Source organism: Corynebacterium sp. AOP40-4SA-5 (genome assembly GCF_052377355.1).
In the GTDB taxonomy this organism is placed as follows: Bacteria; Actinomycetota; Actinomycetes; order Mycobacteriales; family Mycobacteriaceae; genus Corynebacterium.
Genome location: NZ_JBQSWS010000008.1, coordinates 56,751 through 109,996, shown reverse-complemented (window position 1 = coordinate 109,996; position 53,246 = coordinate 56,751). Strand labels below are relative to the sequence as shown.

The 53,246-nt window shown below is 68.7% G+C and carries 62 protein-coding genes (2 of these 62 cut by a window edge); 28 read left to right on the top strand and 34 right to left on the bottom strand.

Going from position 1 to position 53,246, the window contains the following annotated elements:
- Both ACT3S3_RS07030 and ACT3S3_RS07025 read right to left on the bottom strand, forming a co-directional pair.
- Positions 1-623: the 5' portion of a PhoH family protein gene (locus ACT3S3_RS07030; protein WP_444626481.1), read on the bottom strand. It extends 772 nt beyond the left edge of the window; only the first 623 of its 1,395 coding nucleotides appear in the window; its start codon is at positions 621-623; its stop codon lies beyond the left edge, outside the window.
- An 84-nt stretch (positions 624-707) separates the two neighbouring features.
- Positions 708-1,298 carry a LysR substrate-binding domain-containing protein gene (locus ACT3S3_RS07025; protein WP_301443348.1) on the bottom strand — a complete coding sequence of 197 codons (591 nt, stop codon included), beginning with the start codon at positions 1,296-1,298 and terminating at the stop codon, positions 708-710.
- Positions 1,299-1,357: 59 nt separating this feature from the next.
- Here ACT3S3_RS07025 and ACT3S3_RS07020 point away from each other — a divergent pair, with 59 nt between their 5' ends.
- Positions 1,358-1,702, top strand: coding sequence for a DUF5997 family protein (locus ACT3S3_RS07020; protein ID WP_301443349.1), 345 nt, complete (start codon positions 1,358-1,360; stop codon positions 1,700-1,702).
- A gap of 761 nt (positions 1,703-2,463) precedes the next feature.
- A complete protein-coding gene (locus ACT3S3_RS07015; RefSeq protein ID WP_301442773.1) occupies positions 2,464-3,636 on the top strand; it encodes an acyl-CoA dehydrogenase family protein in 1,173 nt (390 codons plus the stop codon).
- A gap of 88 nt (positions 3,637-3,724) precedes the next feature.
- Here the strand turns inward: ACT3S3_RS07015 and ACT3S3_RS07010 are convergent, their stop codons facing one another.
- Both ACT3S3_RS07010 and glyA read right to left on the bottom strand, forming a co-directional pair.
- Positions 3,725-4,342, bottom strand: a complete 618-nt coding sequence (locus tag ACT3S3_RS07010; protein ID WP_301442772.1) for an isochorismatase family protein — start codon at positions 4,340-4,342, stop codon at positions 3,725-3,727.
- 21 nt (positions 4,343-4,363) lie between these two features.
- Positions 4,364-5,671, bottom strand: a complete 1,308-nt coding sequence (glyA, locus tag ACT3S3_RS07005) for a serine hydroxymethyltransferase (RefSeq protein ID WP_301442771.1) — start codon at positions 5,669-5,671, stop codon at positions 4,364-4,366.
- A 130-nt stretch (positions 5,672-5,801) separates the two neighbouring features.
- Here glyA and coaA point away from each other — a divergent pair, with 130 nt between their 5' ends.
- Complete coding sequence (gene coaA, locus ACT3S3_RS07000) at positions 5,802-6,731, top strand: type I pantothenate kinase (protein ID WP_301442770.1); 930 nt, start codon at positions 5,802-5,804, stop codon at positions 6,729-6,731.
- A 30-nt stretch (positions 6,732-6,761) separates the two neighbouring features.
- On the opposite strand, the gene ACT3S3_RS06995 is transcribed toward coaA, so the two are convergent.
- The 3 genes from ACT3S3_RS06995 to mca are packed head-to-tail and all read right to left on the bottom strand — an operon-like array spanning position 6,762 to position 8,863.
- A complete protein-coding gene (locus ACT3S3_RS06995) occupies positions 6,762-7,517 on the bottom strand; it encodes an isoprenyl transferase (protein WP_301442769.1) in 756 nt (251 codons plus the stop codon).
- Positions 7,514-7,897: a hypothetical protein gene (locus ACT3S3_RS06990; protein WP_301442768.1), complete on the bottom strand. Its 384-nt coding sequence runs from the start codon at positions 7,895-7,897 to the stop codon at positions 7,514-7,516. The genes ACT3S3_RS06995 and ACT3S3_RS06990 overlap by 4 nt, the downstream gene beginning before the upstream one ends.
- A 36-nt stretch (positions 7,898-7,933) precedes the next feature.
- Complete coding sequence (gene mca / locus ACT3S3_RS06985) at positions 7,934-8,863, bottom strand: mycothiol conjugate amidase Mca (protein ID WP_441579438.1); 930 nt, start codon at positions 8,861-8,863, stop codon at positions 7,934-7,936.
- Positions 8,864-8,984: 121 nt separating this feature from the next.
- On the opposite strand from mca, the gene ACT3S3_RS06980 reads away from it, so the two are divergent.
- On the top strand, positions 8,985-9,419 hold the full coding sequence (locus tag ACT3S3_RS06980) for a DUF4307 domain-containing protein (protein WP_444626479.1): 435 nt from the start codon (positions 8,985-8,987) through the stop codon (positions 9,417-9,419).
- A gap of 168 nt (positions 9,420-9,587) precedes the next feature.
- Positions 9,588-10,109 (top strand): transcription elongation factor GreA, encoded by a 522-nt coding sequence (gene greA / locus ACT3S3_RS06975; protein WP_301442766.1) that lies wholly within the window; start codon positions 9,588-9,590, stop codon positions 10,107-10,109.
- Between the two features lie 95 nt (positions 10,110-10,204).
- Here greA and ACT3S3_RS06970 read toward each other — a convergent pair whose 3' ends face one another.
- Entirely contained in the window at positions 10,205-11,095 is an 891-nt protein-coding gene (locus tag ACT3S3_RS06970; RefSeq protein ID WP_301442765.1) for a Bax inhibitor-1/YccA family protein, read from the bottom strand.
- Between the two features lie 205 nt (positions 11,096-11,300).
- On the opposite strand from ACT3S3_RS06970, the gene ACT3S3_RS06965 reads away from it, so the two are divergent.
- Complete coding sequence (locus ACT3S3_RS06965; RefSeq protein ID WP_301442764.1) at positions 11,301-12,884, top strand: succinic semialdehyde dehydrogenase; 1,584 nt, start codon at positions 11,301-11,303, stop codon at positions 12,882-12,884.
- 16 nt (positions 12,885-12,900) lie between these two features.
- On the opposite strand, the gene ACT3S3_RS06960 is transcribed toward ACT3S3_RS06965, so the two are convergent.
- The gene (locus ACT3S3_RS06960) at positions 12,901-13,584 is read right to left on the bottom strand and encodes an SDR family oxidoreductase (RefSeq protein ID WP_301442763.1); all 684 of its coding nucleotides are present in this window, start codon (positions 13,582-13,584) and stop codon (positions 12,901-12,903) included.
- A gap of 105 nt (positions 13,585-13,689) precedes the next feature.
- Here ACT3S3_RS06960 and ACT3S3_RS06955 point away from each other — a divergent pair, with 105 nt between their 5' ends.
- Positions 13,690-13,950 (top strand): hypothetical protein, encoded by a 261-nt coding sequence (locus ACT3S3_RS06955; protein ID WP_301442762.1) that lies wholly within the window; start codon positions 13,690-13,692, stop codon positions 13,948-13,950.
- A gap of 11 nt (positions 13,951-13,961) precedes the next feature.
- On the opposite strand, the gene ACT3S3_RS06950 is transcribed toward ACT3S3_RS06955, so the two are convergent.
- The 4 genes from ACT3S3_RS06950 to ACT3S3_RS06935 all read right to left on the bottom strand — a co-directional run bounded on the left by ACT3S3_RS06950 (position 13,962) and on the right by ACT3S3_RS06935 (position 17,618).
- The gene (locus ACT3S3_RS06950) at positions 13,962-15,269 is read right to left on the bottom strand and encodes a threonine/serine exporter family protein (protein ID WP_441582999.1); all 1,308 of its coding nucleotides are present in this window, start codon (positions 15,267-15,269) and stop codon (positions 13,962-13,964) included.
- A 38-nt stretch (positions 15,270-15,307) separates the two neighbouring features.
- On the bottom strand, positions 15,308-15,769 hold the full coding sequence (locus tag ACT3S3_RS06945; protein ID WP_301443177.1) for a DUF4442 domain-containing protein: 462 nt from the start codon (positions 15,767-15,769) through the stop codon (positions 15,308-15,310).
- A gap of 95 nt (positions 15,770-15,864) precedes the next feature.
- Positions 15,865-16,602 (bottom strand): ABC transporter permease, encoded by a 738-nt coding sequence (locus ACT3S3_RS06940; protein ID WP_301443176.1) that lies wholly within the window; start codon positions 16,600-16,602, stop codon positions 15,865-15,867.
- Positions 16,603-16,610: 8 nt separating this feature from the next.
- Complete coding sequence (locus ACT3S3_RS06935) at positions 16,611-17,618, bottom strand: ABC transporter ATP-binding protein (protein ID WP_301443175.1); 1,008 nt, start codon at positions 17,616-17,618, stop codon at positions 16,611-16,613.
- Between the two features lie 151 nt (positions 17,619-17,769).
- Here ACT3S3_RS06935 and ACT3S3_RS06930 point away from each other — a divergent pair, with 151 nt between their 5' ends.
- Positions 17,770-19,065, top strand: coding sequence for an MFS transporter (locus tag ACT3S3_RS06930; RefSeq protein ID WP_301443174.1), 1,296 nt, complete (start codon positions 17,770-17,772; stop codon positions 19,063-19,065).
- On the opposite strand, the gene ACT3S3_RS06925 is transcribed toward ACT3S3_RS06930, so the two are convergent.
- Positions 19,040-19,981, bottom strand: coding sequence for a helix-turn-helix transcriptional regulator (locus ACT3S3_RS06925; protein ID WP_301443173.1), 942 nt, complete (start codon positions 19,979-19,981; stop codon positions 19,040-19,042). The two genes, ACT3S3_RS06930 and ACT3S3_RS06925, sit on opposite strands and share 26 nt — an antisense overlap.
- Positions 19,982-20,128: 147 nt before the next feature.
- Here ACT3S3_RS06925 and ACT3S3_RS06920 point away from each other — a divergent pair, with 147 nt between their 5' ends.
- Positions 20,129-21,154, top strand: coding sequence for a zinc-dependent alcohol dehydrogenase family protein (locus ACT3S3_RS06920; protein WP_301443172.1), 1,026 nt, complete (start codon positions 20,129-20,131; stop codon positions 21,152-21,154).
- Positions 21,151-22,368 carry an MFS transporter gene (locus ACT3S3_RS06915; protein WP_301443171.1) on the top strand — a complete coding sequence of 406 codons (1,218 nt, stop codon included), beginning with the start codon at positions 21,151-21,153 and terminating at the stop codon, positions 22,366-22,368. The genes ACT3S3_RS06920 and ACT3S3_RS06915 overlap by 4 nt, the downstream gene beginning before the upstream one ends.
- A 17-nt stretch (positions 22,369-22,385) precedes the next feature.
- Here ACT3S3_RS06915 and ACT3S3_RS06910 read toward each other — a convergent pair whose 3' ends face one another.
- The 3 genes from ACT3S3_RS06910 to ACT3S3_RS06900 are packed head-to-tail and all read right to left on the bottom strand — an operon-like array spanning position 22,386 to position 23,163.
- Positions 22,386-22,778, bottom strand: coding sequence for a hypothetical protein (locus ACT3S3_RS06910; RefSeq protein WP_441583001.1), 393 nt, complete (start codon positions 22,776-22,778; stop codon positions 22,386-22,388).
- On the bottom strand, positions 22,775-23,044 hold the full coding sequence (locus ACT3S3_RS06905; protein ID WP_301443169.1) for a hypothetical protein: 270 nt from the start codon (positions 23,042-23,044) through the stop codon (positions 22,775-22,777). The genes ACT3S3_RS06910 and ACT3S3_RS06905 overlap by 4 nt, the downstream gene beginning before the upstream one ends.
- Entirely contained in the window at positions 23,020-23,163 is a 144-nt protein-coding gene (locus tag ACT3S3_RS06900) for a hypothetical protein (protein WP_301443168.1), read from the bottom strand. The genes ACT3S3_RS06905 and ACT3S3_RS06900 overlap by 25 nt, the downstream gene beginning before the upstream one ends.
- A 90-nt stretch (positions 23,164-23,253) precedes the next feature.
- Between ACT3S3_RS06900 and soxR the strand changes: the two genes are divergently transcribed.
- From soxR to fdxA, 3 genes are all read left to right on the top strand, one after another.
- Positions 23,254-23,706, top strand: a complete 453-nt coding sequence (soxR, locus tag ACT3S3_RS06895; RefSeq protein ID WP_301443167.1) for a redox-sensitive transcriptional activator SoxR — start codon at positions 23,254-23,256, stop codon at positions 23,704-23,706.
- A gap of 87 nt (positions 23,707-23,793) precedes the next feature.
- Positions 23,794-24,396, top strand: a complete 603-nt coding sequence (locus ACT3S3_RS06890) for a superoxide dismutase (RefSeq protein WP_441588216.1) — start codon at positions 23,794-23,796, stop codon at positions 24,394-24,396.
- Positions 24,397-24,399: 3 nt separating this feature from the next.
- On the top strand, positions 24,400-24,723 hold the full coding sequence (gene fdxA, locus ACT3S3_RS06885) for a ferredoxin (protein WP_441582473.1): 324 nt from the start codon (positions 24,400-24,402) through the stop codon (positions 24,721-24,723).
- Between the two features lie 26 nt (positions 24,724-24,749).
- Here fdxA and ACT3S3_RS06880 read toward each other — a convergent pair whose 3' ends face one another.
- Together ACT3S3_RS06880 and ACT3S3_RS06875 are read right to left on the bottom strand one after the other, a co-directional pair.
- Positions 24,750-25,223, bottom strand: a complete 474-nt coding sequence (locus ACT3S3_RS06880) for a mycothiol transferase (RefSeq protein ID WP_441582472.1) — start codon at positions 25,221-25,223, stop codon at positions 24,750-24,752.
- A 49-nt stretch (positions 25,224-25,272) separates the two neighbouring features.
- Complete coding sequence (locus ACT3S3_RS06875; RefSeq protein ID WP_441582471.1) at positions 25,273-26,214, bottom strand: tyrosine-protein phosphatase; 942 nt, start codon at positions 26,212-26,214, stop codon at positions 25,273-25,275.
- 149 nt (positions 26,215-26,363) lie between these two features.
- On the opposite strand from ACT3S3_RS06875, the gene ACT3S3_RS06870 reads away from it, so the two are divergent.
- Positions 26,364-27,098 (top strand): PIG-L deacetylase family protein, encoded by a 735-nt coding sequence (locus ACT3S3_RS06870; RefSeq protein ID WP_301443735.1) that lies wholly within the window; start codon positions 26,364-26,366, stop codon positions 27,096-27,098.
- Between the two features lie 31 nt (positions 27,099-27,129).
- Here the strand turns inward: ACT3S3_RS06870 and ACT3S3_RS06865 are convergent, their stop codons facing one another.
- The 9 genes from ACT3S3_RS06865 to vapB form a co-directional block, all read right to left on the bottom strand.
- On the bottom strand, positions 27,130-27,390 hold the full coding sequence (locus tag ACT3S3_RS06865) for a LapA family protein (RefSeq protein WP_301443736.1): 261 nt from the start codon (positions 27,388-27,390) through the stop codon (positions 27,130-27,132).
- A gap of 176 nt (positions 27,391-27,566) precedes the next feature.
- The gene (fni, locus tag ACT3S3_RS06860) at positions 27,567-28,631 is read right to left on the bottom strand and encodes a type 2 isopentenyl-diphosphate Delta-isomerase (protein WP_301443737.1); all 1,065 of its coding nucleotides are present in this window, start codon (positions 28,629-28,631) and stop codon (positions 27,567-27,569) included.
- A 13-nt stretch (positions 28,632-28,644) separates the two neighbouring features.
- Positions 28,645-29,772: a phosphomevalonate kinase gene (locus ACT3S3_RS06855; protein ID WP_301443738.1), complete on the bottom strand. Its 1,128-nt coding sequence runs from the start codon at positions 29,770-29,772 to the stop codon at positions 28,645-28,647.
- Entirely contained in the window at positions 29,769-30,791 is a 1,023-nt protein-coding gene (mvaD, locus tag ACT3S3_RS06850; RefSeq protein WP_301443739.1) for a diphosphomevalonate decarboxylase, read from the bottom strand. The genes ACT3S3_RS06855 and mvaD overlap by 4 nt, the downstream gene beginning before the upstream one ends.
- The gene (gene mvk / locus ACT3S3_RS06845) at positions 30,788-31,756 is read right to left on the bottom strand and encodes a mevalonate kinase (protein ID WP_441582470.1); all 969 of its coding nucleotides are present in this window, start codon (positions 31,754-31,756) and stop codon (positions 30,788-30,790) included. The genes mvaD and mvk overlap by 4 nt, the downstream gene beginning before the upstream one ends.
- 14 nt (positions 31,757-31,770) lie before the next feature.
- Positions 31,771-33,123: a tripartite tricarboxylate transporter permease gene (locus tag ACT3S3_RS06840; RefSeq protein WP_301442938.1), complete on the bottom strand. Its 1,353-nt coding sequence runs from the start codon at positions 33,121-33,123 to the stop codon at positions 31,771-31,773.
- Positions 33,123-33,413: a hypothetical protein gene (locus ACT3S3_RS06835; RefSeq protein WP_301442939.1), complete on the bottom strand. Its 291-nt coding sequence runs from the start codon at positions 33,411-33,413 to the stop codon at positions 33,123-33,125. The genes ACT3S3_RS06840 and ACT3S3_RS06835 overlap by 1 nt, the downstream gene beginning before the upstream one ends.
- 102 nt (positions 33,414-33,515) lie before the next feature.
- On the bottom strand, positions 33,516-33,935 hold the full coding sequence (locus ACT3S3_RS06830; RefSeq protein ID WP_444626473.1) for a PIN domain nuclease: 420 nt from the start codon (positions 33,933-33,935) through the stop codon (positions 33,516-33,518).
- Positions 33,926-34,159, bottom strand: a complete 234-nt coding sequence (gene vapB / locus ACT3S3_RS06825; RefSeq protein ID WP_301442941.1) for a type II toxin-antitoxin system VapB family antitoxin — start codon at positions 34,157-34,159, stop codon at positions 33,926-33,928. Before vapB ends, ACT3S3_RS06830 begins: the two co-directional genes overlap by 10 nt.
- A 150-nt stretch (positions 34,160-34,309) precedes the next feature.
- Here vapB and ACT3S3_RS06820 point away from each other — a divergent pair, with 150 nt between their 5' ends.
- The 7 genes from ACT3S3_RS06820 to ACT3S3_RS06790 all read left to right on the top strand — a co-directional run bounded on the left by ACT3S3_RS06820 (position 34,310) and on the right by ACT3S3_RS06790 (position 40,093).
- Positions 34,310-35,476, top strand: coding sequence for a DNA alkylation repair protein (locus ACT3S3_RS06820; protein WP_444626472.1), 1,167 nt, complete (start codon positions 34,310-34,312; stop codon positions 35,474-35,476).
- A 31-nt stretch (positions 35,477-35,507) separates the two neighbouring features.
- The gene (locus ACT3S3_RS06815) at positions 35,508-35,819 is read left to right on the top strand and encodes a cupin (protein ID WP_301442943.1); all 312 of its coding nucleotides are present in this window, start codon (positions 35,508-35,510) and stop codon (positions 35,817-35,819) included.
- Between the two features lie 125 nt (positions 35,820-35,944).
- Positions 35,945-36,958, top strand: coding sequence for a Bug family tripartite tricarboxylate transporter substrate binding protein (locus tag ACT3S3_RS06810; protein ID WP_441582468.1), 1,014 nt, complete (start codon positions 35,945-35,947; stop codon positions 36,956-36,958).
- The gene (locus tag ACT3S3_RS06805; protein ID WP_301442945.1) at positions 36,958-37,452 is read left to right on the top strand and encodes a tripartite tricarboxylate transporter TctB family protein; all 495 of its coding nucleotides are present in this window, start codon (positions 36,958-36,960) and stop codon (positions 37,450-37,452) included. The genes ACT3S3_RS06810 and ACT3S3_RS06805 overlap by 1 nt, the downstream gene beginning before the upstream one ends.
- Complete coding sequence (locus tag ACT3S3_RS06800) at positions 37,449-39,077, top strand: tripartite tricarboxylate transporter permease (RefSeq protein ID WP_444626470.1); 1,629 nt, start codon at positions 37,449-37,451, stop codon at positions 39,075-39,077. The genes ACT3S3_RS06805 and ACT3S3_RS06800 overlap by 4 nt, the downstream gene beginning before the upstream one ends.
- Positions 39,074-39,544, top strand: a complete 471-nt coding sequence (locus ACT3S3_RS06795; protein WP_444626468.1) for a universal stress protein — start codon at positions 39,074-39,076, stop codon at positions 39,542-39,544. Before ACT3S3_RS06800 ends, ACT3S3_RS06795 begins: the two co-directional genes overlap by 4 nt.
- Positions 39,545-39,622: 78 nt before the next feature.
- On the top strand, positions 39,623-40,093 hold the full coding sequence (locus ACT3S3_RS06790; protein WP_301442948.1) for a universal stress protein: 471 nt from the start codon (positions 39,623-39,625) through the stop codon (positions 40,091-40,093).
- An 86-nt stretch (positions 40,094-40,179) separates the two neighbouring features.
- On the opposite strand, the gene ACT3S3_RS06785 is transcribed toward ACT3S3_RS06790, so the two are convergent.
- Genes ACT3S3_RS06785 through ACT3S3_RS06775 form a run of 3 tightly spaced genes read right to left on the bottom strand, consistent with a single transcriptional unit; the run spans position 40,180 to position 45,697 of the window.
- Positions 40,180-43,536: an ATP-binding protein gene (locus ACT3S3_RS06785; RefSeq protein ID WP_441579523.1), complete on the bottom strand. Its 3,357-nt coding sequence runs from the start codon at positions 43,534-43,536 to the stop codon at positions 40,180-40,182.
- Positions 43,537-43,538: 2 nt separating this feature from the next.
- Positions 43,539-44,186: a DUF4194 domain-containing protein gene (locus ACT3S3_RS06780; RefSeq protein WP_301441868.1), complete on the bottom strand. Its 648-nt coding sequence runs from the start codon at positions 44,184-44,186 to the stop codon at positions 43,539-43,541.
- Positions 44,183-45,697 carry a DUF3375 domain-containing protein gene (locus tag ACT3S3_RS06775; RefSeq protein WP_444626466.1) on the bottom strand — a complete coding sequence of 505 codons (1,515 nt, stop codon included), beginning with the start codon at positions 45,695-45,697 and terminating at the stop codon, positions 44,183-44,185. Before ACT3S3_RS06775 ends, ACT3S3_RS06780 begins: the two co-directional genes overlap by 4 nt.
- A 211-nt stretch (positions 45,698-45,908) precedes the next feature.
- Here ACT3S3_RS06775 and ACT3S3_RS06770 point away from each other — a divergent pair, with 211 nt between their 5' ends.
- The 3 genes from ACT3S3_RS06770 to ACT3S3_RS06760 are packed head-to-tail and all read left to right on the top strand — an operon-like array spanning position 45,909 to position 48,054.
- The gene (locus ACT3S3_RS06770; protein ID WP_301441870.1) at positions 45,909-46,616 is read left to right on the top strand and encodes an MSMEG_4193 family putative phosphomutase; all 708 of its coding nucleotides are present in this window, start codon (positions 45,909-45,911) and stop codon (positions 46,614-46,616) included.
- A gap of 54 nt (positions 46,617-46,670) precedes the next feature.
- On the top strand, positions 46,671-47,255 hold the full coding sequence (locus ACT3S3_RS06765; protein WP_301441871.1) for a DUF3090 domain-containing protein: 585 nt from the start codon (positions 46,671-46,673) through the stop codon (positions 47,253-47,255).
- A gap of 1 nt (position 47,256) precedes the next feature.
- The gene (locus ACT3S3_RS06760) at positions 47,257-48,054 is read left to right on the top strand and encodes an SCO1664 family protein (RefSeq protein WP_301441872.1); all 798 of its coding nucleotides are present in this window, start codon (positions 47,257-47,259) and stop codon (positions 48,052-48,054) included.
- Here ACT3S3_RS06760 and ACT3S3_RS06755 read toward each other — a convergent pair whose 3' ends face one another.
- Positions 48,055-48,702, bottom strand: a complete 648-nt coding sequence (locus tag ACT3S3_RS06755; RefSeq protein ID WP_301441873.1) for a YczE/YyaS/YitT family protein — start codon at positions 48,700-48,702, stop codon at positions 48,055-48,057.
- Positions 48,703-48,778: 76 nt separating this feature from the next.
- Here ACT3S3_RS06755 and ACT3S3_RS06750 point away from each other — a divergent pair, with 76 nt between their 5' ends.
- Together ACT3S3_RS06750 and ACT3S3_RS06745 are read left to right on the top strand one after the other, a co-directional pair.
- Positions 48,779-49,657: an SMP-30/gluconolactonase/LRE family protein gene (locus tag ACT3S3_RS06750; protein ID WP_301441874.1), complete on the top strand. Its 879-nt coding sequence runs from the start codon at positions 48,779-48,781 to the stop codon at positions 49,655-49,657.
- A gap of 18 nt (positions 49,658-49,675) precedes the next feature.
- Positions 49,676-50,725, top strand: coding sequence for a glucose 1-dehydrogenase (locus tag ACT3S3_RS06745; protein WP_301441875.1), 1,050 nt, complete (start codon positions 49,676-49,678; stop codon positions 50,723-50,725).
- Here ACT3S3_RS06745 and ACT3S3_RS06740 read toward each other — a convergent pair.
- A complete protein-coding gene (locus ACT3S3_RS06740; protein WP_301441876.1) occupies positions 50,706-51,869 on the bottom strand; it encodes an MFS transporter in 1,164 nt (387 codons plus the stop codon). The two genes, ACT3S3_RS06745 and ACT3S3_RS06740, sit on opposite strands and share 20 nt — an antisense overlap.
- Positions 51,866-52,189: an ArsR/SmtB family transcription factor gene (locus ACT3S3_RS06735; RefSeq protein ID WP_301441877.1), complete on the bottom strand. Its 324-nt coding sequence runs from the start codon at positions 52,187-52,189 to the stop codon at positions 51,866-51,868. The genes ACT3S3_RS06740 and ACT3S3_RS06735 overlap by 4 nt, the downstream gene beginning before the upstream one ends.
- Positions 52,190-52,345: 156 nt before the next feature.
- Here ACT3S3_RS06735 and ACT3S3_RS06730 point away from each other — a divergent pair, with 156 nt between their 5' ends.
- A complete protein-coding gene (locus ACT3S3_RS06730) occupies positions 52,346-53,071 on the top strand; it encodes a class I SAM-dependent methyltransferase (RefSeq protein WP_444626463.1) in 726 nt (241 codons plus the stop codon).
- 95 nt (positions 53,072-53,166) lie between these two features.
- Positions 53,167-53,246, top strand: partial view of a PLD nuclease N-terminal domain-containing protein gene (locus ACT3S3_RS06725; RefSeq protein WP_301441878.1) — the beginning only. 217 nt of this gene lie beyond the right edge of the window; 80 of the gene's 297 nt are visible here — the first part of the coding sequence; its start codon is at positions 53,167-53,169; its stop codon lies beyond the right edge, outside the window.

The window sequence follows — 53,246 nt, the reverse complement described above, 5'->3', positions numbered from 1 at the left end:
TCCACCGCGCCGTCGGTGAAGAGCCCGTCGATGAGACCGGCGCTGACCTCGGCGGTCACCATGCCCTCGTAGCCGGTGAGGACGACGTCCTGCGCGCGGTACTCGTCGGCGTCCAGCCCCACCGCGCCGGCCTTCACGCGCAGCGGGACGTCCTTCGTGACCAGGGTGACGGTGTCGCCCTCGGCGCGCAGGTTCAGTGCGGAGGCGAGGATGCGACGGTCGTTGTCCGCGCCGTCGTCCGGGCGGGCGCGCAGCCCGGCGGGCAGGACGGACTGGTCGACGTGGTTGAGCTCCACGCGCAGCGTCCCGCCGTCCGGGGTGACCTCGATGGCACGGTCCAGCCGCCCACTGGTGCGGCGCAGGTCCTCGAGCAGGCCGAGCGCCTGGCGGGCGAACCAGCCGAGTTCGGGGTGCTGACGCTTGGCCTCCAGCTCACTGACCACCACGATGGGCAGGACCACGTGGTGCTCGGCAAACTTCAGCAGTGCCCACGGGTCGGAGAGCAGGACGGAGGTGTCGACGACGTACGTGCGGACCGCGTCCGGGGTTCCGGAGGCGGTGGAGGTGGCTGCTGACGGGGCGGCGGAGGGGGCGGTTGAGGTGGTGACGGTGGCTCTGGTCATGCCCCCGAGGCTAGGAAGCACACGTGTAGATCACATGGTTGTGAGATGAAGTCTGGGTGAACTCACCGGGAAACCAGCCGAAGACTACCGGGAGCTGGAGGAACGCCTGCCACGGCAGATTCCGACGAACTGCTGCACGACCTCGTCATCGCGCTCACGCAGCCACACCAGTGCGATCCGGGTCGGCGCCTGCCCCGCCAGGCGCCGGTGGACGACACCGCGCCGGTTCACCGCGCGCAGCAGCGGACGCGGGGCGACGACCACGCCGACGTTCGCGGCGACCACGTCGAGGTGCTCACGCACCGCCACCGGGTCCACGCCGCGGTAGAGCACCATCTCCCCGTCCATGTCGGACGCGGTGACCTCCTCGTTCTCCCCCACCGCCTCCAGCACGTGCTCCTTGGGCACCGCGACCCCCGGCTGCTCCTCGTAGAGCACGACCCGGTGCAGGCCGAGACGGTTCATCGCCGCCTCGTCCACGTTACTGCCCGGCATGCCCTCCCACTCGCCGGGCAACCGGACGAGGGCGATGTCGGCGGCACCGCTGCGGACGTGGGCGAGCGGGTCGTCGGCCGCGGCGGAGGCGACCTTCCAGCCGTCCACCCTCCCGTCGAACCTGCCGAACCATTTACCGGGGACGACACCGGGCGCGAAGACGACCTTCAGGTAGTGCATGGCGACCATCGTATCCCCCACGGGCCGACCGGTTAGACTCTGCAGGTATGAGTGAACGGATGAAACCCCAGACCGCGGCGAAGAAGCTGAACATCTACCTCCCCGCGACCCCGGCCGCCTTCCAGGAAGGCACGCTCGGCCACGACGAGTTCGTGGCCCTGCAGAACAACCCGCCCGAGTGGCTGCAGGACCTGCGCCGCGAAGGCCCGCACCCGCGCCCGGAGGTGGCCCGCAAGCTCGGGATCACCATCACCGCGCTGAAGGCCAACGACATGGACAAGCCGCTGACGACCGCCGACATCAAGGCCCTGCTGGAGAACCAGCCCGACTGGCTGCGCAGTGCCCGGAGTTCCCTGGCGGAGAACCGCACGACCGGCGACGCCGAGGCCGACTCGCAGGAGTAGGGGCCTCCCCGCCGCGCAGGGGCAGGGCGCTCGATCTTGGCCCCTGACGGGGGTTCGCAATGAAAAGAGTGAGGGCCCCGTCCTCCCGGGTGACGAACCGGGAGGGCGGGGCCCTCGTGGAGAGCGCGAGCGCCGGGTGACGAATCCGGTGTCGCGAAGTTTCTCCGCTGTGCCGCGACGGGCAGGTGAACTGCAGTCCAGGGCAGCGCGTTGGAGGTGCCGCAGCCCGAGCGCGTCGATCCGGTGAGAAGAGGAAGCCGGATCGTGCGGATTCGGACTGAACCCTGGGTTCCACCTGCCGTTGCGGCTGATTCACAACTGCAGTGCGTCGAGGTGACTAGCCTTCGACACATCCATGAGGTTAGCGAGACCTAAACCGGGATGTCAACAATTAGACAACATTCACGTGATGTAATTCGTGCGAGCCTGCCCTAACTTAGCCTGACCTGCCGTTTCGTCCGTGACGCTTTCCGCTCACGGTGCCACCCCCACCGCCTGCCCCCGCCAATGATGGCAGGATCCCCGACCGCCAGCTCCCTTCCTGACCCCCTCACGACCCTCCCCGTCCGAGCCAACTGTGATCCGGTACTCACTGCCGCCGATATTGTTTCCCACCCCACAATCCTCCCCCAGGTTGGGCTGCCATTACCCCTTTGCGCACACGATGGTTAATATGAATTTGTAACATCTAAGAGACGTGGATCACATGGACAAGGTTCTTGCCCCCTCCACGGCACTCGGCACCGATCCGGAAGGACGCAATGAAGAACTACCTCCCCCGCACCATCTTCGACGAGGAACACGACATGTTCCGGGAGACCTGCAAGGACTTCGTGAACGCCGAGGTCCGTCCGCACGTCGACAAGTGGCACGAGCAGGGTTTCAGCGACCGCGCCATGTTCAAGGCCGCCGGTAACCTCGGACTGCTGGGTATCACCTCCCCCGAGGAGTTCGGCGGCGGCGGAATGCAGGACTACCGTTTCAACGCCATCCTCTCCGAGGAACTCGCCGAGGCCGACTGCGGTTCGGTCATCGTCTCCCTCCAGGTCATCAACGACCTGGTGATCCCCTACCTCGAGCGTTTCGCCAACGACGAGCAGAAGGAGAAGTTCCTCCGCCCGCTGTGCGCCGGTGACAAGATCGCCGCGATCGCCATGACCGAGCCCGGTGCCGGCGCGGACCTCGCAGGCATCCGCACCACCGCCCCGCGCGACGAGGACGGCAACTTCGTCCTCAACGGTTCCAAGACCTTCATCTCCAACGGCATCCAGGCCGACTTCACCATCGTCGTCGCAATCACCGACCCCTCCAAGGGTCGTGCCGGTGTCTCCCTGCTGATCGTCGAGGACGGCATGGAGGGCTACACCAAGGCCGCACCGCTGAAGAAGGTCGGCCTGAAGGCACAGGACACCGCCGAGCTGTCCTTCGAGAACGTCAAGGTCCCCGCCGAGAACCTCCTCGGCGAGGAGGGCGCCGGCTTCGGCTACCTGCGCACGAACCTGGCCCAGGAGCGCGTCTCCATCGCCGTGGGTTCCATCGCGACGTCCCGCCGCGCCTTCGACCTGGTGTACAAGCACTCCCAGGAGCGCAAGACCTTCGGCAACCGTCTGGTGGACCACCAGGCCTACCGCTGGGAGCTGGCCAAGATGGCCACCGAGATCCAGTCCGCGCAGTCCTTCGTGGACGCCGCCGTGGCCGCCAAGGTCAAGGGTGAGCTCGACGAGACCACCGCGTCGATGGCCAAGTACCTGACCACCGAGCTGCAGATCAAGGTCGTCAACACGGCCGTCCAGCTGCACGGTGGCTACGGCTTCATGCTGGAGTACCCCATCGCCACGCACTACCTGGACTCCCGCGTCCAGCCGATCTACGGCGGCCCCAACGAGATCATGCTCGAGATCATCAGCCGCAAGCTGGCCAAGGGCGAGAAGTAGCACCCACCCCTCCCCCTCACCTCTCCTGCATGACTCGGCAACCCGGGAGGCTGGTCCGACCAGCCTCCCGGGTTGCCGTGTGCCGGGCTCACGCCACGGTGACCCCCACGTAGGCCATCTGCTCCACGGCCACCGCCCCTCCGGTCACGGTCACCGGCGAGCACAACTCACTGAGCAGCTCCACCGTGAAGCCCTCCGCCACCGCGTCGAGGGCCGTGGCACGCACGCAGAAGTCCGTGGCGATGCCGCACACCGTCACCTCGGTGACGCCGCGTGAGCGCAGCCACGCCGCCAGGGTGCCGCCCTCCGCAGCACCGGCGGCGCCCGCGCCGTCCTCCCCCGCACCGTCCTCCAGGTGCCCCTCGAAGCCGGAGTAGGCCGCGGTGTACTCCCCCTTCAGGAACCACGCGTTCACGAGCGACGCGTCCAGCGCCGGGTGCAGCTGCGCGCCGTGGGTCCCGGCCACGCAGTGCACCGGCCAGGTCTCCTCGAAGTCGGGTTCGACCCCGTCGGGCGCGAAGTGCCCGGCGGGGTCGATGTGCCAGTCCTTCGTCCCCACGACGACGCCGTAGCGCTCGCCGTGGGCACGCAGGTGTTGCGTGATCGCCGCCGCGACGTCCGCCCCCTTCTCCGTTCCCAGGGAACCCCCTGGGCAGAAGTCGTTCTGGACGTCGACGACGATCAGTGCCCGGTGTGCAGCGTTCATGACGCCAACACTAGGTCCGGGTCAGTTGATCTTCCAGTCCTCCAGCCCCGGGTACAGGGGGAAGTCCGCGGCGACCTTGTCGACGCGGGCACGCAGCGCCTCGGTGTCGGCCGCCTTGCCCTTGGCCAGGGCGGTGCCGATGACATCGGCGACCTCGGTGAACGCCTCGGCGTCCAGACCGCGGGACGCCAGGGCGGACGTGCCGATACGCAGGCCCGAGGTGACCATCGGCGGGCGCGGGTCGAAGGGCACCGCGTTGCGGTTGACGGTGATGCCGACCTCGTGGAGCAGGTCTTCGGCCTCCTGGCCGTTGAGCTCGGAGTTGCGCAGGTCCGCCAGGACGAGGTGGACGTCCGTGCCGCCGGTGAGCACCTGCACGCCGGCGTCGGTGGTGTCCTGGGCGGTGAGCCGCTCGGCGAGGATCTTCGCGCCCTCGAGGGTGCGTGCCTGGCGGTCGCGGAAGTCGTCGGTCTGGGCGACCTTCATCGACACTGCCTTCGCGGCGACGACGTGCATCAGCGGGCCGCCCTGCTGGCCCGGGAAGACCGCGGAGTTGAGCTTCTTGGCCCACTCCTGCTTCGCCAGGATCATGCCGGAACGCGGGCCGCCGAGGGTCTTGTGCACGGTGGTGGAGACCACGTCGGCGTAGGGCACGGGCGACGGGTGCAGGTCGGCGGCGACGAGGCCGGCGAAGTGGGCCATGTCCACCCACAGCTTCGCCCCGACCTCGTCGGCGATCTCACGGAAGGCGGCGAAGTCCTGGTGACGCGGGTAGGCCGACCAGCCGCCGATGATCACGGCCGGCTTCTCCTTGATGGCCTGCTCACGGACCTTGTCCATGTCCAGGCGGAAGGTCTCCGGGTCGACCTCGTAGGCGGCGACCTCGTAGAGCTTGCCGGAGAAGTTCAGCTTCATGCCGTGGGTCAGGTGACCACCGTGGGCCAGCGAGAGACCCATGATCTTGTCGCCGGGGTTGGCCAGGGCCATCAGGACCGCGGCGTTGGCCTGTGCGCCGGAGTGCGGCTGCACATTGGCGAACTCGGCGCCGAAGACGGCCTTGGCGCGCTCGCGGGCCAGGTCCTCGATGACGTCGACGTGCTCACAACCGCCGTAGTAGCGGCGTCCGGGGTAGCCCTCGGCGTACTTGTTCGTCAGAACGGAGCCCTGCGCCTGGAGGACCGCGCGCGGAACGAAGTTCTCGCTCGCGATCATCTCCAGGGTGTCCCGCTGGCGGGAGAGTTCGCCGGCGATGGCCGCGGCCACCTCCGGGTCGAAGTCCGCCAGTTCAGCGTTGTGCTGGGACTGGTCTGGGTGGTTCGTCTGGCTCATGGGGTGGATCGCCTTTCACGTCGGCCGCACTGGATCAGATCAATCACGAAACATCATAACCTGACACACCTGCGGGCACTGCTGGCGGGTGATTGGCCCCACATGGTGCCGGGGTAGCACAATAGCCTCCATGCCAGCCCGTAACCCCGACGAGTACTCCCCCTACATCGAGCTCGACCGGTCGCAGTGGCGCTCCTTACGGAGTTCCATGCCCCAGGTCCTGAGTTCCGGGGAACTCGAGGAGCTGCGCGGTATCGGTGAGGACATCGACATGGACGAGGTCAGCGAAGTCTACCTCCCCCTGTCGCGGATGATCGACCTGCGTTTCGAGGCGATCCGGCAGCTCAACCGTGCCACGCAGACCTTCCTGGGCGAGGACATGCCCCACGTCCCGTTCATCATCGGCGTCTCGGGCTCCGTGGCGGTGGGCAAGTCGACCACCGCCCGCCTGCTGCAGGTCCTGCTGCAGCGCTGGGAGTCCCGGCCTCGGGTGGACCTGATCACCACCGACGGTTTCCTCTACCCGGCCGACGAACTCAACAAGCGGCACATGATGGGGCGCAAGGGGTACCCGGAGAGCTACGACCAGAAGGCCCTGCTCAACTTCGTCACCGCGGTGAAGTCGGGGGTGCCGCGGGTGCCCGCGCCGGTGTACTCGCACGAGAAGTACGACCGCCTCGACGAGGTCCACGTCGTGGACCGTCCGGACATCCTCATCGTCGAGGGGCTCAACGTGCTGCAGACGGGGCCCACGTTGATGGTCTCCGACCTCTTCGACTTCTCGGTCTACGTGGACGCCGACCGCAGGGACATCGAACGCTGGTACGTGGAGCGCTTCCTGAAGCTGAAGAACACCGCCTTCCGCAAGCCGGACGCCCACTTCCGCTACTACGCGGCGTTGAGCGACGAGGACGCGCTGGTCGTCGCCCGCGAGATCTGGCAGACGGTGAACCTGCCGAACCTGGTGGAGAACATCCTGCCCACCCGGGTGCGGGCCTCCCTGGTCCTGCGCAAGGGCCCCGACCACCTGGTGGAGGCGGTACGGATGCGCAAGATCTAGGAGCGTCCTCCCCCGGGACGACCTGTGTGCCTACTTGCCGTAGCGGCGTTCGCGCACGGAGAAGTCGCGCAGGGCGCGCAGGAAGTCCAGGCGGCGGAACGCCGGCCAGTAGGTGTCGGTGAACCAGATCTCCGAGTACGCCGACTGCCACAGCAGGAAGCCGGACAGACGCTGTTCGCCGGACGTCCTGATCACCAGGTCCGGGTCCGGTTGCCCGGAGGTGTAGAGGTGGTCGCCGATGGCGCCGTCGGTGATGTGCGCGCTCATCTCCTCCGGTGCGATCCCCTTGCCTGCGAGCTCGTCGACGAGCTTCTGGACGCCGTCGACGATCTCCTGCCGTCCGCCGTAGCCGACGGCGATGTTGACGTGCACCCCGGTGTGGTCGGCCGTCCGCGCCTCAGCATGACGCATACGCTCACGCAGCTCGTCGGGGATGAGGTCGAGCCGTCCCATGACGTGCAGCCGGAAACGCCCCTTGGCGGCGGCGAGCTCGTCGGAGACGTCGCCGATGATCCGCATCAGCAGGCCGAGCTCCTCGGCGCTGCGGCGCAGGTTCTCGGTGCTGAGCAGGTAGACGGTCACCGACTCGATGTCCTGCTCGTCGCACCAGTCGACGACCTCGACGATCTTCTTCGCCCCCACACGGTGGCCGTGGGAGACGTCGGTGAAGCCGTTCTCGCGGGCCCATCGGCGGTTGCCGTCGCACATGATGGCGACGTGCTTGGGCCGCCGACGGCCCTTCAGCTCACGCTGCAGTCGTCGCTCGTAGAGCGAGTAGAGAATCACCGCTGGTCGCCACCTGCATCTTCTCCGTCGGTGCTGCGCACGTCGTCCCCGTCGTGCGCGTCGATCCCGGCCCGTTCGGCGGCGTTGCGGCGGGTGTTCTCCACGTCCGCGGCCTCCTCCTGCGCCATCCGCCGGTCGATGGTGTCGATGTCGAACGGGTCGATGCCGTTGGCCTCGGCGAAGTCGCGCCGCTTGTGCATCTTGCGCATACGCCGGTTGAACAGGTAGCCCAGGGCCAGGATGACGACGAGCAGGCCCACGATCACCAGCAGACCGACGGGTGCCGCCTTACCGAACTCCGGCCCCTGCGGGCCGCGGTTGACCTGTTCCTGGGCAACCAGGGAGACGGTGGAGGTTAGGGACGGGGAAACCGTGATCATGTCTTCAGAGCCTATCGAAGGTAGCGGCAGTCAGCCTCATTCGGGCACGACGCCGGCGAAAAGGTCGTCCTCGGGCAGGCTGGTCTCCACCCGGGACTTGGCGAGCTCGAATTCCTCGGTGGTCCAGACCTGCTGCTGCAGGGCGGTGGGCACAGCGAAGAACGGGCCCTCGGGGTCGATCTGGGTGGCGTGGGCCCGCAGGGCGTCGTCCCGACGCTCGAACCACGGCGCGCACTCCACACGGGTGGTCACCCGCGGCATGATGTCGGGCATGTCCTTCCACCGGTCCAGCGCCACCGTGGCGTTGTCGTCGCCGGACTCGAGGCTGGCCTGGGCGAGCAGCTCGAAACGACGCTTGATGAAACCGTGCGTGTAGTACACCTTCTGCACCTCCCACGGGCGTCCGACCTCCGGGTGGTAGTCCGGGTCCGCGGCAGCGTCGTAGGCGCGCATGCTCACCGCGTGCGTCTTGATGTGGTCGGGGTGCGGGTAGCCGCCGTTCTCGTCGTAGGTGATGACCACGTGCGGGCGGAAGTCCCGGATCACCCGGGTGAGTTCCAGGGTGACCGCCTCCGTGTCCGCGAGCGCGAAGCACCCCTCCGGCAGCGGCGGCAGCGGGTCCCCCTCGGGGAGTCCGGAGTCGACGTAGCCGAGCCAGCGGTGGGTGACGCCGAGGATGTCGGCGGCCCGGGCCATCTCCTGGCGGCGGACGTCGTTCATGTTGTCCACGACGCCGGGGACGTCCATCTTCGGGTTCAGGATGCTGCCGCGTTCGCCACCGGTGCAGGTGAGCACCATGACCTCGGCGCCCTCGTCGGCGTAGCGTGCCATCGCCGCCGCCCCCTTGCTGGACTCGTCGTCCGGATGGGCGTGGACGGCCAGGAGCCGCAGACCCTGACCGGGCCGGCTCTCTGCGGTCGAGCTTTCTGTGCTGTGGTCGGGAGCTCCTTCGCTCACGGATCGCACCCCTTCAGTCGTCGTCTTCGTGGTCTGTTTCGGTCAACTCACCCATTCAACGCTTCCGGCCGGGGCGCGTCCAATCCGTTCGACTGGCTATTCCATGGTGGCAGGGCCTACGATTTGTGGAATGAGCAAGGCGACCTACGGTTCCTCCCGTCAACAGGGTGTGAGCGGCAAGTTCATCGTCATCGGCATCGTGATCCTGTTGATCGCGGTCGGTGTCTACGTGTTCTCGCAGTTCCGCAACAGCACCAGTGCCGACGCCACCGGCGACGCCGCGGGCCACGAACTCGTCGGCGACGACACCCTGCGGATGACCGTCGACATCACGCGGGACGACACCGACAAGCCCGCCTACTGCATCGTCACCGCCCTCGACCAGTCGCGGGCGGAGATCGGACGCCGCGAGGCGGTCGTCGCCGCCGGCGGCACGTCCAGCACGCGCCTGGTCATCGACATCCCGACGACGGGACGTCCTGTCGCCCCCGACGTGTACGGCTGCTCCACGGTCTTCCCCGACTACCTCGACTCCGAACACACCTCCGGCATCGACGAAGACTGACGGCCACCTGACGACACGGGGGAATCACCCGAATCCCCCTGGTGGTACACTGTGCCCCGACAACTGTGCCGTGGGGACCGCCCCGCGGCTTTTCCCGAACGACCTCAGACCCTGTCCGGCAAAACAGGCTGAACACTGTGGTCTACCTGCAGGAGGACGCGAACGCTCATGGCAGACAATCAGACGACCTGGCTCACCCAGGAATCCTTCGACCGGCTCAACGACGAGCTCAACGCGCTGAAGGCGAATCGTCCCGCTCTGGCCGCCGAGATCAACGAGCGCCGTGAAGAGGGTGACCTCAAGGAGAACGGCGGCTACCACGCCGCCCGCGAGCAGCAGGGCCAGGAGGAGGCCCGCATCGCCTACCTCGAGGAGCTGCTGGACAGCGCCACCATCGGCGAGGCCCCGCAGGAGTCCGGTGTGGCTCTCGTCGGTTCCGTGGTGCACATCTACTACGACGGCGACGAGGACGACAAGGAGACCTTCCTGATCGGTACCCGCGGTCTGGAGTCCTCCAACCCCGACCTGGAGACCTACTCCACCGACGCCCCGCTGGGCGCCGCGCTGATCGGTGCCAAGGAGGGTGAGTCCCGCGAGTACAAGAGCCCGACGGGCGACACGATCACCGTGACCCTGGTCAAGGCGGAGCCCTACGACCCGGACCGCGACGTCCCCCGCGCCGAGCAGTAGGACGCGACGGGCCGGCAACGGCCCACGGGTAAGACAAAAGAACCGCCCCACCGGAATCCTCTCCGGTGGGGCGGTTCTCATGGTGCCGTGGGCTGCTAGTCCCTGTTGAAGTAGGACAGCAGTCGCAGGATCTCGGTGTAGAGCCAGACCAGGGTGACGGCAAGGCCGAGGGCGACGCCCCAGGAGTAGCGGGACGGTGCACCGGCGCGGATCATCTTGTCCGCCTGGTCGAAGTCGGCCAGGAAGCTCATGGCGGCCAGACCGATGCAGACGAGCGAGAAGATGATGGCGAGCGGGCCGCCGTCGCGCAGCATGCTGTTCTCGCCGGTGATCATGGCGTAGACGAAGTTACCGAGCACCAGCACCAGGACACCGACCATGGCGCCGAGCAGCATCTTGGTGAACTTCGGGGTCACGCGGATCGCGCCGGTCTTGTAGACGATCAGCATGCCGGCGAACACGCCGATGGTGCCGAGCACGGCCTGGAAGATCATCGCGCCGGCGTTGGCACCGCCGCTGAACTCCACGCTGGTGAACATGAAGGAGAAGCCACCGACGAACAGGCCCTCGAAGGCCGCGTAGACCAGGGTGACGACCGGGGAGCCGTACTTCTTGCCGAACGCGGAGACCAGCACGGCCACGAGGCCACCGATGGCACCGACGAAGGTCAGCGTCATCGCCAGGCTCTCGTTGCTCATGCCGATCATGAAGTTCACCGCGGCCATGACCACGATGACCGCCAGTGTGATGCCGGTCTTGGTGACCACGTCGTCGATGGTCATCGGGCGGTCGGAGCTACCGGTCTGGGCACCGTAATTCGGGGACTGCTGGTACCCGGGCTGCTGCTGGGTCTGCTGACCCTGCTGGCCCCACTGCTCCCCCGCGGACTGGTAGCCCTGCTGGTATGCGGCGGACTGCCCCTGCCGGCCCTGGGCGGAGCCCTCCGACTGGGCCAGCGAACTCATAAAGGGGTTCGAACTTCTCACGACGTCTTTGTCCTTCCGTCACATTCTCTAGTCTGTGTCCCCCGCGGCCCCACCTGGGCCGGTCGCCGTCGCCGACGCCGACGTCCCGAGTGAACGCGGTTACTGCTGTACACCATAACAACGTACAGACCCCGCCCCGTGTTCCCGTAGGCGTGATTACACAATTCCGCGACGTGCGTCCCGATTCTTCGATACTGTGCTTCACATGACGAAAAAGACCCTGGCAACCGGCTCCCTCCCCGACGCCCTGGCGTCCGAGCTCCGGGTCCTCACCGTAAACGCAGCGACCGGAAGCATCGACAACGGCGACCGCCTCGAGATCGAGGGCCCGTTCACCGGCGAGACCATCGGCTGGGTCGGCCGCGGCACGGAGGACGACGTCGACGAGGCGTTCCGTCGCGCCCGCGCGGCCCAGACGCGGTGGGCGGAGGTCGACCCGAAGAAGCGCGGGAAGATCCTGCTCAAGTTCCACGACACCCTGCTCAAGAACCAGAAGACGATGATGGACATCATCCAGCTGGAGACCGGCAAGTCGCGCGACTCCGCCTACGAGGAGGTGATCCACTGCGCGATCACCGCCCGCTACTACGGCAACCAGGTGCACAAGCTCCTCAAGCCGAAGCACCGTGCCGGCGTGATGCCCGTGCTCACCAAGACCACCGAACGCCACCTGCCCAAGGGCGTCATCGGCCAGATCAGCCCCTGGAACTACCCGCTGACGCTGGCCCTGTCGGACGCGCTGCCCGCCCTCGCCGCCGGAAACGGGCTCGTCGCCAAGCCGGACTCCTCCACCCCGTTCTCCGCGCTGTACGCCTTCAAGCTGCTCTTCGAGTCCGGCATGCCCCGCGGGCTCGTGCAGCTGGTGACCGGCCCGGGACGCGTGGTGGGCAACTCCATCGCCGAGCAGTGCGACCACCTCATGTTCACCGGCTCCACGGAGACCGGCAAGAAGCTCGGCGAGATCGCCGGCCGTCGCCTCATCGACTACTCCGCCGAGCTCGGCGGCAAGAACCCGATGATCATCACCGGCGACGCCGACCTGGACAAGATCATGCCCACCGTGCTGACCGGCTGCTTCTCGAACTCGGGTCAGCTGTGCGTGTCCATCGAGCGCATCTACGTGCACAAGGACCGTTACGACGCCTTCGTCCCGAAGTTCGCCCAGGCCACCAAGGACCTGCGGCTCGGCGCCGGGTTCGACTGGAACATCCAGATGGGTTCGCTGAGCGGCGCCAGCCAGATGTCCACGGTCGAGAAGATGGTGGACGACGCGGTCGACAAGGGTGCCACCCTCGTCGCCGGCGGCAAGGCGCGTGCCGACCTGGGCCCCTACTTCTACGAGCCGACCGTGTTCACCGACGTCACCGAGGAGGCGGAGATCAAGCGCGGCGAGGTCTTCGGTCCGGTCGTGTACGTCGAGAAGGTCGACTCCCACGACGAGGCCGTGGAGAAGGCCAACGACACCAACTACGGCCTGAACTCCGCGGTCTTCGGCCCCTCGAAGACCGCCACCGGCATCGCCGAGCGACTGTTCTCCGGCACGGTGAACATCAACGACGGCTACGCCGCCGCCTTCGCCTCCGTGGACAACGAGATGGGTGGCACCGGCGAGTCCGGGCAGGGACGTCGCCAGGGCGCCCACGGTCTGCTGAAGTACACCGAGACCCAGAACGTCACCGACGAGCGCGTCCTGCCGATCCGCGGCCCGGAGTTCCTCAAGCCGCGCGCCTACGCCGCGGTGATGACCGTCCTGCTGCTCGCCGGCAAGACCTTCAAGATCCTGAAGTAGCGTTCAGCAGCAACACTCAGCCGCGGACCGGGCGGACGGACACCTCCTCGATGATCGCCTCGTCGGTGGTGTCCACCGCCAGCCGGACGGCCGCCGCCACCGACGCCGGGGCGACGTAGCGCGTCCCGTCGTAGTCGGTGTTGCCCCGCCCCTGTTGCAGGGAGACCTGCATGTCGGTGTCGACGCGGCCCGGGTGCACGGAGCTGACCCGCACCCGGCCCCGCTCCTCCTCCCGTAGGGCGTCCGTGACGGCCCGCAGCGCGAACTTCGTCCCGGAGTAGGGACCCTGGGCCGCCCCGGAGCGGAAACCGGAGCCCGAGTTGATCGCGACCACCGTGCCGCCGGCCGCCCGCAGGGCGGGGAGCAGCAGTCGGGTGAGTTCGGCCACGCCGAAGACGTTGACCGCGAACATCTCCTGCCACCGCTCCCAGCCCGTCTCCCCCACCGTGGACTCGCCGGCCAGCCCCGCGGAGTGGACGAGCACGTCCAACCGCCCCAGCCCGTCCTGCTCACCGTCCTGCAGACGCTCCACCGCCTGCGCGATCGACGCCGGGTCGCTGAGATCGACGTCCGCGCTGGACCAGGAGATCACCCGGTGCGTGCGCGAAAGGTCCTCGACGATGGCCGCCCCGATCCCCCGCGAGCCGCCGGTGACGAGTGCCAGTGGTCTGTTGTGTTCAGTTCCTGTCGTGGTGTCCATGTCCTACGAGAGTAACGGGCGTTACGTATGCTCGTGGATACCCCTGGGCACACCGTCCCACGGGGCTCGAAGTTTCAAGTTCACGCACCGTGAAAGGACACCGTCATGTTCGGTACCGCAATCACCACCCTGATCCTCGGCGCGCTGTCCGGCGCAGGCGCCTGGTTCGCCTGGGACCAGGACCGCAAGAGCCTGTCGGTGGCGCTGACCATCCTCACGCTCATCCTCGCGGTGATCGCCATCTCCACCGCGTTCGCCGGTGCCGTGGCGGTCATCGTCAAGCTGCTCCCGATCGTGCTGATCGTGCTCGTCGGCTGGCTCGGCATCAAGCAGCTGCAGAACAAGAAGTCCAAGCCCAGCGCCTGAGAATCACGCGGTCACCGGGGCTGAGGTGTCCGCCGTGCCCTCAGGAACTCCCGCGTCCGGTTGGCCACGAAGGCACCGAGTGCCGTCCCGGTGCCGATCGCCACGCACACCGTCACCGCGGACACGAAGTGCTCCGCCCCGGACTCCCCTCCCATCACCTCGAGGATCCCGGAGACCACGGCGATCCCGGGCAGGACCGCGCCCGTGACACCCATCAGCGCGAAGACGTGGTCCGGGTAGCCGGTACGCACCGCCATCATCACCGACACCGCGCCCAGTACCGTGGCCGCACCGGCCGCCGCCCACACCGTGGACGCCCCGGCCACGACCAGGAGGAACTGGTTGACCACGCCGGTGGCCACACCGATGGTCACCGCCGGCAGCGCCAACCGCAGCCACCCGCCGTTGGCGAAGGCGTTGGCCAGGGCCCCGAGCCCGGAGAACACCAACGCCAGGTACCACGGCAACCCCGGCACGTCGCTGATCAGCGGGTGGTCCATGTCCAGCACCTCCCCGAGGGTGAAGACGTAGACGCCGCTGATCGCCAGCCCGAACGCGGTGACCACCACACTTCCCGCGCGGGTCACCGCCGAGAGGTAGTCACCGTCGATGACATCGGTCATCGCCCCGATGACCTGGGGTAACGGGATGATCAACAGCCAGTTCACCGCGATCGCCGCGGCCGCTGCCACCGGGTCGAGCACGTCGACCAGAACCAGCACGGTCGCCAGTGTGCCGGCGATCGCGCTCTTGATCACCGTGGAGAACAGCTCCGGCATCCGGAACTTCCCCAACGCCTGCCCGCAGAAGGCCGTGACCAGCTGCACCCCGGCCGCTGCCAGCCACGCCTGCCACCCCACCCCGAGCTGCATCGAGATCACGAAGGCGAGCATCGTGGTGCCGCCGGCCACCGCCCACCACGGGGTGCTGATCGCCCGCAGCCGGGTGACCTGCTCGTGCAGCGAGTTGATGCTGCGTTCGGTGGGCCCGGAGGTGTCCTCCCCCTCCCCGGTGATCTCCTCGGCCAGCCGGTGCAGCTGCCAGGAGCGGGTGCAGTCGATGAGGTCCAGTGCCTTGGCCGAGGTGGTGACCGTCACCGTGCCACTGTCGGGCAGTGACGCCTCGACGATGACGAGGCGCCCGACGGTGGTGAAGTGGAACCCCATCAGGCCCCGGGTGTCCGCGCACTGCTTCAGGGTCTCCCCGACCCGCCAGCCGGGCTGCCCGGACTCCAGGAAGCCGCAGCCCAGGTCGGCGAGCAGGCCCAGTTCGTCACGGATACCTTTTGCGCCAGCACGGTCCGCCGGAGATGTGTCCATGACCACGCATTATATGACATCCATGGCCTACTCTGCTCTCAGCTACGCGCCTGCTTCCTCCGGAAGTACACCCGGCTGCGCACGCTGGCGACCACGTCGCCCTTCTCGTCGGTGATGTCGGTGTCGAACCAGTGGAGGTACTTCGACCCGTCGGCGGTCTTCTCCCGGATCAGTTCGAAGGTCTCGTCGTCGGTCCGCATGTCGGCGACGATCCGGCCGCGGCCGGGCTTGCGGTAGACCACGTGGGACTCCGCGTCCCACACGTTGTAGGCCCCACCCAGGCGGGTCAGCCCCATGAACAGGTAGAAGCCGTCCGTCATGGTCTGGATCGTGCCGCCGAACGCGGTGCCGACCAGGTTGGCATTGACGCGGCGTGGACGGTGCGAGGTGATCACCCGGGAGCCGTCGTTGGCGATGTAGTTGATGCGGATACCCGAACCGAGGTAGGGCGGGAAGACCCCCAGGAGAGTCTTCAGTTGGCGCGGACTCGGCTTCAGCATGGGCCCTCCGTGGAGTGGTCGGTACAGTGCGGGATCCCGACGATGATAGAACGCCACACCTCCCCCGCGCGGGCGTTCCGCATACTTCGGGAAAACTACCGGACGTCCGCCGTCGCGTTCCGCCACAGGCCGACCCCGCCGAGGACCACGAACCAGCCGATGATGACCAGGTAGCAGACCGCCGGGGCGATCCCGAGGCTCAGCGGGTCGACCCCGCTGATCAGCTGGTCCTGGCGCTGGACCGGGGCGATCGCGGCGAGCGGGCGGAAGGCGTCGAACTGTTGGGCGGCGTAGCCCACCATGCTGTCGATCAGCAGGATCCAGGCGACGGGCACGGCGACCGCGCCGACCTGGCTGCGGATCACGCAGGCCAGGCCCACGCTCGCCGCCGCGAACAGCACCGAGCTGATCAGCGGCACATAGGCCGCACTCGCGCCGGCACCGAGCTGAAGCCCGGAGCCCAGCACCGCGGCGACGCCGAGGGACAGGGCGATGCCCACCACGTAGAGAACCGCGACGAAGACGGCGGTGACCAGCATCTTCGCCACCACCCACTGCCAGCGTCCGGCCTGGGTCAGGAACGCCTGGGCGTGCATGTGGTTGCGGATGTCGCCGGCGGTGGAGGATGCGGCGAAGATCACCGCGATGAGCAGGAAGATCTGGTAGCCGAAGGTGATCGTCGCCCAGTCGAAACCGGGGCGGTCGCCGAAGACGCCCATCAGGACGACGGGTCCGAACAGGGAACCCGCCAGCAGGACGGCGTACACCAGCGTGGCACGGACGCTGAACAGTTTGGTGGTCTCGGAGCGCAGGGACGTGAGCAGTGTATTCATGGGTGGTTCTACTTTCCGGTGGTCAGGACGGTGGTTTCGGTGCTCTCGGTACCGTCGGCGCTGTCGGTCCGGTACTCCTGGGCGTCGGCGGTGGCGGCCAGGAAGCGCGACTCCAGGTCCTCGCTCTGCGCGTACAGCCCGGTGACCAGGACGCCCGCGGTGAGGGCGGTCTCGGCGACGGCGCGTCGCACCACCACGTCGCCGACCCCGTCGGGGACGTCCACGGTGATCTGGGAGCCGGACGCCCTGTCGGCGTCCTTCCCCACGGCGTAGCCGGCGGTGAAACCGGCGGTACCCAGCGCGGAGCACAACGTCCTCCCGGCGCGGGCGTCGGTCGTCTCGACGAGCACGTGGGCGCCGCCGGCGAGGAACTCGTCCATCGAGTACTCGCCGATCATGCGTCCCTTGCCGATCACGACCAGCCGGTCGGCGGTCTGCTGCATCTCGGAGAGCAGGTGGGAGGACACCAGCACGGCCCGCCCCTCCCCCGCCAGGGCGCGGATGGTGTGCCGCATCCAGCTGACGCCCTCGGGGTCGAGCCCGTTGACCGGCTCGTCGAGGACCAGGTGCGCCGGGTCGCCCAGCAGCGCACCGGCGAGGCCGAGACGCTGCTTCATGCCCAGCGAGTAGCCGCCGACCTTCTTGTCCCCGGCGGAGGCCAGCCCCACCAGCTGCAGACACTTGTCCACGCGGGAGTCGGAGATGCCCGCGCCGCGCGCCAGTACCTTCAGGTGTGAGCGTCCGCTGCGTCCGGGGGTGAACCAGGTGGCCTCCAGCAGGGCGCCTGCGGTGGCGGGCTTGTCGGCGACGTTCCGGAACTCCTGCCCGTCGAACTCGGTGTGCCCGGCGGTGGGACGGTCGAGTCCGAGCATGCAGCGCATCGTGGTGGACTTGCCGGCGCCGTTGGGGCCCAGGAAGCCGGTGACGGCGGCGTCCGGCACGGTGAACGAGAGCTCCTCGACGGCCGGTGTACCGGAACGGCCGTACCTCTTCGACATCTTCTCTACTGTGATCATGGTTCCCAAGTCTTCTCCCCGGCCCCGTGCCGGCACATCGACCTGCGGGGGGATCTCCGGGGACGGTTTGGGGTCCCACACCTCATACCCAGGTATGAGCACGGGGCGTACTGTCGGCACGACATTTTCCCCGACCGAAAGGGCTCCCTGCGTGCCCACCACCCGACGCCGCCAGTCGATGTTCGTCGCCGCCTTCGGCACCATCGTCGAGTGGTACGACTTCTCGATCTTCTTCTACGTCTCGGCGAGTCTGGCGAACACCTTCTTCAACGGCAACGACGGTTCACTGCTGCTCACCCTCGCGCTCGGCGCGGCCGGCTTCGTGTTCCGTCCCCTCGGCGCGATGGTCTTCGGGCACCTGGGTGACCGCATCGGACGCAAGTCGTCGTTGATCGTCTCGGCGTCGCTGATGGCGGTGGCGTTGGCGGGCATCGCGGTGATGCCCGGGTTCGACACCATCGGGATCTGGGGCGGTGTCGGGGTGCTGGTGCTGCGGTGCGTGGCCGGGTTCGCCGTGGGCGCGGAGTACACCGGCATCATGGTCTACCTGGTGGAGTCGGCCAGAGACGGCCGCCGCGGGTTGGCGGCGAGCTGGGCGGCGGCGAACTCGGAGGTCGGCTCGCTGCTGGCGGTCGGCGGCGGCTACCTGATGGCGCGGTTCCTGAGCGCCGAGGACCTGGATGCCTGGGGGTGGCGCGTGCTGTTCCTCGTGGGCGCACTGCTCGCCGCGGTGATGGTGCCGATGCGCCGGCTGATGGACGAGACGGAGACCTTCACCGAGGTCAAGGACACCGCGGAGAACACCGCCCGCTCCCCGCTGGTGACGGTGCTGAGGACCCATCCGCGTGCCGTGCTGGTGGCGTTCCTGGTGTCGTCGGTGGGCTCGGCGGCGTACTTCCTCAACATCACCAACGTGCCGACGTACCTGGAGACCACCGCCTCGATCGACAGTTCCACGTCCCTGTGGCTGGGGACGGTCGCCGCGGTGGTGGCGATCCTGGTGACGCCGCTGGCCGGTGTGGCGTCCGACCGTTTCGGACGACGCCCGGTGTTCATCTTCGTCGGCGTGGTCATCCTGGCCACGACGATCCCGGCGTACATGATGCTCGGCGGTGGGACGGGGTCGACGGCGCTGCTGGGCGGTGCGCTGCTCGCCGTGCCGGCGGCGGGCTGGAGCGCGGTCGCCGCCTCCGCCGTCCCCGAGCAGTTCACCGCGGTGGGACGTTTCTCGGGCATGGCGATCGGCTACAACACGGCCACGGTTCTGTTCGGCGGGTTGTCGCCCTTCGTGGCGACGTGGCTGATGACGGTCACCGGTTCGCCTTACGCCCCGGCGTGGTACGCCGTGGCGATCATCGTGTTCGCCGGGATCCCGATGCTGCTGCTCTTCCGGGACCGGGCGCACGTGCCCCTCGACGAGATCAACTCAGGTGCCGCGGACGGGTGACGTCCCCGAGTTCGGCGCCGGTTGCACCAGTAGCTGCCCCCGTAGCTGCCCCGGTAGCTGCCCCGGTAGCTGCCCACGACGCGAGCAGCTTCATGGCGTCCTCGGACGGTGAGCCGGGTTCGGGGGCGTAGATCGTCCAGGTCAGTCCGCGCTCGCCCTCCATGCGCAGTCCCTCGTAGGCCAGGGTCATCTCCCCGACTTCCGGGTGGTGGAAATGCTTGAAGCCGCTGCCGTGGTGACGCACGTCGTGGGCTCCCCACCGGGTGCGGAACTCGTCGCTGCGGGTAGACAGTTCCCCGACGAGGTCGTGCAGCGCCTTGTTGTGGGGGTCGCGGGCGGCCTCGGTGCGCAGGATCGCCACGGTGATGTCGGCCATGCCCTCCCAGTCCGGGTAGAAGTCGCGGGCCCGGTCGTCGAGGAAGGCCTGGCGGGCGATGTTCGGCGGGCCGGCGGGACGCCCCGGCATGTCGTAGAGCTGCGTGTAGAAGGCTTCGGCCAGGGTGTTCGTGGCCAGCAGGTCCATCCGGCCGTTGCGTACGAAGGCGGGGCCGGCGGTGACGGCGTCCAGCGCCCACTGCAGGCCGGGCCCCGGGGTCCAGGTGCGCCCGTCGCGCCTCTTCGGGGGACGCGCCGTCGGTGAGGCGGCGTGGGCGAGGTCGAAGAGGTGGGCACGTTCGGCGTCGTCGAGGCGCAGCGCGCGCGCCAGGCTCTCGAGGACCTCGGGGGACGCACCGGCGACCGCGCCGCGTTCCAGTTTCGTGTAGTACTCCACGCTGACGCCGGCCAGCGTGGCGACCTCGCTGCGTCGCAGCCCCGGTACGCGCCGGTTCGTCCCCGCCGGAAGCCCCACCTCGCCAGGGGTGACCTTGGCTCGCCGGGTGGTGAGGAACTCCTTGACCTCCGCCTTATTGTCCATGCCGTTGCCCATACCCCGAGCATAGGGCCCTCCTCCCCGCTGAGGGAGGTACTGCCGGTACCCCGCCCGACAGGCTCTCCCACAGCCCCGCCGGGACTGGTTGACTCACCGAGGTAGAGACATGAACCTTCGAGATTGGAGACCACCTTGCGTGCAGTCATCATGGACGCCCCCGGCCAGATCCGCGTCGGCGAGCGCGACGACCCCCGGATCATCGACCCGACGGACGCCGTCATCCGCATCACCGCGACCTGCATCTGCGGCTCGGACCTGTGGCCCTACCGGGGCGTGGAGCCGGCCGACCACCTGCACATGGGCCACGAGTACGTCGGCGTGGTCGAGGAGGTCGGCGACGCGGTGACCACCGTGGCACCCGGTGACCACGTGGTCGGCTCGTTCGTGATCTCCTGCGGCGAGTGCGAGATCTGCCGGTCCGGCTACCCGTCGAAGTGCGTCCACGCCGAATTCGTGCACGCCGGCATCGGCACCCAGGCCGAGCGCGCGCGGATCCCCCACGCCGACGGCACGCTGGTGGCCACTCCCGGCGAGCCGGACGCCGACCTCGTTCCGTCCCTGCTGGCGGCGTCGGACGTCCTGGGTACCGGGTGGTTCGCCGCGGACGCCGCGGCCGTCGGCCCCAGCAAGACCGTCGCCGTGGTCGGCGACGGCGCGGTCGGCCTGATGGGTGTGCTGGCGGCGAAGGAGATGGGTGCCGAGAGGATCATCGCGATGTCGCGGCACGCTGAGCGCCAGGCGCTGGCGCGCGAGTTCGGTGCCACCGACATCGTCGAGGAGCGTGGGGACGCCGGGGTCGCGAAGGTCCGCGAGCTGACCGGCGGCCTGGGCGCGCACAGCGTGATCGAGGCGGTCGGTACCCGCGAGTCCTTCATGCAGGCCATCCACTCGGCCCGCGGTGGCGGGCACGTCGGTTTCGTGGGTGTTGCACACGAGGGCGTGGACCTGCCGATGGACGAGGTCTTCTTCGCCGAGGTCCACCTGCACGGCGGCCCTGCCCCGGTGCGGCGCTACCTCCCGGAGCTCACCGCCAAGATCTGGGCCCGTGAGATCAACCCGGGCAAGGTCTTCGACCTCTCGCTGCCGATGGAGGACGCCGCCGAGGGCTACGCCGCGATGTCCGAGCGTCGCGCGACCAAGGTGATGCTGACGCTGTGAGTGGTACCGAATCCCGCCTCCCGTTCGTCACCTACGTCCTGGCGGCCGGTGTCTTCCTCATGGGCACCACGGAGTTCATCGTCGCCGGGATCCTGCCGGACATCGCCGAAGACCTGTCGGTGTCCGTGTCCGACGCCGGACTGATGATCACCGTCTTCGCCATCGGCATGATCGTCGGCACCCCGGCCATGGCGGTGCTCACGCTCCGGCTCCCGCGGCGCATGACCCTCACCCTCGCGCTCCTGGTGTTCGCGGTGGGCCACGTCATCGTGGCGTTGTCGTCGTTGCTGCCGTTGATCCTCGCCGCCCGCTTCCTGACCGCCCTGGCGACCGGAGCCTTCTGGGCCGTCGCCGCGGTGGTCGGTGCGCAGGCTGCGGGCCCGTCCCTGTCGTCGAAGGCGCTGGGCATCGTGCTCGGCGGCGGGATGCTCGCCAACGTCGTCGGCGTCCCGTTGGGTTCCTTCGCCGGCCAGACCGTCGGCTGGCGCGGCCCGTTCTGGGCCTTGGCCGTGCTCGCGGTCGTCGGTGCACTGGTCATCTTCCGTCAGGTCCCTCCCGATCCGCTGGACGCACCGGCGCCGTCGTTGCGCGCGGAACTGCGCGCCCTGCGCGACGGGCGCGTGTGGCTGGTGCTCGCAGGTTGCGCTGTGGTCTGCGGGTCCTCGCTGGCCGTCTACAGCTTCATCGCCCCGTTGTTGACCGACAACAGCGGGCTGCCTGCCAGCGCCGTGCCACTCGTGCTCGTCGGCTACGGGGTCGGGGCGTTCATCGGCTCGAACGTGGGTGGCAGCATCGGCGCGCGTCGTCCGTTCGCCTTGCTGTTCTTCTCCGCGGCAGCGACGTTCCTGGTGCTCGTCGCCCTGCTGCTGTTCTCCCATAACGCAGTGGTGACGGTCATTCTCGTCGCCCTGCTCGGCCTGTTCGGCATGTCCACCAACCCGGTGTTGATCGGCATGGCCGTGCGATACGCGGACAAGGCACCGACCTTGGCGTCGGCGATGGCGACCGCGGCCTTCAACTTCGGTACGGCCATCGGCTCCTGGATCGCCGGCATGACGCTAGCGACGTCCATGGGCGCGAGCGGACCGGTGGCCGTGGGTGCCTGCGTGGCCGCACTGTACGTGGTCCCGTTGACGCTGCTGCTCCGCCGCGAGCGTGCGGATCTTCGCCGGCCCACGGTCGAATCGCCTCAGCGCAACAAGGAGGGTCGGTAAGCAATCACACCGTTCGCCTACACCCTGTCCTTTCGCCAGGCGATGACCGCGGTCAGCACGCCCACCACGGCGAGGAGTGGGAAGAAGGCGAAATATATTTCAACGGGAAGTGGCCCGAATAATTCGCTGAACTGTTCGTTTGACAGAAACTGCAGGCCGGGGAATCCGCGGCCGCCCGGATAGGGCATCGACAGGCCGATCGGATCCTCATGCGAGTTGTAGATCGTCGAAAACTGCGCGTCCAGGACCATCCCGATCGTGGAGACAACCCCGAACACCGCCACGGGGTAGCACACCCAGAACCAGGGAAAAGCCAGATTCCTCTGGTTCTTCTGCCGCGCCCGCCGCGGCAGAATCACCGCCCCGGTCATCGCGACCACCAGGATGCTGCCCAGGAAGACCCAACTCATATGCGCCTCTTCCGCCAGGCCCACACCGACAACGCAAGACCTGCCGCCGCGATCAGCGGGTAGGCGATTCGCGCCCACGGCATCCTGAGCAGGTTCGCGGCAGCGGCATCCGACAGCAAGGAACTGTCGAAGCCGTCGTCGGCATCTGCCAGCGGCATGTACATCGTCCACCCGAAATCAGCCACGGTGGCGGCAGTCCCCGGTAACCAGGCCGCGAACCCCAGGGCGATCGCGAACACCGTCAGGGGAACAGGATCCAGAACCACGGAAATCCGGGACGCTTCTGCTCCTCCGGTTCCTGGCCGCGGTAGGCGGCGCGCCGCGGGAGGATGGCACCGCCGACGAGCAGGACCATCAGGGCGGCGAAGATCAGCAACCACGTCATTAGTGCAGCATAACAGCCGCGCGTAGCATCGGGACGCACGGGAAACCTCATCCTCACTCGAGGTTTCCGGAGACGAAAGGCGGCCCTGACATGAACACCCACACCTCGAACGCCGACGAGCTCCTGAGCATCGGAGAGACGAGCCGACGCACCGGCACCGCGGTCTCGGCGCTGCGCTACTACGAGGACCTCGGGCTGATCGCCTCGGTCCGCACCGGCGGCAACCACCGCCTCTACGCACGTCACATGCTGCGTCGGATCTCCCTGATCAGCGTCGCGAAGAACCTCGGAATCCCGCTGAAAAGCGTGCAGGACGCATTCAGCAGCGTGCCGTTGGACCGGGCACCCACGCACAAGGAATGGCAGGTGGCCTCGCGCAGGTGGAAGAAGGAGCTGGAGGAACGGCGCCGCGGCCTCGAACGCCTCGAGAGCGAGCTCACCAGCTGCATCGGCTGCGGTTGCCTCTCACTGAAGGCCTGCACACTGCTCAACCCGCAGGACGCTCTGGGCGCCACCGGGCAGGGCGCGCGCCGCCTCTCCTGACGGCGCGCCGCGTCCGGCTTGACCTCAAGTGCACTTGAGGTAATAGCGTGGTCCGCAGATCGACACCGACGAGAAGGAGCACCAACCATGGCTGTCTACGAGCTTCCCGACCTGCCCTACGACTACGACGCCCTCGAGCCGCACATCTCCGCCGAGATCATGCAGCTGCACCACGACAAGCACCACGCGACCTACGTCGCCGGCGCCAACACCGCCCTCGAGGCCCTCGAGAAGGCCCGCGAGGAAGGCACCAACCCCGACCAGATCCGCGCGCTGTCGAAGAACCTCGCGTTCAACCTGGGTGGCCACACCAACCACTCCATCTTCTGGAAGAACCTCTCCCCCAACGGCGGCGGCGAGCCCACCGGTGAACTGGCCGAGGCCATCACCCGCGACTTCGGCTCCTTCGACAAGTTCAAGGACCAGTTCTCCTCGGCCGCCCTGGGCCTCTACGGCTCCGGCTGGGCCGTGCTGGGTTACGACCACATCGCCGGACGCCTCGTCGTCGAGCAGCTCACCGACCAGCAGGGCAACACCTCGATCAACCTCACCCCGCTGCTGATGCTCGACATGTGGGAGCACGCCTTCTACCTGCAGTACAAGAACGTCAAGCCGGACTACGTCAAGGCTGTCTGGAACGTGTTCAACTGGGACGACGTCGCCGAGCGCTTCGCCGCCGCCAAGAACTGACGTATGACCTACGTCATCGCACAACCCTGCGTGGACGTGATGGACCGGGCATGTGTCGAGGAGTGCCCGGTCGACTGCATCTACGAGGGAAAACGCACGTTGTACATCCACCCGGACGAGTGCATCGACTGCGGAGCGTGTGAGCCGGTCTGCCCGGTCGAGGCCATCTTCTACGAGGACGACCTGCCGGACGAGTGGGAGGACTACATCGACTACAACGCCGCGTTCTTCGATGAGATCGGCTCCCCCGGCGGGGCGGACAGCATAGGCCCCACCGGCACCGACCACCCGTCGATCACCGCGATGCCGCCGCAGAACCAGGAGTAGCGGTCAGCCCCCATTGACCGCCGTCGTCACCGGGTCGCCACCACGTCCCGGCAGACCTCGAGGTGACCGAGGTGCTGCGCGAGCTCGTGGAGGATGTGCTCGAGGACCCAGCCGGGCGTCGCCTCGGTGTAGTCCCGGCGCGCCGTCCCCTGTGCCTGCCGGTTGCGGATCCCCTCGGTGAGGGCAATGCGTGCCCAGCCGGGCAGGCTCGCCCGGGTCTCGGCGATCAGCGCGTGTGCCTCGGCCACGGTCCCCATCGCCCGGAACTCGGCTTCGCGGTCACGGGAGATCTCCTCTCCCCCGATGAAGGCGCCACCCCAGAAGCGCGCCATGCCGTGGACGTGCGTGGCCAGGGCGAAGGCCGAGTTCACCGTACCGGGCACCGGCGTGGCGTTAACGGTGGTGTCGTCGAGGGTGTCCAACGCGATGTCGTACTTGTCGAGGACCTCGGTGGCCACCGAGACGAAGTCGTCGTAGCGTGCGTCAGCATCGTTGATCATGTCCCCGAGTCAACCACGCCGATGCCACCGGTGGCTCGGCCGGGGAGCCTCACGCCTCCACGAGCTTGTCCTTCAGCGCAAGGACGGCGGACACCTCGAGTCCCAACCCGTCGACGAGGTAGGTGTCCACGTCGCCGTAGAACTCCTTCATCGCGTCCAGCCCGGACCGCAGAAAGCCCTCCTGCACGCCGAGCAGTACCCCGTAGGCCTCCGCCGCCTCATCCCCTTGACTCGTCCGAATCTGCTCGGTGGTGGCGGCGATCCGCTCGCTCGAGTAGTCGTTCGTCGCCAGATAGTTGTCCATAACGTCGCGTTCGCTCACGCCCGCGGCAAGTTGCAGGACGGCACTCGTCCACCCCGCCCGGTCCTTGCCGGCGGTGCAGTGGAAGACAACCGGGCCGTCGGCGTCAATGACGGCGGTGATGACCTGTGCGAGTTGGGCCCTCATACCCTCGTCGGTGACGAAGTTGCGGTTGAGGTCGCCGAGCATCGTCGCTGCGTCGTCGGGAGAATCGACCGAGAATTCCTCGGTAGGATTCGCTGCGGTGCTGCCTCCCCCCACGATGTCGATGTGAACGTAGTCTGCCCCGGCGGGAACACGGTCAGGATGTTCCTCGATCTCACTGTCGGTGCGCAGGTCGATCACGGTGGAGATCCCGAGATCCTCCACGGTGTCGAGGTCCGCGTCAGTGATGTCCAGGGCATTCGACCGGTAGACCGACTCAGGTTTCAGGTGACCGCCTGTCGCGGCGTAGGCCCGGTCGACGCCGGCCACGTCCCGGAAGTTGTCGGCCGAGGACAACCGTGGCGTGTCGAGGCCTACGACCTGTATCTGCTCCGAATACTCCGCAGCGTCGGGCACACTTTCGGCGGCGTCCGCGAGGCACCCCACGAGCAACAACGACGTGGCGAGGAATCCGGCCGCCGCGGGGACGACGAGCAGACGACGCCCGGGGTGGGTCGGGAGCGGGCGGGAGGGACGTGAGTTCATGGGGCCTTCAGTCGGTCACGGAGAGTTGTCGGTGGTCACCGCCGATGATGTCGTGCTTGAATGGCCACAAGGTGGACGGACGACAGCGCCCACGCATCCTGACCGTGAACGTTTGCCCGTAGGTATGTATCAGGTATGGAGGCCGACCCATGACCGACGATCAGCTCGAACTACTCCACCTCGACGAGGCCGACCACGTCCTGTGCGTCGTCGCGCACCCGGACGACCTGGAGTACGGCGTCTCCGCCGCCGTCGCCGAGTGGACGGATGCCGGCGCGTCGGTGACCTACCTGCTGCTGACCTCCGGCGAGGCGGGCATCGACTCGATGTCCCCGGATGAGACCGGACCGGCACGCGCCGCCGAGCAGCGCAACGCCTGTTCCCAGGTCGGCGTGGACGACCTGCGCATCCTCGACTTCCCCGACGGGGTGCTGGAGTACTCGCTGGCCTTGCGCCGTGCGGTGGCCGCGGTGATCCGTGAGATCCGGCCCACCACGCTGGTCACGCTGGGGTGGGCCGAGGAGATGCCGTGGGGGCTGAACCAGGCCGACCACCGGGTGGCCGGGCTCGTGGCCCTGGATGCCGCGCGCGATGCGGGCAACCGCTGGGTCTTCCCCGACATCACCGGTGGCGACGGTGAGGTCCTTGAGCGCTGGCAGGCCGACCACCTGCTCGTCTTCGGGGCGTCGGCACCGACGCATGCGGTGGCGGTCTCCCCCGGCTCGGTCGAGCGCAGCATCGCTTCGCTGGAACAGCACAAGGTCTACCTGGCGGCACTGGAGGACCATCCCGCTCCGCGTGACCTCATCGGCGGCGTCACCTCGGAAGCCGGCGCCAGGGCCGGCGTGGATCACGCCGTGGCTTTCGGACGGTACGGGTTGTAGGTCCGCCCGGTTGTGCCGAGCGGCGACGGGGTCATTTCCTGCGTCGGATGGCGATGAGTCCGCTGAGTGCGAACGCGACGATCGCTCCTCCGAGCGCTGCGGCGACGAGCCCCACGGACAGCGGGAAAGCGAACTCCCATCCGAGGAAGCCCATGTCGACCTGGTCGGTGTTCTGGCCGATCAGGATGATCAGGGCGATCGCGACGACGACGATGACCGCCGTCGTGACGATCAGTCCGACGGACGACCGTCGTTCCTTCACGTTGTCAGGCGCGGTGTTGTCCTCGTTCATGATGAAGGCCCTTCGGTAGTTGGAGTGGGTACTCCAGAAGCATAGACGAAACACGCCCATTCCGCTCGCCTGGCTAGCAACATGGTGTGGCTGCACTCGGAGGTTCAGACCCCGATGCCACAGCCGCGCCTCGTGGGTGACGTTCCCTAGCTGCCTGCCTGCAGGAACGTCAGCAACTAACGCCGGCGCGCCAGCGACGGCAGGTCGATCCCGCGCAGCCGGGCGAACTCCGCGGTCTCCCCGGTGACCAGGACGTCCGTCGAGGTCAGCGAGGGCACGTCCGGTGCCCCGAGCAGCGTCATCAGGGTACGTACCTGGTCAGTCCACGCATCCAGCTCCTCGACCAGCGCGTCCGGCCCGTCGGTGAGCAGCACGTGCAGGAAGTGCCCGCTGACGCCCACGGCACGCGCGCCGAGCGCCAGGGCGCGCACCACGTCCAGCGGGGTGCGCACACCGCCGGACGCCAGGACGTGCACCGTCGGTGCGCCGCCGGGGCCGTGCACCGTGTCCAGCAGGCACTCCGGGGTGCTCTGCCCCCACCCCGACAGGTAGGTGTACTCCTGGCGCGAGCGCCGGTGGTTCTCGATGTCGATGAAGTTCGTGCCGCCGCGCCCGCTGACGTCCACGGTGGTGACGCCACGGGCGGCCAGCTCCGCCACGCTGTCGGCGCTGAGCCCGAAGCCGACCTCCTTGACCACCACCGGCACGTCCACCGCCTCCACGATCTCGGCGATCCGGTCGAGCCAGTGCCGGAAGTCCCGGTCACCCTCGGGCATCACCAGCTCCTGGGCAGGGTTGACGTGGACCTGCAGGGCGTTGGCGTCCAGCAGTTCCACCGCCCGGCGCGCCTGCTCCACCGTGGCCTCCGGGCTCACGTTGGCGAAGAGGAAGGACTGCGGGGCGCTCTCGCGCACGATGCGGAACGTCGGCTCCAACGCCGGGTCGCGCAGGGCCGCGCTGACCGAACCGCTGGCCATCGCCACCCCGGCGGTGGACGCCGCGCGCGCGAGGTCGGCGTTGATGCGTCCGGTCTTCTCGCTGCCGCCGGTCATGGCGTTGATGTAGAAGGGCACCTCCCACCGGGCCCCGGCGACGGTGGTGGAGGTGTCCACCCCGTCGCGGGCCAGACCGTTGAAGGTGTGGTGTATGAACCGCACGTCGTGGAATCCACCGGCGGCACGGTTCTTCGTGTTCAGTTCCTCGGCCAGCTGGACGTGGTCGTCCTTGCGGTTGCTGCTCATGCGCTCGTTCCCGTCATTCCGTGAGCCCGTCGGGCTGGTGTTCGTGCAGGTTGAGTAGTCGGATGTCCGACCGCTCCCAGGCGGCGAGCAACCCGTCCAAATCCGAGGTGCCGCTCTGACTGTCGATGAGCACGATACCGCAGTCACCGCCGCCGGCCCCCGAGGTCTTCGCCGCCCCGCCGCAGGCCTCGGCGATCTCGATCAGCCGACGCAACGTGGGGGTCTCGATGGTGGTGCCGGTGTGCTCCCCGAGCTCGCGCAGGAGCTCCCGGTTACGGCGGATCCCGGCACGGATACCGTCGGCGTCGTCGTTGCCGAGGGCCTCGACCAGCGCTGTCACGCAGCGTCTGCTCTCGGCGAGGAAGCGCGGGTAGTCCAGCTGCGCTGCTCCCCTGTCAGCGCCCCCACCCTGCTTGTGGGACTGCACGTCGCCGACCAGCCGGGAGGTCGACGCCGGTGACCCGGTCCAGCCGACCAGCAGGCGCAGCCGGTCCGGCGGGCACACGCGTTTCACGGACAGGCCCGGCCAGTCCATGGTGACCAGGTCGACCAGGGGACGGACGTCGCGTTCCTCGCGTGCCCACCCACGGTCGAAGGAGGTGTAGGCGATCCAGCCGCCGAACATGCTGGCGGCCACGTCACCGCCGGAGCCGGAGGACTGCACCGAGATGCTGGCCAGCAGGGCCAGTTTCAGCTGGGCCATCCGGGTGAGGTCCAGGCGGTAGTACTCGCACAGGGCCCGGACGGTGGCCACGGTGACCGCGGCGGACGAGCCGAGGCCGAACTTGCGGCCGGAGTCGTCGTCGAGCTCGCTGGTGATGTCTATGTCGAAGACCTCCAGCGGGGTGCCCATCGCCACGGCGGCCTCCTCGACGATGCCCGCGGCGCCGAGCACGAAGTCGAAGGGCGCCTGGTCGGGTTCCACGATCATGCCCCGCTCCCCACGGTGCCACTCCAGGCGGCTCTGGGTCGACAGGTCGGAGGTGATGTGGCCGGTGCCGGAGCCCGGGGTGACCCGCACGGTCACGTAGCGGTCCACGGCCACGAGGATCGCGGGGAAACCGGTCTCGACCACGGCGTACTCACCGGCGATGTAGAGCTTGCCGGGGGCCCGGACCTCCACCGCACGCGGCGCCGTCACGACTGCACCTCCTCTGCGTCGACCTGGATGCCCGGCCCGGCGTGGGTGACCACGGTGCGCAGCCCCGGCACCTTCCCCACCAGTGCCTCGCGCAGGTGGGCGTCCAGCGCCTCGGCCTTGTCGGCGCTGGTGAGGACCTTGACGTTGGGGCCGGCGTCCATCGTCGCCCAGGCGGGCAGCCCGGCGGCGCGGGCGTCCTGCACCGCCTGCAGTGCGGCGCGGCTGCCGGGCCCGAGGTAGTCGACCGGCGGGACGGCCCCGCGCATCGTGGCGTGCATGCCCAGCGCGTTGGCCTCGGCGGCCTCCCCGAGCCGGGCGAGGTCGCCGGCGGCTATGGCGTCCAACGCCTCCGCCAGGTGCCCGGCGTGCGCCTCGACCCAACCGGCGTAGTCCGGGGAAGTCTCCACGGTGCGGCGCATCGCCTCGCGGCTGGAGACCGCCTTCGGGCCGTCGTCGATGACGAGCACCACGATCGCCAGGTCAGCGGCCATCTCCCCGCCCGGCACGGGGGCCGCGTAGGACGTCGCGTCGTCGTGGCCGGCATTCCACATCGCCAGCCCGCCGAAGACCGAGCGCGACGCCGAACCGGACCCGCGCCGCGCCAGCCGCGACAGGTCCCGCTCGTCGAGCTGCAGCCCGGCGGCGGTGGAGGCAGCCCCGGCCAGGGCGGCGAAACCGGAGGCCGAGCTCGCCAGCCCGGCGGCGGTGGGCACGGTGTTCACCGAGGTCACCACCGCGGCGTCCGACACACCGGAGCGCTCGCGCACCAGGTCGAGGAAGGCGGTGATGCGTTCCATCGCCCGCCCGGTGACGGGCGTCCCGTCCAGTGTCGCGGCGTCCTGAGTTACCGCGCCGAACTCCACGGTCGTGGTCGTGTACAGCTCGTCGAGGGTCAGCGACAGGCTCGGCGTACGCGGGATGATCAGTTCCTCGTCCGCCTTGCCCCAGTACTTGATCAGCGCGATGTTGGCGTGCGCCGTCGCTGTAGCTCTTCCTGGGGCTCTTCTCGGGGCCGTCATGCTTCCTCCTGCAGGTGTGGTGCGTGGATCCAGGTGTCGGACGCCCCGGCGTCCGTGAGTGCCCCGGCGATCGCCGCGGCGTCCCCGGCGGTGCGGGCCAGCGCGATGACGCAGCCGCCGCGTCCCCCGCCGGTGAGTTTCGCGCCGACCGCGCCGGCGGCGCGCGCCGCGGCGGTCAGCGCGTCCAACCGGTCGTCGCTCACGCCGAGGTCGGCGAGCAGATGTTGGGCGGCGTCCATCCGGTCGCCGAGCGCGTCGACGTCGCCGGCGCGCAGGTCGGCGACCGCACCGTCGGCGATCTCGCCCAGCTCGTCCAGCAGCGGCCCGACGCCCTGCGGATCGGCGTCGTACCTGCGCCGCAGGTCACCGACGGTCTCCCGCGTCCGGCCGGTCACCCCGGAGTCCGCGATGACGATCCAGGCCGCCAGGTCCATCTCGAAGGTCGAACCGACGCCGTCGCGGAAGTACACCGGCCCGGGTGCTGCGGTGGTCAGCGCGTCCAGTCCGGACGGACGCCCGTGCGCGATGCGCTCGGCCTCCTGCGTCAGCTCGAAGAGCTCGAGGGGGGACGCCGCGACGTCGGCAGCGTCCAGCACCGCGCGCACCACCGCGCCCGCGGCGGCGGCCGAGGACCCCAGCCCGCGCTCCGGCGGGAAGTCCGCCTGCGTGCTGACGTGCAGACCGGTAGTGGGGCGTCCGGCGAAGGCGCACGCGACGTCCAGGGCCTTGACCACCGACGCCAGACGCTCCGGGGCGCCGTCCACCGGACCGTCGTAGTCCAGGCAGGTCAGCCGTGCGGGCCCCTCGACCGGCTCGACCGTGGCGTTCATGTGCAGGCTGTGCAGGGGCACGGCCACCGCCGGGTGCCCGTAGACCACGGAATGCTCGCCGAGGAGGATGACCTTCGCCACCGTCCGGCCGTGCCCGGTATGGGATTCGGCATGGGGTTCGGGTGAAGACTGCACAGCGTCCTTTCGTGTCACAGCAGGTTCTGCACGATCCAGGGGGACGCGAACAGGGTCATGAACTGCACGCCGTAGCCTACGCCCAACTTGTTGAGCGTCCCGCAGGTGACCCCGACCAGCAGCACACCGAAGATGTTCGCCACCCCGGCGTCCAGGTAGGCCAGCAGCAGGATGAACCCGATGAACAGTCCCAGCACCGCCTCGTGCGGGATGTAGCGCATCACCACGTAGGTGATCCGGTAGGAGTAGCGCACCGCGATGACGTACGTCAGCCCCAGGGCCAGCACCGCGCCGAGCACCACGGCCACGATGAACGTCGGTGTGTTCAGCATGTGGTGCAGGTTGTTGTCCAGCGTCAGCGCCGGCGGGGCGTTGAACAGGGCCTGCGCCGGGCCGATCGCCACCGGCGACAACGGGATGCCGATCGCCAGCAGCGGGATGATCGTGCCGGAGAGGTAGCTGGCGTGCGCCACGCCGTTCATGCCGGCCACCGCCCGGTTCGCCCGGGTGGTGCGGTCCCCGGAGCGTCTAGCCGCGCCCTCCCCGAGCAGGAACGTGAGCCCGACGGGGCTGAGGAAGAACAACGGGGTGGAGACCAGCGACCACAGGCCGGTGCGGGCGGTCTCGTCGCGGGTGAGGATCCTGTTGGGTTTCAGCGACTGGCCGCGCAGGCTCTTGCGCGAGATGTCCACCTGTGTGGCGGGCCGGCCCGGCAGGTTCTCCCGGTGGCTCCGGTTGAGCAGCCCCAGCACCGAGACCAGCAGGGGGCCGATGGTGATGCCCAGGAAAAAGGAGACCGAGATGTTGCCGTCCTCCGGGATAACCCCCTGGTCCCGGTAGAGCGAGAGAAGCCCCTGGAACAGCAGGGACATCGGGATGATCGAGATCAGCGACAGCAGCCGGTTCGCGCCGAGCAGGGCGAGCAGCACCGCGCCGCCGACGAAGAGCAGGTTGCCGTACTCGCGCAGAGTGTCGGCGTAGGGGGCGATGGCGGTGGCGATGGCAAGGCTGACCGGGATGGCGATGATCGTGCCGATCGCGCTGCCCGCGGCCATCTTCTTGATCGTCTCCGCCGCCCTGCCCTGGGACTTGAGGTAGAGCGAGTGCTCCATCATCGGTGCCGAGAGCACCCCTCCGGGCAGACCGACCAGGGCGGTGGGTATGGCGTTGGTGAGGTTGAGCGTGACGATCGCGGCGATGAAGAAGGTCAGCAGCACCGCCGGGTCCACGCCGGCCAGCGCCAGGGCGAGGGTGACCGGCACGAGCACGCTGGTCTCGTCGGTGCCGGGGATGAAGCCGATGAAGGTGTAGAGCAGGATCGCCGCGATGGCGGCGAGCAGCATGGGGAGCATCAGGGTCGCGTCCATCAGGTCGGGTCACCTGCCTGGGTTTCTGCGCCTGCTCCGTCGGTCCCCTCGGTGATGCGCACGACGCGTTTCGGCGTGAACAGCGCCACGCAGACCGCGAAGCCGACGACGGCGCCGCCGAGGCCCCAGAAGAACTCGCTGGACGACAGCAGCGTGGCGACCAGCAGCGCGAGGGCGGTGGTGACCCCGCAGATAACCAGTGACCAGGTCAGGTCGCGGGTGGAGACGAGGTCGTTCCACACCTCGATGTAGTCGTCCCGCTCCCCGGGGTCGGCATCAGTGTTAGGCATGCCTACAAACCTTACGTTGTGGGTGCTGCGTGGCGCATTACCGCCCGGACGGTGCCGGCACGAGCCGTGCACGACATACGGTCCCCGACGAACCCCGTTGATCTAGAAATCCCCTCGCAGCCTCTCTACCCGTTGTCCAGTAGCGTCCGCGATCAACTCGAAGTCCTTGTCGACATGCAGCACGGTATAGCCTTTCAACTCGGCCACCGCAGCGATCATGAAATCCGGGACCTTCACTGCACGGTGATGCCCACGGCCGGCGAGGAGCCCCTGGACCGCTACCGCCCGCTTTTCAATCCCCGGGGTCATCGGCTCGGGAATCAGCATCGATACTGGCGGCATCGCCGTGATCGTGTGCCAGTCTTCCCCGGAGCGAGCCGAGTACCCGAGTTCAAGCACCGTCACGGTCGCGGCGCCAACCAGTCCCCGTTCGATGCGGCGAAGCCACACGTCGGCATCATCCGACACCCCGAGCCGGGCGTAGGCAGACTTGTCGATCAACCACCGCTCGCTCACCCCCATGCCCGAGCCATGACCTCGTCATCGAGAATATCCTCCACCAGGTCTGCGGCACGGTTCAGGTCTTCTCTCGTCAGCGGTCCGGATTCTGCTGCGGCAGCCTGCTGCGCAATCCTCCGAGCTTCCTGGCGAAGGAATTCGCTACGCGACACCCCGAGCCGCGCGGCCTGACGATCGATCGCCCGAATGTCATCGTCGTCGACGTTCCGAATCAACAGGTCACTCATCACCGCCACCTCCTACTATCATGTGATATCACGACTATATCGCGCTCACCTACTGTCCGCTACCCATCCGTCGATGGGTCTTGTGGATCCCTGCCAGATGGTGGAGCCGGAGGGAACAGCGGCTGACACGCCCATGGCAAACTGTCGCCTATGACGGACGAGCAGAACGACAAGCCCCAGAAGTCAGCGTTCAAGGACTACCTGTCACCGGAGCTCGTCACGGGCATCGGGGCCGCCTTCGCCGCGGCATCCCCCACCTTCGACCGCGCGGCCTTCGAGAACCTGGCGCTCTCGGGCCTTGCTGACCTGGAGCTCAAGGCGCGGAGCGCGCAGATCGCCGCCGCGCTCGCGGCGACGCTGCCGGCGTCCGGCGACGACAAAGACAACGCGCAGGACGCCGAGGGCGCCGCAGACGTCGTCCGCCGCGTCCTGCGCGCCGGCGGCCAGGACGGCACCGCGACGGCGTTGCCGGAATGGGCGGGGATGCCGGTGAACGACTACGTCGCCGTGGCGATGGCGGACCGGCCGGACGTGGCCCTGCCGCTGCTGGCCGACCTCACCTCGCACCACACCGCGGAGTTCGCGATCCGCCCGTTCATCCTGAACCACTACGAGACCACCATGGCGCACCTACGCACCTGGGTCGACAGCCCGGACGAGCACGTCCGACGCCTGGTCTCGGAGGGGACACGCCCGCGTCTGCCCTGGTCGGGGCGTCTCCCCCGCTTCATCGCCGACCCGTCCGACGCGCTGGAGCTGCTGGAGGGCCTGGTCAACGACGGCTCCCTATACGTCCGGCGCTCGGTGGCCAACCACCTCAACGACATCGCCAAGGACCATCCTGAGCTCGCGTTGGAGACGGCCCGCCGGTGGGCGGAGGCGTCGACCCAGGGCGACTTCGTGGTGCGGCACAGCCTGCGCACACTGATCAAACGCGGCGATCCGCGCGCCCTGGCGATCCTCGGTTTCGACCCGGATGCCCCGGTCGAGCTCCTGGAGCTGTCCTGCTCCCCGTCGACGATCGCCATCGGCGAGGCGACGACGTTGTCCTTCACCCTGCGTGCGGACGCCGCGACGGCGCCGACACGGGCGGCCGTGGACTACGTGGTGCACTACCAGGGGGCGCGCGGGCCGAAGGCGGGCAAGGTGTTCAAGTTGACCGTGCGCGACCTCCCGCCGGGTCAGGCCGTGCAGTTCAGCCGCCGGCACGCCTTCGCCCACGTGTCGATCCGCACGATCCACCCCGGTCCGCACCGTATCGAGGTGCAGGTCAACGGGCGGGTACTCGGCGGGACGACCGTCCACGTCCACCCCTGACAAGAACCCGGACAAGAACACGGAGCAACACATGAGATTCATCAACGCCAGCGAGTTCACCGCCGAGCGCCCGTGGGGCGCCCTCGACCTCGGGGTGTTCGAGACCGCGACCGCCAGGCTGCACTGGACCGACGAACCGTACAAGTGGCACGTCAACGACGGCCCGGAGATCTTCGTCGTCCTCGACGGTGCGGTGGACATGCACTACACCGTGGACGGTGAGGAGCGTGTCGAGCACCTCACCCCGGGTTCGCTGTGCTGTGTCGAGGTCGGCGACGCCCATGTCGCCCACCCCGCCCCGGAGGCCCGGATCCTCGTCGTCGAGCGCGAGGGAAGTGACTGACCTCCAATTTAACCGGCGATGTTGTGCAGAACACTTTCCATCGGGTAAGTTTTAGTCGTAAAGCGAACGAGAGTTCGCACAGTGAACACTCGCTCGCGACCGACGTTGAGACCCGAGGACCATGCATGAGTGGACAGATCCCAACACGACCGAGACCAGGAACCACCCGTAGGGCAGGACGCGCCGTCGCCGCACTCACCCTGGTCGGTGCCCTCGCACTGACCTCCTGCGGCACCGACGAGGAGTCGGAGGGCTCCTCGTCCGGCGGTGCACCCCTGAACCTGGTCGTCCCCTTCGACCCGGGCGGCTCCGCCGACGGCACCGCCCGCCAGCTCGCCATCTACGCCCAGCAGACCTGCGGACGCGACGTGATCATCCGCAACGAGTCCGGCGGTTCCGGCACGGTCGGCTTCCAGTCCGTCGCCTCCTCCGCCCCGGACGGCAACACCATCGGTGTGGCGACCATCGAACTCTCGATCCTTCCCCACCTCGGGGTGTCCGAGATCGGGCCGGACGACGTCCGCGGCATCATGCAGTACAGCGAACAGCCCGTCGCCTACGGTGTGCCGCCGGACTCCGACATCGAGGACGTCGACGAACTGCTGACCACCGACGAGGACGTCACGATGGCCAGCTCCGGCACCGGTTCGATCTACCACATGGGCTTCGCCGGGCTCGCCCAGGCGGCCGAGCAACCCAACATCCGCAACGTCCCCTACGGCGGCGCCGCCGGCGCCCTGCAGGCGGTCATGGGGCACGAGACCCGCGCCGTCGCCGTCGGCGCCGCGGAGATCGCGCCCTACGTCGAGTCGAACCAGCTACGTGCCCTGGCGATCGCCGGCGACAAGCGCCTCGACGACCTGCTTCCCGGCGTCCCCACCGTGGAGGAGGCCGGCGTGGACTGGACGAGCTACGCCATCCTCGGCCTGTTCGCCCCGTCCGGCACCCCGGACGAGGACGTCGAGGAACTCAACAGGTGCTTCAACGAGGCGCGCCAGAGCGAGGGCTTCGCCAACTACATGGACAACCTGGGCTTCACCCAGGAGTACAAGGACGCAGCCGGCTTCGACGATTTCCTCTCTGAGGAATACGACCGCTACGAGACCGTCGTCTCCGATGCAGGACTGGGAGCGGAATGATGACCGACACACAGACACAACCCCAGACACAAGCGCAGGGCTCACTCCTGGGTGACCGCATCATCGCGGTGATCATCCTGCTGCTCGGCGTCGCCCTGCTCGTCCTGGCCGCCGGCTTCCCTGAACCGGGGCAGCCGGAGGACCCGGGCACCGCCGCACTCCCCCGCCTCATCGGCTTCGCCCTCGCCGGACTCGGTGTGCTCCTGCTGTTCAACGCGGAGAAGAACACCTTCCTGCCGGAGAAGGGCGCCCGGCTGCGCACGGTGCTCATCGTGGTCGCCGGCATCGCCTACACCTACGCGATGACACCGCTGGGCTTCATGCTCTCCACCCTGGTCTTCATGGTCGTCGGCCTGCTGATCATGGGTATCCGTAGCCCGCTGCGACTGGTGCTCGTGCCGGTCGCCGTCGCCGTCGTCGTCGTCTACTACCTGTTCACCGCCGCCCTGGGTGTCTACCTGCCCGACGGCATCATCGAGGGGATCATGCCATGAGTAACTGGATAGAAGGTTTCGGCGCCATCGCCGACGTGCAGGTCCTGTTCATGCTCGTCCTGGGTGTGCTCATCGGCGTGGTCGTCGGTGCACTACCCGGCATCTCGGCGACGGTCGGAGTGGCGCTGCTGCTCCCTTTCACCTTCGCCTTCGAACCACTGGCCGGAATGATGCTGCTGCTCGGCATCTACGGCGGAGCCGTCTACGCCGGCTCCATCCCCGCCATCCTGATCAGGACGCCGGGGACGCCAGCCTCCGCCGCGTCCGTCGCCGACGGGCACGCCATGACCCTGGCGGGCAAGGGCGTGCAGGCCCTGAAGATCTCCGTGCTGGCGTCCTGCATCGGCGGTTTCGTCGGCGTGCTGCTGCTCGCGTTCTTCTCCCCGGTGATCGCGAACTTCGCCCTGGGCTTCGGTTCCTCGGCGAACTTCATGCTCGCCCTGTTCGCCCTGACGATCATCGCCTCGATCTCCGAGGGACGCATGGTCAAGGGCCTCATCGCCGGTTTCCTGGGCCTGGGCATCGCCATGATCGGCCTGGACACCATCCAGGGCTTCCCCCGCCTGACCTTCGGCAACGCCGACCTGATCTCCGGTATCTCCTTCATCCCGCTGATGATCGGCCTGTTCGCCGTCTCCGAGGCCTTCCTGCAGGTCGAGCGGGTCACGAAGCTGAACCTGAAGATGAAGCCGGAGAAGTTCCGTGCCACACCGTCCTGGTTCCGCAAACTGGCACCGTCCAGCCTCCTGGGCTCCGCCATCGGCTTCATCATCGGCATCATCCCCGGCGTCGGCGGCGACATCAGCTCCTTCGTTGCCTACAACGAGTCCAAGCGTGCGGCGAAGGACAAGTCACAGTACGGCAAGGGCGACCCGCGGGGCATCGCCGCCGCGGAGTCGTCGAAGAACGCGGGCACCGCCGGTGCGATGGTGCCCACCCTGACCCTGGGCATCCCGGGCGACGTGACCTCCGCCGTGCTCATCGGTGCGCTGACCGTGCACGGCCTGCAGCCCGGCCCGACCCTGTTCACCGGCAGCCCGGACCTGATCTACGGCCTGTTCATCGGCTTCGCACTGGTGTACCTGGTGCTGCTGGTCCTGGGCTGGTTCGGCACGAGCTTCTGGGTGAAGCTCATCGAGTCCGTCCCGCCGCGCCTGCTGTGGCCGTCGGTGATCGTGCTCGCCGTCGTCGGCTCCTACGCCATGCGCTCCAGCGTCTTCGACGTGCTGGTGATGTTCCTCGCCGCGATCCTCGGCTACATCATGGTCAAGGGCGGCTACCCGCTGGCCCCGCTGATCATCGGCGTGATCCTCGGCCCCATCGCCGAGAGCGGCTTCCGCCGTGCGATGATCATCAACAACGGCAGCTTCACCTGGATGCTCGAGCCCATCCCACTGGTTCTCGGTATCCTGACCATCGCCTCCATCGCCTTCGCCATCTGGCAGGCCGTGCGCCGCCCCAAGCTCATCGAGCAGGCCGGCCTGGCCGACGGCGGCACCGGAAGCGCCGAGGACGAGGCAGAGGCTCAGGCAGAGGCCGCCGAGAACGACACAACCTCGGCTACCGCCACCGCCTCACCCATTTCACCCACCTCACCGACCGATCCCCAGGAAGGCCCCCGATGAGCAAGAAGATCATCCTGACCGGCGTGGACTCCAGTCAGACCGCGCTCAACGCGGCGATGCGCGCCGCGGAACTCGCCGAGGGCACCGGGGCCGAGCTCCACGTGTTCTCCGCCTTCAGCACCAGCACGGCCGACACCCTGCAGTCGTTCAAGACCCGGGACCTCGGACTGTCGACCTCGGTCGCCTACCAGCGGCTGAGTGAGGGGCAGGCCCGGGCCGCCGGACAGGTGGCCGAGGCTGTCGCCGACGTGCTGCGAGAGGCGCACCCCGGGCTCACCGTCGAGGCGTCAGCCCAGGAGGGCACGCCGGCGGCGGTGCTCGTGCGCCAGGCCGAACTGCTCGACGCCGAGACAATCGTGGTCGGCAACAAGCACGTTCAGGGGTTCTCCCGGGTGTTGGGCAGTGTGGCGCGCAAGGTCGCCGCCGAGGCACCGTGCGACCTGTTCATCGTGCACACCACGCACTGAGGCTCGTACCGGGACACGCACTGTTCCGACGCAGACTACACTGACGAAAGTATCCGTCCTTCCCTCGAAAGGTGCACCATGACCAAGACGATCGTGACCGGTGTCGACTCCAGCCAGACGGCCCTCGCCGCCGCCGACAAGGCGGCCGAGCTGGCCGCCGGCACCGGTGCGGAGCTGCACGTGCTCTCCGCGTTCAGCATCAGCGGCACGGTCACCCTGGAGGCCGCCCGGGCGAACAACCCGAGCGCCGGGACGCAGGCCGCCTACCGTCGGCTCACGGAGAGTTACTCGCACGCCGCGCAGGAGGTCGCCGACTCCGTGTCGGACGTCCTGCGCGAGAAGTACCCCTCCATCACCGTGCACGCCGCCGCGGTGGAGGGTACCCCGGCCGAGGCCCTGCTGAAGAAGGCCGATGAGCTGGACGCTGACACCATCGTGGTGGGCAACAAGCACGTCCAGGGCTTCTCCCGGATCCTGGGCAGCATCGCGCGCAAGGTCGCCGCGGAGTCGCCCTGCGACCTCTACATCGTCAACACCACGCAGCAGTAGGCCACCGACCCCCCCCGGTAGCGTGCCGGAGTCGTCCCTTCCTTGGCACGCGAGGGCCCTATCCTGCACGCGACGCGGGGTGCCTCTCACCCCACCAACCCCACCTTCGGCTTAGCCCAGGAGCGCCCGCGGGTGTCCTTGAGGATGTCGTACTCCACGTCCACGTGCGGTTCGATCGCGCTGTACTTGTCGTTCGGCGCGCCGATGACCAACTGGAAGCCGAGGCCCCGCCAGGCACCGATGGCACGTTCGGTGAAGTGTGCGTCCGCCTTGATCAGCGCCTCGTCGAGGAACACCGGCGCGTAGCGGGGACGCGCCGCGTCGGCGTCGCCGAGCTGGTAACGCAGTGCCGCACCGACGATGAAGGCGATGAGCTCCTGGGACTCGCCACCGGACTTCTCGCCGATGTGGTCGTAGAGGGCGGCGTGCTCCTTGGTCCCGGCGTGGATCTTCTCCGCACTGACGCGCACGTGGTTGCGCACGTCCACCAGGTCGGCGAAGTCGGGCGCGGTGCGTCGGATCCGGTTGATCAGTCGCGCCATGCGCTCGTAGGCCTGCTCACGTTCGCCGTCGTTGCCGGCCTCGGCGATGAGGGTGCGCACGTCGCGCAGGTCCTTGCGGAAGCGGCGGCGCACCTCGGACTGGTTCTCCCGCGGGGAGATCTGCAGCCGGTGGTCGTCGTCGTAGAACGGCAGGTCCTCCATGATCCGGTTGATCGGTTCGATGCGCTCGCGGATCTCGCGCAGCGAGCGTCCCAGCGTGGAGTCCAGGTTGGTCAGGTCGTTGCCGGAGAGGGTGAGCAGGCTGTCGCGCCACTCGGCCTCGAGTTCGTGCAGCCCGCTGGTCTCCAGGTCGACCAGGATGCGTTCGAAGTCCTTCAGGGAGGTGTCGGGGTCGGCGCGCAGCGTGGGGTTAGGCCAGGCGTCGAGGAAGGTCTCCATGGTCCGGCGCAGCGCCTCGCGTTGCTCGGCGACGGTGTTCTGCGCGGCGGCCCGGTCGTCCTCCAGGCGCCTGGAGGCGGTGTCCAGCGCGGCGTCGAACCTGGCCAGACGCTTGGCGGTCGCCGCAGAACCGGCGCCGGCGTCTGCGGCCTCCGGCGGGTCGAAGCGTTCGTTGAGGTAGGACGCCTGGGCGTCGTCGAGTTCCCGGCCGGCGCTCTCCGCCTCGTCGAGTGCCTCCTGGGCGGCGTCGACCTCGTCGACGGTGTCGGCCCACTGCGCGGCCAGGCGTTCCTGCTCGCCCTTGGCGCGTCCGGTGGACTCCTGCAGGCGGGTGACGGTGACCTTCAGCTCGGCGATCTGCCGCTGCAGGTCGGCGATCTCGGGGTTGCCGTCGGTGATCTCGTCGATGATGCCGGACCAGCGGGCACGTTCGGCCTCCACGCTGGCGACGTCGATCTCCTCCCAGGTCAGGTCGGTGACGCGGGAGTAGGCGGCGTGCCGGGCGTCCAGGGCGTCGAGGTCGGCGCCGGCGGCACGTTCGGCGTCCTCCGCCTCGCGGACCTGTGTGCGCAACGCACCGATGGTCTCCTCGAGTTCGCCGAGGCGCCGGTGGCTGGAGAAGCCCAGCACGTTGCGTCCGCCGTGCCCGCCGTGGGCTCCGCGGTCGCCCTGGGAGACCTGCCCGGTGATGGTGAGCGCGGGCTGACGTTCGGAGAGTTCGTCGGCGGAGTCGGCGCAGTGGAAGCCGAACTGGCGTTCCAGGCGGTCCTGCAGCCAGCCGGTGAAGGCGGTCTCGCGGTAGTCCAGGCGTCCGGGCAGGCGCTGCGGGTCCAGGCCGTCGCGCTGCTCGAAGCCGGTGTGCACGCCCTCGTAGCGCAGCCGCACGTCGGTGCGCACGGTCTCCACGGCCCGGCGGAAGCGGGGCAGGTCGTCGGCGTCGATGAGCATGGTGGTGGCGAAGCCGCCGAGAGCCAGGTTGAACGCCTCGCGCCAGGGCTCGTACTCGGTGGCCACGTCCACCAGCTCGCCGACGAAGGGCAGGTCGTCGATGCTCAGGTCGGCGGCGTCGGCCAGCAGCCGGCGGGCGACGTGCAGGCGCTCGGGGATGTTGTCGCGACGCTGCTGCGTCCAGCGGTGCTCGGTCTCGACCTCGGCGAGCCGCCGGCACAGGTCCTTGAGCTGCGCGCGCGACTCCGCGTAGGCGTCGCGGGAGGACGTCTTGGCGTCGCGGTCGGCGAGCGCGGCGCGCGCCCGCTCGGCCAGCGCGGCGAAGTCGTCGCCGGTGGCCACGTCGAGGTCCAGGCAGGCGGTGTTCTCCTCGAAACGTTCCCGGTTCTGCCGCACCGCGGTCAGCCGCCGGTCGACCTGGGTGAGTTCGCGTTCGGCGGTGTCCAGGCGGTCGCCGCCGGAGTGGCGCAGGACGTCCACCAGGCCGTCGCGCTCGGCCTCGGCCGCCTCGGCGGACGCCACCTGCGCGCGCACCTCGGCGTCCGCGGCCTGCTTGCGGGTGCGCACCTCGGTCTCCGCCTCGTGCAGCAGGTCGAGACGACGGGAGGTGCGCCACAACGACGCCAGGGAGGACGCGTCGGCGAAGCGTCCGAGCTCGTCGAGCAGGCGCAGCCGCTCGGCGGACTCCTCGATCCTCGCCCGGATGCCGCGGACGGGTTGCAGCACCCGGACCTGCTTCTGGGCGGTAACCATCCGGGTGCGGGTGCTCTCCAGCTCGTCGAAGTGGGCGACCACGGCGTCGGCGGTGGCCATCGTCTCCGGCTCCTCGAGAACCATGCGCTTGTACAGCTCGTCGACGGTGGTGATCTGCTGACCTGCCTGGATCCGGGCGAGCAGGCTCATCGCCTTGGCCCCCGCACCCGCCGCACCGATGCCCAGCACCGAGTGCACGCGCGCCAGGAACTCCCGGTCGGTGGCCATGGTCTCCAGACCCACGGCCCGCACCGCGGCGTCCGACAGCCGTCGCTCGGCCGCCTGCTCCAGCACGGCCGGGTCGAACTCGCCCTCGGCCACACCGCGCACCTTCACCGTGTCGTCCAGCACGCGGGCGGACGCCGGGATGTACCAGGCGCGCACCGCGGTGAACCGGGAGCCGTCGTGGTCGGTCCAGGTCATCGACACCGCCGTCCACGTGTCGCAGCCGTCACCGCGCAGCACGGTGACCTGCGTGCCGTCGTCGGTGCGCGACTCGTCGATCTTGCCGCGCCCGTAGGACAGGATGTTGCGCTGGTCCTCGCCGCGCGGCCGGCCGGTCACTCCCCCGTTGGACGCACCGTTGAACGGGGTGGTGTGCGGCATCATCAGCGCGATGTAGGCGTCCATCAGCGTGGACTTGCCGGAACCGGACCCGCCGCACAGCAGCGTGGCCTCCGGGGAGAACTTCACCCGGTGGGCGCCGTCGTAGCCGCCCCAGTTGACCAGGTGCAGCTCGTCGGCCAACCACTGCTGCCCGCGGGACTCAGCCGGCACCAGACCGAACAACGTGTCGAGCATCGTCACAGTTCCGTACCTCCGTCTTCCTGAACCTGTTTCTTCAGCCACTCGTCGAGCTCACGCAGCCGGTCGGCGCTGAGCACGATCTCCACCAGCGGGCTGATGCGGTAGCGGCCCTCGGTCTCCTCGTCGATCACACCCTCCTGGCGCAGGCGGCCGAGGGCGTTGCGGATGAGCTTCTGACGCCGCGCGACGTCCCCGTTGGCCTGCGTGAAGTAGGTCATCACGGTCTGCTCGACCTCCTCGACGTCCACCCGGGCGGCGAGTTCGCCGGCGGTGGACTCGCGCTGGTAGACGGTGCGCAGGTACACCAGCACCAGCGTCTCGGCACGGGTGTAGGCCTCATCGCGCAGCAGGATCGGCACGTCCAGCTCGTCGGAGCGGACCTGCTGCTTGTAGGCCACCCCGCGGTCGGAGTCGACGACCAGGCGCACGAACAGGTCGTGCAGCCGCGACTCGATGACCTGCTGGTTGTCCATCAGCACCTTCCAGTCCTCCCGGTTACGGTCGGCCTGCAGGAACCGGCGCTGCAGCAGACGCACCAGCACCCGGCGCACCTCCGGGTCCAGCACACCGCGGTCGCCGGCGAAGCACTCGTCCGGGTCCTGCTCCATCGGCACGGTGTCGATGAACGGCTCGTTCTCGGTCATTGCTCAGCTCCTCGGTCGGTGTCGACTGCTGTGTTTGCTGTGACGGCGCCGAAGGCGAAGCGCCGGACGGTGCCGTCGGGGCGCACGGTCTCCACCACGGAGACGTCCTCGCCGTCCTGCATGCCGTTGCGGTGCGCGATCTCCAGCAGGCCCAGCAGGTCGACGGGACGTCTGGCGTCCTGCGGGACCGCGGCGAAGGCGTCGGCGAGGTCGAAGCTGTCGCCGTCCAACCCGGCGACGTACTCCTCCAGCTCGCGGTAGTACGGCCCGCCCCAGGCGCGCGTGTCGGCGTGGAGGAACTCCACGTCCGACTCGTCCGACCGCAGCGGCTCCGGACCACCGGGCACCTCCAGGTCGTTGAGCGTCTGACGCAGATGCCCCAGGTGCGCGGTCGGGAAACTGCGCAGCGGCTCGACCTCGTCATGCCGGCGCGCCTGCGCCCCGGTCTGATGCATCCACGTCTGCAGCCCCGACATCACGGTGCGCAGCAGGTCGTCGACCTCCCGGTCACGCACCGGGTCGTGGGTCCGCACCTGCGCGGTGATCACGTGCGACGCCCGACGCTGCGCCGTGAGCACCTCCTGCACGCCCTGCTCCACACGCCGCGCGATCGCCAGCAGCTCCCGACGCTGCTCGGCACCCATGTGCCGGGAGAACGGCAACGCCATCAGCATGCTGAGCTGGTCGGTGAGGTGGTCGATGTGCTCCGGGTCGCCGATGAGGTTCAACGCCCCGGAGAACGCCCGGCCCTCCGGGGTGGCCTCCATGACGTGCTGGCCACGGTGCAGGTACTCGCGCAGGACCTCGCCGGTGGGCCGGACGTCCTGACGCAGGTCCGCGACCACGTCGCGCTGCATCGCGTTGATCGACTCCGCCACCCGGGCGAAGTCCGCCGGCAGCTCGCGGGACAGGTGTGCGACGTTCTCCGCCTCCTCGAGCAGCTGGTCGTCGTCGACGGGGTCGATCTCGCCGCGTTCGAGCCGTGCGATCTCCTCGTCGATCGAGGCACGTTCGGCCTGCAGCGTGGCGATGCGTTCCTGCGGGTCGGTCTCGGCGGCGTGGGCGAGCTGGTCCACGGCGTCCAGCAGGGTGCGCACACGCGAGCGCGACACCCGCGCACGTCCCAGGCCGCTGCGTCCGACGATCTCCAGGGCGCCGACGGCCTGCGCGGAGAGCCGGTAGACCTCCACGTCGTCCTCGATCTGCGGGACGAGCCAGCCGACGCGCACCCAGTAGCGGCAGATCTCCCGGCCGGTGCCGGACGGCAGGCCACGGGAGCCCCGGTCGACCCGGTCGTCCTCGTCGTAGCCGGCGGCACGCAGCTCGTCGACGACGTCCCCGACTTCCACGTGGGCGTCCGAGATCGCCACGGTGGGACGGTCCGGGGTGAAGATCAGCGACAACGCCGCGACGACGAACGGCGCGTACCTGCCGTGCAGCAGGTCAAGCGTCGGATTCCTGAAGGCCGCCGCCGTCCGCTGATAGGCCGCCTCTGCACGCATGATTACCATCGGGGAAGAGTGTAGCCCCCGGCTCGCGGGCCACAGAGTCGCCGGGGTCAGCGGTGGGTGGGCGCCGGGCGGGGTGGCGTGCCCCTCCTGCCACGATGTCACCTGAGTCATGCCCCGGGGCAGTTCCCGCCCTGAAAATGCCCCCAGGGCATGGCTCAGATGACATCGGCCCCACTGCACGACCGGCCCCACCACGGCTAACCTCGGCGCCATGGCCACAGTCATCCTGGTCCGCCACGGACGCAGCACCGCGAACACCGACGGCGTCCTCGCCGGACGCACCCCCGGCGTCCTCCTCGACGACACCGGGCACCACCAGGCCCACCGCACCGCCGCACGCCTCGCCGAGGTCCCCCTGGCCTCCGTCGTCGCCAGCCCACTGGAGCGCTGCCAACAGACCGCGAAAACCATCATCGACCAGCAGACAACGGCACCCGAGCTCATCACCGAGCACGGCATCGTCGAGTGCGACTACGGCGACTGGCAAGGTCGCTCACTCGCCGAACTCGGCAAGGAAGATCTGTGGAAGACGGTCATTGAGCAACCGTCCGCCGCGCAGTTCCCCGGCGGGGAATCGTTGACGGATATGCAGGAGCGTTCCGTCGCCGCGGTCCGGCGCCACGATGCCGCGATCGAGTCCGGACACGGACCCGGAGCGGTGTGGGCGGCGGTGAGCCACGGCGACATCATCAAGTCCGTCATCGCCGACGCCTACGGCATGCCCTTCGACCACTTCCAGCGTGTGCACGCCGACCCCGCGTCGGTGACGATCATCCGCTACACCGCGGCGATGCCGCACGTGCTGTGCGTGAACACCACCGACGGCGACCTGTCCTGGCTCGCGGCACTGGCCACGGCCGCCAGCAACACCGGCGACACCGAAGCACAGGTCGGCGGCGGCGCCGGCCACTCGCGCTGATCTCCGCGACCTATTTGATGCACCGGCACGTCCAAGGCTCCTACAATGGGCCCCATGCCCACCACCACACACGGATTCGACTGGCCGGACCGCTTCGTCGTCGGCACTGTGGGGATGCCCGGTGACCGGACGTTCTACCTGCAGGCCCGCGACCGTGGCACCACGGTCAGCGTCGCCCTGGAGAAGCAGCAGTCCGCCGCGCTGGCGGAGGGGATCGCCGAGCTGCTCGGCAAACTCCGCAGCCAGGACGGCAACCCCTTCAACGTCCCGGACGTCACCGACGAGCTGCTCGTCGACGATGATCCGCTGGACATGCCCGTCGACGAGGAGTTCCGGGTCGGGGTGCTCAGCCTGGGCTGGGACCCGAAGACCTCGCAGGTGGTGATCGAAGCCGCTCCCCCGCCGGAGCTGGACGCCGAGGAGCTCGAGGAGCTGCAGGCGTCGGTGGACGCCGATGAGCCGGTCGAGCTCGAGGTCGAGCCGGACGAGCTGCTGTCGGTGCGCATCCCGGTGGGTGCGGCGAAGGCGTTCGTGGACCGGACGTTGGCGATCGTGAACTCGGGGCGTCCGCTGTGCCCGCGCTGCGGTGAGCCGATGGACCCCGAGGGCCACGAGTGCGGCATCCCCGACGGGCTGTGACGTGAGCTCCGACGTCACCGGTACTCTCCCGCAGGGCGAGCTCGAACTGGAGGGGCGCATCGTCGCCGCGTCGAACGCCACCTTCCGTGGCACCGTCGACGGGACACTGGTGGTGTACAAGCCGCTGATCGGCGAGAAGCCGCTGTGGGACTTCCCGGACCGAACCCTGGCACGCCGGGAGGTGGCGTCCTACGTCCTGTCGGACGCCCTGGGTTTCGACGTGGTGCCGCGCACCTGGTTGCGCGACGGCCCGTTCGGCGAGGGCATGGTGCAGCTGTGGTGCGAGCCGGTCACCGACACCTCGCCGGTCGAACTGGTGGCCACGCCGGACGCCCCGCGGCTGGTCGCCGACGGCTGGCGTCACGTCCTCGACGGCGTCGACGAGGACGACGAGCCGGTGTCGTTGCTGCACGAGGACTCCCCCGCGTTGCGGCGCATGGCGCTCTTCGACGTGCTGGTCAACAACGCCGACCGCAAGATCGGCCACATCCTGCCCGCCGCCGGCGGGCACCTGTTCGGCGTGGACCACGGCCTGACCTTCCACACCGAGGACAAACTGCGCACGGTGCTGTGGGGTTGGGTCGGTGAGGACCTGCAGGACGCCGAACTCGCCGCGGTGCGCGCGGTGCGCGACGGCCTCACCAGCGACGTCACCGGCGGACTGGCCGAGCGGCTCGGCGAGCTGCTCAGCGTCGCGGAGGTCGCCGCCCTGGCCGGGCGGTGCGACCGGCTGCTCGCCGCGGGCCGGTTCCCCGCCCCGGGCGGCCACATGCCGGCGGTGCCGTGGCCGGTGTTCTGACTACTTCTTTCCCACGAGGCGTTCCACGGCGGGCCGGTTGAACTTCTCGGTGAAGTTCTGGATCAGCGGCCCGTTGAAGAACGCGGTCATCACGGTACCGAAGCCGACCTGGCCCTTGAACAGGATCGCCAGGACCACGATCAGCACGTCCTGCGGGACGCGGACCCAGGTGTAGGACAGCTTGGTGCGCTCCACGATCATCGGCGCGATCGCGTCGTAGGGGGCGGTTCCGACCCCGGCGCTCATGTAGGCGCTGGCGCCGAAGGCGAAGACCCCGATGCCGATGAGGAAGAACATGGTCATCACCAGCATCGACGGATCCTCGGGCTTCAGCGGCTTGAGCATCCAGGTGAACAGGTCGATGAAGAACCCGGTGAGCACCATGTTGATCACGGTGCCGGGCCCGATGTACTTGCGCCCCCAGATCAGCACGGGGATGAACAGCACGAGGTTGCTGAGCAGCTGGTAGGCGCCCAGTGTCCACCCGAGCGACGCCGCGATGCCGATGTTCATCGCGGTGTACGGGTCGACGCCGACCCCACCCGTCTGGAGGATGGCCGCGCCCAGTCCGATTATGATTACGCCGAACAATGCATAGCCACTGCGCAGCAGTGTCTCCCGTGTCGTCCGGTCTCCTGTTTTCGCCATGCCGCCACGCTACCCCGCGATACCTGCGGGGGTAGCCTTACCACACTGCGTTCGGGGCGTGCCTACACTCAGATTTATGAGAGCCTCACAGTTCACCGAGCCGGTCGCTTTCCACGCCGAGGGCCCCGTGTGGTGGCCGCAGGACGGTTCGTCCGTCGCCGGAACGCTGCGCTACGTCGACATGACCGCAGGTCGGGTCCTCACCGCCGCGCAGGACGGATCGGTCACCGCCGTCGCCGTCGGCGACCCGGTCGCCGCGTTCCTGCGCCCCCGCCGGGGCGGCGGAGCGGTGGTCGCCACCGAGCACGCCGTCCGCCTCGCGGACGACCCGGCCCTGTCCGACCTGGCACCGGTGGTGGACGTCCTGTCCTCCTCCGAGGTGCGCTTCAACGACGGCGGCTGCTCGCCGGACGGGACGCTGTACGGCGGGTCGATGCGCTACGACCAGGCGTCCGGCGGCGGGGTGCTGGTGGCGCTGGCCGCCGACCGCACCGTGACCACGGCACTGGAGGCGGTGACGGTCTCCAACGGCATCGACTGGAGCCCGGACGGGACGCTGGCGTACTACAACGACACCCCGACCCGCTCGACGCAGGTGTTCTCGTGGGACGCCGAGCAGGGCCTGCACGACGGACGGACCCTGTTCACCCTCGACGACGCCGACCCGGCCGGTGGGCCCGACGGGTTGTGCGTGGACGCCGAGGGCAACGTGTGGACCGCCGTCTACGGCGGCTCACGCGTGGAGTGCCGGGACCCCTCGGGACGCCTGGTCGAGCAGGTGGACCTGCCGGTCACGAACATCACCGCCTGCACCTTCGGCGGTGTGGACCTGGACCGCTTGTTCATCACCACGACCAGGGAGAGCGTCCCCGACGGCACCCAACCCACCGCCGGGGCGGTCTACGTCGCCGAACCCGGCGTCCAGGGACAACCCGTCCGGCAGTACGCCGGATAGTCGATTTCAGGAGGAACCATGAAAGCCATCACTGTAGAACCAGGTCGGGCCGACTCCCTGACCGTCGAGGAGTTCGACGCCCCCACCCCGGGGCCCGGCGAGCTGCTCGTCCGTGGACTCGCCCTCGGCGTGTGCGGAACCGACCACGACCTGAACTCCGGCGGTTACGGCTGGGCGCCGGAGGGCCACAAACGCCTGATCATCGGCCACGAGTCCCTCGGAGAGGTCATCTCTGCCCCGGAGGGCTCCGACTTCGCCGAGGGTGACCTGGTCGTCGGCGTGGTGCGCCGTCCGGACCCGGAGCCCTGCGGCGCCTGTGCCCGCGGCGAGTTCGACATGTGCCGCAACGGCGAGTACCGCGAGCGCGGCATCAAGGAGATCGACGGCTTCGGCTCCCAGGAGTGGGTCGTGGACAAGGACTTCGTGGTCAAGGTCGACCGGGCGCTGGGCAAGACCGGCGCCCTGCTGGAGCCGACCTCCGTCGTGGCCAAGGCCTGGGACCAGGTCGACCGGGTCGGCAACCGTGCGTGGAACGAGCCGACCACCGTGGTGATCACGGGCGCCGGTCCGGTGGGTCTGCTGGCCGCACTGATCGGCCAGCAGCGTGGCCTGGACGTCCACGTCGTGGACCGGGTGGAGGACGGCATCAAGCCGAAGCTGGTTGCTGACCTGGGCGCGACCTACCACACCGGTGAGTTCCGGGAGATCCTGGACACCGTGGACCCGGACATCATCATCGAGACCACCGGTGCCGGCCCGCTCGTCGGCGCCTCCCTGACCCACGCGCACCCCTACCCGGTCGTCTGCCTGCTCGGCATCCAGGAGGGTGACCCGATGGAGGTCGACATCGCCGCCGCGGGCAAGCGCATGGTGCTCAACAACACCGCCGTGGTCGGTTCCGTCAACGCCAACGTTGACCACTGGCGGGCCGCGGCCAAGGCCCTCGGCGACGCCGACCGCGACTGGCTGTCGTCGCTGGTCACCCGCGTGGTGCCCCTGTCGAACTACGAGGAGGCCTTCGACCACCGGGACGACGACATCAAGGTGCTCATCGACCTGCAGGCCTGACCGGGTCGCCGCCGCGCGTTAGCAGCAAGCTGACGGCACCGGCGAGCAGCAGTGCTCCGCCAGCGGGGAGGAGAGCCCACCCCGCGAGGTCCGCTGCGACGGCCCCGCCGCTGAGCAGACCGCTTCCCGCCGCAGCGCCTACGGCAGAACCGAGGTACATCGCCGCCATCTGAAAGGCGATGACCGGCATGGCCTGGGCAGGTCGGTCGGCCGTCAGCGCCTGTTGCAGTGTGGGCACCGTAGCCCAGCCCGCCGCGCCCCAGAGCGCCGCGGCGATGATCCACACGATGGGGTTCGCACTGGTCCAGGCCAGGCTGAAGCCGAGCGCGAGAACCAACGGGAGCGCGATGAGGAACGGTCGTGGACCGACGCGGTCGAGTGGTTTGCCGATCAGGGCCGTTGCCCCGACCCCACCGATGCCCCAGGCCCACACCAGTGCGAACCCCCAGTCGTCCAGGCCGCGGGATTCCGCCATCGGCAGGAGATAGGTGTACAGCGCCAGGCTCGCGACACCGAGAAGGAATGCGGCCACAACGCCGAGGCTGGTCTTCGCCGAGCGCAGCACGCTGAAGACCGGCCCACCACCACTGTCCAATACCGGGAGGTGACGGGCTCGCAAAGCGAGCGCCGCCATGCTGCATACTCCGAAAGCGACGACCAGGGCCATGGTCCACCGCCAGCCCGCTGTGTCGCCGATCAGCATGCCGAGGGGGACGCCGGCGACCGTTCCGGCGGAGAGCCCGAAAGTCACCATCGACATCGCGCGGCCCCGTTCGGTGTCGTCCACCATGGCCGCCGCCGTCGCCGTGGCGACAGCGGTGAGGATGCCGGCACCTGCACCGGCGATGACCCGTGAAACGAGGAATACTTCCACGCCAGGTGCCAGGGTGGTGATGAGATTGCCGAGGTTGAAGACCCCGAGCGCGATCAGCAATGCACGGGCGGTGCTTCCCCGGGTCAGCCGTCCTGACAACAGAGGGCCCGCCACCGCGTACGCGGCAGTGAACGCCGTGACACCGAGTCCGATCATCGCTGCGGTGGTGGACAGGGAATCGGCGATCTGCGGCAGGACGCCGGCGAGGACGTAGGCGTCGATACCCAGGGCAACTGCGGCGGCGGTCAACGGCCATACCTTGCGGATCAAGGGTCCACCTCCTCGTATCCGCCGAGCACGGTGTCGATAAGTCCGGGGAAGCGGGACTCAAGGTCATCGCTACGCAACTCGATCATGCACTTGCGCCCCTCCGCACGGACGAAGACAACGCCCGACTCCCGGAGGAGCCTGGTGTGGTGCGTCAAGGTGGAGCGAGGCAGGTCGGGTCCGAGCTCGAGACTGTCGACCTCGCCACCATCGGAGAGCATGCGAACCATATTCAGCCGCAGTGGTTCACTGAGCGCGAAAAGTACGCGGTGGATGGTGATGTCGTCTGTGTCGGGATGTTCGTAGGTCCTGGATGGGGACATGCTCTTCTCCTCATTCGTTCGAATATTTCCGCACGATGATAGTGCGATAATTCCCGCACGGTCAAGGTGCGGTTGGGCTTTCCCGGTTCGTTAGAGTGGCCCCATGAGGTCATTCGAGGAGCTTGTCGCCGAGGCCGGGGCCGCCGACGTGGACGGTTGGGTTTTTCCTGGCTCGATGGCAGGGCCACCGAGGAGCGCCCGCCCTGGGGGTACGCCGGCCTGCTGTCCGCGCGGTTGGGGACCCTGGCGCAGAATCCCGGTGCCGCCGCCCTGGACATCGACACCGGCGGCGGTGAGGTGGTCGACGAGGCCCGCGTCCTGCCACGTCGCATGTCGGTGACGGAGTCCTGGCCGCCGAACGCGGACCGCGCCCGCGAGCGGCTCGGTCCCCGGGGCGTGGAGGTCGTCGGGACGCACGGGGCGCAACGGCTCCCCTTCCCCGACCGGTCCTTCGACCTGGTCAGTTCCCGGCACCCGGTGTCCCCGGACTGGTCGGAGATCCACCGGGTGCTCAAGCCCAGCGGACGCTACCTCGCGCAGCACGTGGGTCCGGCGTCCGGCTTCGAACTCATCGAGTACTTCCTCGGTCCGCATCCGGTGGAACGCGCGGCGCGGGACCCGCACGGGCCGGACGGGGAGGTCGCCGCCGCCGAGGCGTCCGGCCTGAGCGTCCGACGCCTGGAGACGGCCCGCTGCCGGATGCAGTTCTTCGACGTCGGTGCCGTGGTGTGGCTGCTGCGCAAGTGCGTGTGGTGGGTGCCGGACTTCTCGGTGGAGCGCTACGCCGATGCCTTGCGGGAGTTGGACGCCGGCATGCGCGCGGGCCGTCCGTTCACCGCGTACTCCAGCCGGCACCTCATCGAGGCGTCCCGACTCCCGTGAGTCATACCGTGAATCATCCCGTGGTCTGACGACGAGACCTCCTCCCCAGCGGCATCATGGTGGCAATACATCCCCACCACCTCTGGAGGAAAACAATGCAGTACACACTCGCCGCGGTCACCAACTCCGACGGAAGCCTGTCCGATGGCTGGGCCATCGCACTACTCGTCGTCCT

Bases quoted from the DNA above. Each gene is read 5' to 3' on its own strand.
- ACT3S3_RS07025 (WP_301443348.1), bottom strand. From the start codon at position 1,298: ATGCACTACCTGAAGGTCGTCTTCGCGCCCGGTGTCGTCCCCGGTAAA.
- ACT3S3_RS07020 (WP_301443349.1), top strand. From the start codon at position 1,358: ATGAAACCCCAGACCGCGGCGAAGAAGCTGAACATCTACCTCCCCGCG.
- ACT3S3_RS07015 (WP_301442773.1), top strand. From the start codon at position 2,464: ATGAAGAACTACCTCCCCCGCACCATCTTCGACGAGGAACACGACATG.
- ACT3S3_RS07010 (WP_301442772.1), bottom strand. From the start codon at position 4,342: ATGAACGCTGCACACCGGGCACTGATCGTCGTCGACGTCCAGAACGAC.
- glyA (WP_301442771.1), bottom strand. From the start codon at position 5,671: ATGAGCCAGACGAACCACCCAGACCAGTCCCAGCACAACGCTGAACTG.
- coaA (WP_301442770.1), top strand. From the start codon at position 5,802: ATGCCAGCCCGTAACCCCGACGAGTACTCCCCCTACATCGAGCTCGAC.
- ACT3S3_RS06990 (WP_301442768.1), bottom strand. From the start codon at position 7,897: ATGATCACGGTTTCCCCGTCCCTAACCTCCACCGTCTCCCTGGTTGCC.
- ACT3S3_RS06980 (WP_444626479.1), top strand. From the start codon at position 8,985: ATGAGCAAGGCGACCTACGGTTCCTCCCGTCAACAGGGTGTGAGCGGC.
- greA (WP_301442766.1), top strand. From the start codon at position 9,588: ATGGCAGACAATCAGACGACCTGGCTCACCCAGGAATCCTTCGACCGG.
- ACT3S3_RS06965 (WP_301442764.1), top strand. From the start codon at position 11,301: ATGACGAAAAAGACCCTGGCAACCGGCTCCCTCCCCGACGCCCTGGCG.
- ACT3S3_RS06960 (WP_301442763.1), bottom strand. From the start codon at position 13,584: ATGGACACCACGACAGGAACTGAACACAACAGACCACTGGCACTCGTC.
- ACT3S3_RS06955 (WP_301442762.1), top strand. From the start codon at position 13,690: ATGTTCGGTACCGCAATCACCACCCTGATCCTCGGCGCGCTGTCCGGC.
- ACT3S3_RS06950 (WP_441582999.1), bottom strand. From the start codon at position 15,269: ATGGACACATCTCCGGCGGACCGTGCTGGCGCAAAAGGTATCCGTGAC.
- ACT3S3_RS06945 (WP_301443177.1), bottom strand. From the start codon at position 15,769: ATGCTGAAGCCGAGTCCGCGCCAACTGAAGACTCTCCTGGGGGTCTTC.
- ACT3S3_RS06940 (WP_301443176.1), bottom strand. From the start codon at position 16,602: ATGAATACACTGCTCACGTCCCTGCGCTCCGAGACCACCAAACTGTTC.
- ACT3S3_RS06935 (WP_301443175.1), bottom strand. From the start codon at position 17,618: ATGATCACAGTAGAGAAGATGTCGAAGAGGTACGGCCGTTCCGGTACA.
- ACT3S3_RS06925 (WP_301443173.1), bottom strand. From the start codon at position 19,981: ATGGACAATAAGGCGGAGGTCAAGGAGTTCCTCACCACCCGGCGAGCC.
- ACT3S3_RS06910 (WP_441583001.1), bottom strand. From the start codon at position 22,778: ATGAGTTGGGTCTTCCTGGGCAGCATCCTGGTGGTCGCGATGACCGGG.
- ACT3S3_RS06900 (WP_301443168.1), bottom strand. From the start codon at position 23,163: ATGACGTGGTTGCTGATCTTCGCCGCCCTGATGGTCCTGCTCGTCGGC.
- soxR (WP_301443167.1), top strand. From the start codon at position 23,254: ATGAACACCCACACCTCGAACGCCGACGAGCTCCTGAGCATCGGAGAG.
- ACT3S3_RS06890 (WP_441588216.1), top strand. From the start codon at position 23,794: ATGGCTGTCTACGAGCTTCCCGACCTGCCCTACGACTACGACGCCCTC.
- fdxA (WP_441582473.1), top strand. From the start codon at position 24,400: ATGACCTACGTCATCGCACAACCCTGCGTGGACGTGATGGACCGGGCA.
- ACT3S3_RS06880 (WP_441582472.1), bottom strand. From the start codon at position 25,223: ATGATCAACGATGCTGACGCACGCTACGACGACTTCGTCTCGGTGGCC.
- ACT3S3_RS06875 (WP_441582471.1), bottom strand. From the start codon at position 26,214: ATGAACTCACGTCCCTCCCGCCCGCTCCCGACCCACCCCGGGCGTCGT.
- ACT3S3_RS06870 (WP_301443735.1), top strand. From the start codon at position 26,364: ATGACCGACGATCAGCTCGAACTACTCCACCTCGACGAGGCCGACCAC.
- ACT3S3_RS06865 (WP_301443736.1), bottom strand. From the start codon at position 27,390: ATGAACGAGGACAACACCGCGCCTGACAACGTGAAGGAACGACGGTCG.
- fni (WP_301443737.1), bottom strand. From the start codon at position 28,631: ATGAGCAGCAACCGCAAGGACGACCACGTCCAGCTGGCCGAGGAACTG.
- mvaD (WP_301443739.1), bottom strand. From the start codon at position 30,791: ATGACGGCCCCGAGAAGAGCCCCAGGAAGAGCTACAGCGACGGCGCAC.
- ACT3S3_RS06840 (WP_301442938.1), bottom strand. From the start codon at position 33,123: ATGGACGCGACCCTGATGCTCCCCATGCTGCTCGCCGCCATCGCGGCG.
- ACT3S3_RS06835 (WP_301442939.1), bottom strand. From the start codon at position 33,413: ATGCCTAACACTGATGCCGACCCCGGGGAGCGGGACGACTACATCGAG.
- ACT3S3_RS06830 (WP_444626473.1), bottom strand. From the start codon at position 33,935: ATGGGGGTGAGCGAGCGGTGGTTGATCGACAAGTCTGCCTACGCCCGG.
- vapB (WP_301442941.1), bottom strand. From the start codon at position 34,159: ATGAGTGACCTGTTGATTCGGAACGTCGACGACGATGACATTCGGGCG.
- ACT3S3_RS06820 (WP_444626472.1), top strand. From the start codon at position 34,310: ATGACGGACGAGCAGAACGACAAGCCCCAGAAGTCAGCGTTCAAGGAC.
- ACT3S3_RS06815 (WP_301442943.1), top strand. From the start codon at position 35,508: ATGAGATTCATCAACGCCAGCGAGTTCACCGCCGAGCGCCCGTGGGGC.
- ACT3S3_RS06810 (WP_441582468.1), top strand. From the start codon at position 35,945: ATGAGTGGACAGATCCCAACACGACCGAGACCAGGAACCACCCGTAGG.
- ACT3S3_RS06805 (WP_301442945.1), top strand. From the start codon at position 36,958: ATGACCGACACACAGACACAACCCCAGACACAAGCGCAGGGCTCACTC.
- ACT3S3_RS06800 (WP_444626470.1), top strand. From the start codon at position 37,449: ATGAGTAACTGGATAGAAGGTTTCGGCGCCATCGCCGACGTGCAGGTC.
- ACT3S3_RS06795 (WP_444626468.1), top strand. From the start codon at position 39,074: ATGAGCAAGAAGATCATCCTGACCGGCGTGGACTCCAGTCAGACCGCG.
- ACT3S3_RS06790 (WP_301442948.1), top strand. From the start codon at position 39,623: ATGACCAAGACGATCGTGACCGGTGTCGACTCCAGCCAGACGGCCCTC.
- ACT3S3_RS06785 (WP_441579523.1), bottom strand. From the start codon at position 43,536: ATGCTCGACACGTTGTTCGGTCTGGTGCCGGCTGAGTCCCGCGGGCAG.
- ACT3S3_RS06780 (WP_301441868.1), bottom strand. From the start codon at position 44,186: ATGACCGAGAACGAGCCGTTCATCGACACCGTGCCGATGGAGCAGGAC.
- ACT3S3_RS06775 (WP_444626466.1), bottom strand. From the start codon at position 45,697: ATGGTAATCATGCGTGCAGAGGCGGCCTATCAGCGGACGGCGGCGGCC.
- ACT3S3_RS06770 (WP_301441870.1), top strand. From the start codon at position 45,909: ATGGCCACAGTCATCCTGGTCCGCCACGGACGCAGCACCGCGAACACC.
- ACT3S3_RS06765 (WP_301441871.1), top strand. From the start codon at position 46,671: ATGCCCACCACCACACACGGATTCGACTGGCCGGACCGCTTCGTCGTC.
- ACT3S3_RS06755 (WP_301441873.1), bottom strand. From the start codon at position 48,702: ATGGCGAAAACAGGAGACCGGACGACACGGGAGACACTGCTGCGCAGT.
- ACT3S3_RS06750 (WP_301441874.1), top strand. From the start codon at position 48,779: ATGAGAGCCTCACAGTTCACCGAGCCGGTCGCTTTCCACGCCGAGGGC.
- ACT3S3_RS06745 (WP_301441875.1), top strand. From the start codon at position 49,676: ATGAAAGCCATCACTGTAGAACCAGGTCGGGCCGACTCCCTGACCGTC.
- ACT3S3_RS06735 (WP_301441877.1), bottom strand. From the start codon at position 52,189: ATGTCCCCATCCAGGACCTACGAACATCCCGACACAGACGACATCACC.